This window comes from Capnocytophaga sp. oral taxon 335 str. F0486 (assembly GCF_000277665.1).
GTDB classification, from domain to species: domain Bacteria; phylum Bacteroidota; class Bacteroidia; order Flavobacteriales; family Flavobacteriaceae; genus Capnocytophaga; species Capnocytophaga ochracea.
Genome location: NZ_AKFR01000031.1, coordinates 115,344 through 173,014, shown reverse-complemented (window position 1 = coordinate 173,014; position 57,671 = coordinate 115,344). Strand labels below are relative to the sequence as shown.

General features: G+C 40.7%; 33 protein-coding genes (2 of these 33 cut by a window edge). 17 read left to right on the top strand and 16 right to left on the bottom strand.

What is annotated here, in order from left to right:
* From HMPREF1320_RS06890 to HMPREF1320_RS06870, 5 genes are all read left to right on the top strand, one after another.
* Positions 1-239: the 3' end of a SusC/RagA family TonB-linked outer membrane protein gene (locus HMPREF1320_RS06890; protein WP_009418033.1), read on the top strand. 2,824 nt of this gene lie to the left of the window's left edge; 239 of the gene's 3,063 nt are visible here — the last part of the coding sequence; the start codon falls outside the window, past its left edge; it ends in the stop codon at positions 237-239.
* A 12-nt stretch (positions 240-251) separates the two neighbouring features.
* Positions 252-1,787, top strand: a complete 1,536-nt coding sequence (locus tag HMPREF1320_RS06885; RefSeq protein WP_009418085.1) for a RagB/SusD family nutrient uptake outer membrane protein — start codon at positions 252-254, stop codon at positions 1,785-1,787.
* Between the two features lie 80 nt (positions 1,788-1,867).
* Positions 1,868-3,562, top strand: coding sequence for a right-handed parallel beta-helix repeat-containing protein (locus HMPREF1320_RS06880; protein WP_009418126.1), 1,695 nt, complete (start codon positions 1,868-1,870; stop codon positions 3,560-3,562).
* A 111-nt stretch (positions 3,563-3,673) separates the two neighbouring features.
* Positions 3,674-5,119, top strand: a complete 1,446-nt coding sequence (locus tag HMPREF1320_RS06875) for a beta-N-acetylhexosaminidase (protein ID WP_009418008.1) — start codon at positions 3,674-3,676, stop codon at positions 5,117-5,119.
* A 1,055-nt stretch (positions 5,120-6,174) separates the two neighbouring features.
* A complete protein-coding gene (locus HMPREF1320_RS06870) occupies positions 6,175-6,936 on the top strand; it encodes an acyl-[acyl-carrier-protein] thioesterase (RefSeq protein WP_009417963.1) in 762 nt (253 codons plus the stop codon).
* Between the two features lie 77 nt (positions 6,937-7,013).
* Here the strand turns inward: HMPREF1320_RS06870 and HMPREF1320_RS06865 are convergent, their stop codons facing one another.
* Complete coding sequence (locus tag HMPREF1320_RS06865; protein ID WP_009418026.1) at positions 7,014-22,904, bottom strand: T9SS type B sorting domain-containing protein; 15,891 nt, start codon at positions 22,902-22,904, stop codon at positions 7,014-7,016.
* Positions 22,905-23,535: 631 nt separating this feature from the next.
* On the opposite strand from HMPREF1320_RS06865, the gene def reads away from it, so the two are divergent.
* Positions 23,536-24,126 (top strand): peptide deformylase, encoded by a 591-nt coding sequence (gene def / locus HMPREF1320_RS06860; RefSeq protein WP_009417946.1) that lies wholly within the window; start codon positions 23,536-23,538, stop codon positions 24,124-24,126.
* Between the two features lie 75 nt (positions 24,127-24,201).
* Positions 24,202-24,615, top strand: coding sequence for a DUF5606 domain-containing protein (locus HMPREF1320_RS06855; RefSeq protein ID WP_009417909.1), 414 nt, complete (start codon positions 24,202-24,204; stop codon positions 24,613-24,615).
* A gap of 228 nt (positions 24,616-24,843) precedes the next feature.
* On the opposite strand, the gene rpmF is transcribed toward HMPREF1320_RS06855, so the two are convergent.
* Both rpmF and HMPREF1320_RS06845 read right to left on the bottom strand, forming a co-directional pair.
* Positions 24,844-25,038: a 50S ribosomal protein L32 gene (gene rpmF / locus HMPREF1320_RS06850; RefSeq protein ID WP_002673108.1), complete on the bottom strand. Its 195-nt coding sequence runs from the start codon at positions 25,036-25,038 to the stop codon at positions 24,844-24,846.
* 16 nt (positions 25,039-25,054) lie between these two features.
* Positions 25,055-25,585: a YceD family protein gene (locus HMPREF1320_RS06845; RefSeq protein ID WP_009417938.1), complete on the bottom strand. Its 531-nt coding sequence runs from the start codon at positions 25,583-25,585 to the stop codon at positions 25,055-25,057.
* Positions 25,586-26,584: 999 nt separating this feature from the next.
* On the opposite strand from HMPREF1320_RS06845, the gene HMPREF1320_RS06835 reads away from it, so the two are divergent.
* From HMPREF1320_RS06835 to HMPREF1320_RS06820, 5 genes are all read left to right on the top strand, one after another.
* The gene (locus tag HMPREF1320_RS06835; protein ID WP_009417970.1) at positions 26,585-28,183 is read left to right on the top strand and encodes a sensor histidine kinase; all 1,599 of its coding nucleotides are present in this window, start codon (positions 26,585-26,587) and stop codon (positions 28,181-28,183) included.
* Positions 28,184-28,231: 48 nt separating this feature from the next.
* Positions 28,232-28,987 carry a response regulator transcription factor gene (locus HMPREF1320_RS06830; RefSeq protein WP_009410639.1) on the top strand — a complete coding sequence of 252 codons (756 nt, stop codon included), beginning with the start codon at positions 28,232-28,234 and terminating at the stop codon, positions 28,985-28,987.
* Between the two features lie 559 nt (positions 28,988-29,546).
* A complete protein-coding gene (locus tag HMPREF1320_RS11805; protein ID WP_009411032.1) occupies positions 29,547-29,867 on the top strand; it encodes a DUF6660 family protein in 321 nt (106 codons plus the stop codon).
* A gap of 85 nt (positions 29,868-29,952) precedes the next feature.
* The gene (locus HMPREF1320_RS06825; RefSeq protein WP_034554323.1) at positions 29,953-34,284 is read left to right on the top strand and encodes a CusA/CzcA family heavy metal efflux RND transporter; all 4,332 of its coding nucleotides are present in this window, start codon (positions 29,953-29,955) and stop codon (positions 34,282-34,284) included.
* 5 nt (positions 34,285-34,289) lie between these two features.
* Positions 34,290-35,474 carry an efflux RND transporter periplasmic adaptor subunit gene (locus tag HMPREF1320_RS06820; RefSeq protein ID WP_009411030.1) on the top strand — a complete coding sequence of 395 codons (1,185 nt, stop codon included), beginning with the start codon at positions 34,290-34,292 and terminating at the stop codon, positions 35,472-35,474.
* Between the two features lie 903 nt (positions 35,475-36,377).
* On the opposite strand, the gene HMPREF1320_RS06815 is transcribed toward HMPREF1320_RS06820, so the two are convergent.
* The 3 genes from HMPREF1320_RS06815 to HMPREF1320_RS11765 all read right to left on the bottom strand — a co-directional run bounded on the left by HMPREF1320_RS06815 (position 36,378) and on the right by HMPREF1320_RS11765 (position 38,348).
* Positions 36,378-37,613, bottom strand: coding sequence for a site-specific integrase (locus HMPREF1320_RS06815; protein WP_009418045.1), 1,236 nt, complete (start codon positions 37,611-37,613; stop codon positions 36,378-36,380).
* A 402-nt stretch (positions 37,614-38,015) separates the two neighbouring features.
* Positions 38,016-38,210: a hypothetical protein gene (locus HMPREF1320_RS06810; RefSeq protein WP_002673120.1), complete on the bottom strand. Its 195-nt coding sequence runs from the start codon at positions 38,208-38,210 to the stop codon at positions 38,016-38,018.
* Between the two features lie 3 nt (positions 38,211-38,213).
* Complete coding sequence (locus HMPREF1320_RS11765) at positions 38,214-38,348, bottom strand: hypothetical protein (RefSeq protein ID WP_009417922.1); 135 nt, start codon at positions 38,346-38,348, stop codon at positions 38,214-38,216.
* 381 nt (positions 38,349-38,729) lie between these two features.
* Between HMPREF1320_RS11765 and HMPREF1320_RS06805 the strand changes: the two genes are divergently transcribed.
* Genes HMPREF1320_RS06805 through HMPREF1320_RS06785 form a run of 5 tightly spaced genes read left to right on the top strand, consistent with a single transcriptional unit; the run spans position 38,730 to position 42,207 of the window.
* Positions 38,730-39,167, top strand: a complete 438-nt coding sequence (locus HMPREF1320_RS06805) for a DUF6452 family protein (protein WP_009417931.1) — start codon at positions 38,730-38,732, stop codon at positions 39,165-39,167.
* Positions 39,133-39,963 (top strand): DUF6048 family protein, encoded by an 831-nt coding sequence (locus HMPREF1320_RS06800; RefSeq protein WP_009418143.1) that lies wholly within the window; start codon positions 39,133-39,135, stop codon positions 39,961-39,963. Before HMPREF1320_RS06805 ends, HMPREF1320_RS06800 begins: the two co-directional genes overlap by 35 nt.
* A gap of 20 nt (positions 39,964-39,983) precedes the next feature.
* On the top strand, positions 39,984-40,604 hold the full coding sequence (locus HMPREF1320_RS06795; RefSeq protein WP_009418112.1) for a hypothetical protein: 621 nt from the start codon (positions 39,984-39,986) through the stop codon (positions 40,602-40,604).
* Between the two features lie 10 nt (positions 40,605-40,614).
* Positions 40,615-41,496 carry a GTPase Era gene (gene era, locus HMPREF1320_RS06790; RefSeq protein ID WP_009418047.1) on the top strand — a complete coding sequence of 294 codons (882 nt, stop codon included), beginning with the start codon at positions 40,615-40,617 and terminating at the stop codon, positions 41,494-41,496.
* Positions 41,497-41,502: 6 nt separating this feature from the next.
* The gene (locus tag HMPREF1320_RS06785; RefSeq protein ID WP_009417945.1) at positions 41,503-42,207 is read left to right on the top strand and encodes a cell division protein FtsQ/DivIB; all 705 of its coding nucleotides are present in this window, start codon (positions 41,503-41,505) and stop codon (positions 42,205-42,207) included.
* 95 nt (positions 42,208-42,302) lie between these two features.
* Here the strand turns inward: HMPREF1320_RS06785 and rfbB are convergent, their stop codons facing one another.
* The 10 genes from rfbB to HMPREF1320_RS06735 form a co-directional block, all read right to left on the bottom strand.
* Positions 42,303-43,295, bottom strand: a complete 993-nt coding sequence (gene rfbB / locus HMPREF1320_RS06780; protein ID WP_009418092.1) for a dTDP-glucose 4,6-dehydratase — start codon at positions 43,293-43,295, stop codon at positions 42,303-42,305.
* Complete coding sequence (locus tag HMPREF1320_RS06775) at positions 43,296-45,560, bottom strand: GH92 family glycosyl hydrolase (protein ID WP_009418062.1); 2,265 nt, start codon at positions 45,558-45,560, stop codon at positions 43,296-43,298.
* 87 nt (positions 45,561-45,647) lie between these two features.
* On the bottom strand, positions 45,648-46,310 hold the full coding sequence (locus tag HMPREF1320_RS06770; RefSeq protein WP_009418007.1) for a DUF421 domain-containing protein: 663 nt from the start codon (positions 46,308-46,310) through the stop codon (positions 45,648-45,650).
* A 40-nt stretch (positions 46,311-46,350) separates the two neighbouring features.
* Positions 46,351-47,133: a DUF481 domain-containing protein gene (locus tag HMPREF1320_RS06765; protein WP_009417955.1), complete on the bottom strand. Its 783-nt coding sequence runs from the start codon at positions 47,131-47,133 to the stop codon at positions 46,351-46,353.
* Positions 47,134-47,974: 841 nt separating this feature from the next.
* Positions 47,975-50,779, bottom strand: a complete 2,805-nt coding sequence (locus HMPREF1320_RS06760) for an ABC transporter substrate binding protein (RefSeq protein WP_034554320.1) — start codon at positions 50,777-50,779, stop codon at positions 47,975-47,977.
* Positions 50,754-51,632 carry a carbohydrate kinase family protein gene (locus HMPREF1320_RS06755; RefSeq protein ID WP_002673142.1) on the bottom strand — a complete coding sequence of 293 codons (879 nt, stop codon included), beginning with the start codon at positions 51,630-51,632 and terminating at the stop codon, positions 50,754-50,756. Before HMPREF1320_RS06755 ends, HMPREF1320_RS06760 begins: the two co-directional genes overlap by 26 nt.
* Before the next feature lie 189 nt (positions 51,633-51,821).
* Positions 51,822-52,988: an MFS transporter gene (locus HMPREF1320_RS06750; protein WP_009418018.1), complete on the bottom strand. Its 1,167-nt coding sequence runs from the start codon at positions 52,986-52,988 to the stop codon at positions 51,822-51,824.
* A 67-nt stretch (positions 52,989-53,055) separates the two neighbouring features.
* Positions 53,056-55,272, bottom strand: coding sequence for a GH32 C-terminal domain-containing protein (locus HMPREF1320_RS06745; RefSeq protein WP_009418057.1), 2,217 nt, complete (start codon positions 55,270-55,272; stop codon positions 53,056-53,058).
* A 382-nt stretch (positions 55,273-55,654) separates the two neighbouring features.
* Entirely contained in the window at positions 55,655-57,112 is a 1,458-nt protein-coding gene (locus HMPREF1320_RS06740) for a glycoside hydrolase family 32 protein (protein WP_009418083.1), read from the bottom strand.
* A 122-nt stretch (positions 57,113-57,234) separates the two neighbouring features.
* Positions 57,235-57,671, bottom strand: the 3' end of a protein-coding gene (locus tag HMPREF1320_RS06735; protein ID WP_034554318.1) for a DUF4960 domain-containing protein. It continues 943 nt past the right edge of the window; the window shows 437 of its 1,380 coding nt (coding positions 944-1,380); its start codon lies beyond the right edge, outside the window — the gene reads right to left on this strand; its stop codon occupies positions 57,235-57,237.

Here is a 57,671-nt window from a genome sequence, read left to right as displayed (position 1 = left end):
CTTGGTATTTGCAAGATGCCTCTTACTTACGCTTGAAAAATATCACCGTTGGGTTCTCTTTCCCCGAAGATATCATTTCTAAAGTAGGTCTAACCAAACTCAGAGTGTATTTCGCAGGTGATAATCTATGGACTCTTACTGACTATAAAGGATTAGACCCCGAACGTGCTGGCGACGGACTCTTTGTCCAATACCCACAAAATAAAATCATTTCAATGGGGTTAAATGTAGAATTTTAATTTTGAAAAGATATGAAAAAAATACTGACACTTTTCGTTACAGTGTTGTTATTAACGGCTTGTAACAAAGATTTCTTAGATCTTAATCCAAACGATAGACCTTCTTCTGGTACGTTTTGGAAAACTGAAAGTGACTATAAAATGGCACTCACCGCTTGTTATGGTGCTATGCAACACCCTCACTTTGCGCAAGGTCTTCCTACGTGGGATAACCTTACCGATAATGCTTATGGGCAACATAATGAAGGCCAATACGGTATGACCATTGGGCTATCGCAAGGTAATGTTTATGCCAATTCCGAAGGTTTTGTTAGCAATGTATACACTTATGGTCTCAAAGCTGTAATGCGTGCAAATATCTTCTTGAGAAACTTAGAAGTTTTCTCTGGTATCGATGCCAATACTAAAAAGAGAAATGAAGCCGAAGCTCGTATGATACGCGCTTTCTTCTATTCTTATCTCTACCGCTGTTATGGCGATGTACCTGTTATAAACGAGGTATTAGATTTAAATACCCAGTTCAAAGCCAAAAGTCCTGCTACTGAGGTGTATAACTTCATAATGCAAGACCTCGATTTTGCTATTGCTAACTTGCCTTCTCAACCTTATAGCGTTGAAAAAGGACGTTGGACGAGCAACGCTGCTAAAGCCTTCAAAGCGCGATTGATTTTGTATACCGCCTATGACGACAGTGGTAATGCCATTGCTGCCAAAATGCAAGAAGCAAAAACAGTGTTAGCCTCTATTTCAGGTTATTCATTGGCACCTGATTTCTCCGATAACTTTTTCGATTTAAAACAAGAAAGTTGCCCTGAGATAATGATGTCAGTCAAATACCTTGCTCCTAATAACTATACTTATGCCGATTTGTGGTATGGCGACTGGATAGTAGTTTCGCCTTTGGCTAACTTTATGAATGAGTTTGAAAATGCCGATGGCTCTACCGCTACCGCTGTAGCACAAACTAACGGTAAAGTAGATATTACAGCCTTTACCAATGCCTCAATAGCAACTCGCGACCCACGTATGGCAAAGACGATCTTCGTAGATAAGTTTTTGCACCGTGGCGTTTACGTAACTCCCAGCAATGCACGTGCTACCAATATAGGCTTAGCAAAATTCTTGTCTCCTAACTTAGATGCCCCTTATCAATACTCTACCCAAAGCCAACAAGACTGGGTGCTAATGCGTTATGCCGATGTACTCCTAATGAAAGCAGAAGTAGAAAACGAACTTTCAGGAGCCTCTGCCGAAGTGTATAACTATATAAACCAAGTACGCACAAGAGCAGGAATGCCTAATCTACCAGCAGGTCTTTCTAAAGAGAATATGAGAACCCGCATTCGCCACGAACGCCGGGTGGAATTGGCTTTTGAAGGCGAGCGCTATTTCGATCTCAAACGTTGGAAAATCGCCCCTCAAGTGCTCAACAATGTTACTGACGGTATCGTAGCACGTAAGTTTGAATCCAAACACTATCTATGGCCTCTACCTCAATCAGAAATTGATAAAAACAGAGGTATTTTAGTTCAAAATCCTAATTATTAACTTGTAGGGGCGAATTGCATTCGCCCCTACAAAACAAACCTTTTTTAAACAGCCTCTTAACTTATTATCTATTGAAAACAATGAAAACTCTTTCCATTGCCCTATGCACTGCATTGCTATGCTTGGCATCGTGCAAAACAGCCGTTACTACCCCTGCTACACCCGCTCAAATGGAAGTAAGTAGCCATAAACATATTGTCCTTAACAAGGATACCTATCATTTTTATCTCAACCAAACTACCAATAAAGAACTCTACATCTCCAACCACGACCAAACCAATCCCAAAAAAGTAGGACTTTATCTCGAAAACTTAAACAATGTAGTGATTGACGGCAGTAACAGCGAATGGCTCTTTCACGGCACTATCTTGCCTATCGTAGTGAAAAACTGTGCCAATATCACTCTTAAAAACTTTTCGATAGACTTTGCAACCCCTCATTTGCGTCAGTTGCACATTACCGAAGTAGATACAAAAAATAACACTGTAAAAGCCCAACTCTACCCCGAAGGAAACTATAAAATCAAGGACGGGAAACTCTTCTTCACTGGCGAAGATTATGAAGAAAATCCCTTTGGAGGTATGATATTCAGAGCTGACAAACGTTTGGCTTATAAGCGAGCTGACGTAAATTTTAACCCTACTAAAATTACCGAAATAGCCCCTAATGAGTTCCGCATCGAAGACATAGGTGCTAAACCTTATTTGGAAAAAGGAGAGCGTTTTGTATTGCGCACCTACACACGTCCTACACCTGCCATTTTCGTTACTGAAAGCAAAAACGTGAAGTTAGAAAATATAACTGTGCATAACACCCAAGGTATGGGACTCTTAGCGCAACTCACCGAAAATATAACCCTCAACCGCTTTCGCGTAGCTTTAAAAGAAGGCACCGAACGCTATTTCACTACCCAAGCCGATGCAACTCACTTTTCAGCTTGCAAAGGGCTCATACGCTCTGAAAACGGAGTCTATGAAGGTATGGCTGATGATGCTATTAACGTACACGGCACTTACCTAAAAGTAATAGCTCGTGAAGACAATCACACTATCAAAGCGCAGTATATGCACCCCCAATCGTGGGGATTCCTCTGGGGCAATGTAGGTGATAAAGTGCAGTTCATTGCCTCCAAGACAATGGACGTTATCGGCGATAAAACCTATCGCATTCAAGCCATTAAAGCCGTTGATAAACCTACCGAAGTAGGCGCTAAAATATTTAAAATCACTTTCGATGAAATACTACCTGCCGAAGTAAATCCCGATACACCTTGTGGGGTAGAAAACCTTACTTGGACACCTGAGGTGATTTTCAAAAACAATATAGTGCGTAACAATCGGGCTCGTGGGGCACTGTTTAGCACTCCTAAAAAGGTCGTCTGTGCCAATAACACCTTCGACCATACTCACGGCACTGCTATCTTACTCTGTGGCGATTGTAATGGCTGGTATGAAACAGGTGCTTGCCACAATGTTATCATCAAAAACAACCACTTCATCAATGCACTTACCGCTAATTATCAATTTACGAACGCTATCATTTCCATCTATCCCGAAATCCCTAACTTAGAAGCACAACAAAAGTATTTCCATTCTAATATTACTATTGAAAACAATGTGTTTGAAACTTTTGATGAGCCTATTCTCTATGCCAAATCAGTAGAGAATCTTATTTACCGCAATAATAAAATTATCAAAAATCAAGAGTTCAAACCTTTTCATTGGAATAAAGAACGTTTTAAGTTAGAACGCACTAAGAATGTAAAGATTGATTAATGCACCCTAACAGAATATTACCAAAGCCTTTTTTGTGTCGCTACAGTTCCCCCTCTTTAAGGGGAGAGAGGGAGGCTTTTATACTTTTATAATCATTCATTTTCTTATATTATGTCTAAACTATTTTACATCTTACTATTTTTAGCCTTACCACTTTCCGCACAAATCAATGTGGTACCACAGCCTAATGAGATAACTTATCATAAGGGTACTTGTCCGATAAGTACCAAAATTAGCTATATACAGGATAAGTCCATTAATAATCCCGAAGGCTATCAGCTTATCATCAAACCTAACCAAATTATCATCAAGTTTGCTACCGAAGCAGGAAAGTTCTATGCCGAACAAACCTTCAACCAACTTGTTTTCGGGGCAGAGGTAACACACAAAAAATCTTTGCCTTGTCTTACCATTACCGATGCGCCTCGTTTTGCTTATCGTGCCTTAATGATTGACCCCGCTCGGCATTACTGGAAGATAGACGATATTAAAAAATACATTGATGTAATGGCTCATTACAAGTTCAATTACTTACATTTGCATCTCACCGACGACCAAGGGTGGCGTATAGAAATCAAGAAATATCCTAAACTCACCGAAATAGGGAGCAAACGTTCCGATTTCGAAGGTTCTAAACGCAATAACGAAGGCTTTTATACCCAAGAGCAAATAAAAGATCTCGTACTATACGCTCTTCAGCGCAATGTACAGTTAGTGCCTGAGTTCGATGTACCAGGTCATAGCGATGCTGCCATAGCCGCTTATCCTTTCCTCAGTTGCAACGATACCCTCATTGGCGTACGCACTACCGCGGGTGTTTCTAAGAATTTGTTGTGTGTAGGCAAAGAAGAAGTCTTTACTTTCATCGATGATGTCATTGCAGAATTATCAGCTATTTTCCCCTGCCCTTATTTTCATATTGGGGGTGATGAAGCACCTATGGACAAGTGGCTTGAGCACTCCCCTACCCTCAAACTCAAACAAAGCCTTCACACTACCAATAACCAACAACTGATGAGTGAGTTTTTCAAAAGGGTAAATCAATCATTAGAGAAAAACCACAAGCGTCCTCTTATCTGGTTAGAGTTAGAAGTCCCCTCCTATCCCAAAAATAGTGTGATGTATCTATGGCGAATGCGTACTACTCCGCAAGTATTGGAGCGCGCTAAAAAAGATAATTTCAAACTGATTTGTTCCCCCGGCGAATACGCCTACTTCGATTATCCACAAGCCAAAAACGATTTGCCTAATGTAGATTGGATGCCTACCCTCACCCTACAACGCGTATATGAATTTAATCCCGCCTTTTCGCTCACAGCCGAAGAAGAAAAGCAATATATTTTAGGAGTTGAAGCTACTTTGTGGGGCGAAAGTGTGAAAGATGTATTCCGCGCTTTCTATATGACCTATCCTCGTGCTTTAGCCTTATCCGAAGCAGGATGGACAGAGATGCCTAAGCGTGATTGGCAACAATTCACCCAAAAGTTAGACCTCCAATTGCAATATTTGCTACACAAAGGCATTAATTATCGCCCCCCAGTAGAATTGCATCAGTAACCATCTATTAGTAAATGTCAGTTCGATATATATAATACTGATATACAGCTGTATTTACATTGTAATTTGTGAAATCCAGCAACGCAGTTGCCAATCCGTGCCTATCACATTTGTCAATTATCAATTGTCAATTGGGCTATCCGTGCAATCCGTGTAATCTGTGCGAGACTTTCAGGCAACTTGTTGCCTTTTTATTTGATTTGTAAAGATTTGTAGTTTTTTTTATAGCGTAAGCTACACTTTTCTTACCTCAATATATAATATTATTTTTAAATTGCCTGTCGCACTACGACGACCTAGCTCCTCTGACCTTCTCCTAAAACTCCTACGAACCTCCTGCCAGTGTACCTCTCACTTTTCCGTCATTATATTCCCCTCTGAAGGTAGCCAGGCACAGCTGAGTATGTGCCTTGGAAGAGCGGAGTAGGTGTAAGGGAGGAGGTTTCCTCCGCTTTTCCGTCACTACACTCCCCCTCTCCTTGGGAGAGGGACGGGGTGAGGATTCCTTTTCTTTCGTCTCGAAACCCTGTTTTTAACATTTTTAGCACTGTTGTATTATATTATGAATCAACTATTTATATACCCTTTCTATACCAATCGTCCAAGATTCGTATAAGCTTCCTATAAGCTCTCTATAAGCTAACCCCACCCTCCTTACACCCTTTTTTCATCAAAAACCCTCTCTCCCCTCTTCCGAACTTCTCCGTTTCCTTCCGCTCTCTCTAACCTATCCGATTTGTCCCACAAGTCTGTCTGACCTGTCAAAAAACGATTTTTATCACTACTCATTTCCTCATTTCCTCATTCTCTCATTTTCTCATTCTCTCATTTTCTCATTCTCTCATTTTCTCATTCTCTCATTTTCTCATTCTCTCATTTTCTACCCGTCCGTATGGCTCACACACCTATTTTATTTCAATTTCTGTACCGTCAGGTACATTTTTTTAAAGAAATTTTTGTGCGTTTCCTCTATTCTGTCTCATAAAAAGTAAGTAAATAGAAAATAGTTTTATATCTTTGCATATTCAAAAATAAATTATCATTAAAAGTATATTATGGAAGATAAAACAATTTTCACCGAAACTTATAAAGTGCGTAGCACACAAGTAAACCTTAACAATCAACTCGGGTTATATGGCGTATTAGGTATGTTGCAAGATATCGCTGCCGAACACGCTTCACTTTTAGGGTTCGGTTATGAAGAGTTAGTAAAAAAAGGATTCTTTTGGGCACTCATACAGCAAAAACTAAAAATGCACTATTGGCCTCAATGGAATGAACGTATCACCGTCAAAACGTGGTCTCTCCCTGTAAAAGGAGTGTATGCTTTTCGCGAATTCGAACTTTTTTGCAACGACCAAAAAATAGGTGAATGTGCTAGTACTTGGATTACCTTAGATATTCAAACACGTCGCCCCATTGAGCTTACTGACCGCCAAGAAATCTTCTCTCCTCGTACCGAAGGCGGACTCTCTTTCCATACCGACCGTATCAATCTCCCCGAAAGTATGTATCAGGTCAATGATTTTAAAGTGCGTGTAAGCGATTTAGATGTCAATTCACACGTAAATAATGTAAAATACACTCAGTGGGCACTCGATATGATGACAGAGCGCAATCATCGCGAGTTTGTTATTAAAGAATATGATATCAATTTCTTATCCGAAACTTTTATGGGAGACGAAATGCAAGGATTTAAAAGCAAAGGTAAATACATCGACGATGCCCATAACTTGGTAGAAACTTATCTGTATGCACAAAAAATAGGTGCTCCTAAACCTGCGTTCATATCTCGCTGGATTGCTGAACGAATTTAAACTATTTATTACTTTTAATAAAAAACCCCTGCGAAGTTTCCTTCGCAGGGGGTTTTATTTATTATAGATATTACTTACTATCTATACAATGTGAAGTGACCCATATATTCTCGTGCATCTTCACCGTCTTCGTGAGTCTTCAAGATGTACCAGTAGTCACCCGCTGGTAATTCTTTACCGTCATAACGTCCGTCCCATTTTTGTCCTGAACGCAACGTTGTGATATAACGTCCGTAGCGGTCGTAGATATCTACAGTCAAGTTTGGATAACTGCGGAATCTATCAGGATCCCAACCATCGTTGCTACCATCATCATTCGGTGTAAAGAAGTTAGGTGGTACTGACTTCATAAACTCTTTCTCGATGCGCAAGTCGGCTTCACAACCATTTGCATCTTGTACAGTAGCGGTTACCACTTTGTATACTCTTCCGTTTACTATACGGCTGGTTGGGTCAGTAGGTTTAAGAGTATACTCATTGCTTCCATTTTCGTAACTTCCGTTAAAGTAGTAAGTGTATGGAGGATTACCTCCTCTTGCTTCTACTTTTATAAGGTTCAATTCACGTGGGTCGCTCTTGTCTTTCAATTCCAATCCTGGGTAACGTTCTATATCAAAACGTTGTGCAATAGTTTCCTGACAAGTAGATGCTACACCTGCTCCACGATAGAATACAGTTATATATTGGTTCGTTCCTGGTTCAATAGGTGCTGTCTTAGCTCTATTACCGTCAAACGATTCAAATGGTCTCGCATCACGCGCATCAGTACTATTGATAGCATAGCTTGTATTGCTTCGTGTGAGTGCACCGTCCAAATTGTTGAACGTTAGCATCAAGTAGCCTGTAGTCCAAGTAGTAGAAACAGTAGAACAGTTAAAGCCTTTTTCAAAAGTAGCATTGATGCTTGGTGCAGCAGCTACTGTTATTTCTAAGGTTTGTGAACAAATACCAGAGTCTCCATATTCTAATTGGTATCTACCTGGTGCTATTCCTGTTCTAGATACTACTGTACCTGTTGCTACACTGCTTGAAGTTCCTATCACATTACCTGATGGGTCTTTCAACGTATAGTTGTATGGTGCACGTCCACCTGTGAATCGGAAGCTGAGAGCTCCGTCATTAGTGCCGTAGCAAGTTTCTGTTACGGTGCTTGCGTGAGCTATCAACTGTTCAGGTTCTATAATGGTAAAGGTACGTTCTACTTCACAGCCTATCACATTGTCTTTCACCTTCACAATATACTGTCCTTTTGGCAAGTTAGTGAACTTATTAGTTCCATCAAAAGTTCCTGCCTCTGGTGAGATAGTAAATGTATAGCTTCCTGTACCACCTGTGGTCGCATAAGTAATCGTACCATCATTCACACCATAACAACTCATATCAGTCTTAGTAGACGATACTGTAAGGTTTGTATAAGCTTCTACATCTACCGTTATAGTACGTGTACAACCGTTATTATGTGCTATGGTAACAGTGTGAGTACCTGGTGTTACTATAAAGCGTCCTGAAGCTTGTGGTGCTCCTCCATCTATGCTATATGATACATATCCTGCATACTCTGGATTAGAAGAAGCTACAATAGTATTCACTACGGTATTATTACCACAACTGTACTCTACGGTAGCAGTAGCTTGTAAGTCTACTCCTTCCTTGATTGTTACCGATACTTCGGTAGTACAGCTTCGAGCGTCTTTCACGTAGATAGTGTAAGTACCAGAAGCTAATCCCGTATAGAGGGTCTTGCCTACTGTCCAAGTTACATTATCTATTGAAGTACTGTAAGAAGCAGTTCCTCCCTTGATAGTGATAGATACTGTACCATCATTACCACCTTTACATACCTCATCAGTTATCTTGTCTATTGAAGCCTCTAATAAAGTAGGTTCTTTGATTTCAAAGGTAGTATCAGTATAGCAACCATTTTCATCTTGAGCTCTTACAATGTAGTTACCTCTTGCTAATTTAGTGAAGTAACCACTATCTACAAATCGGTCTAATCGTGGACTAATAGCGTAGAGGATTCTTCCTGTACCTCCCGTTACTGTTACCGAAATAGTACCATCGGCTTCACCATTACAGCTAATATCAGTACTTGCAGTAGCTACTGAAAGCGGTCCTGCTTCTCCAATATTTATAACTGTACTGGTTTGTACACAGTCTACACTAATTACTTCCACTTGGTAAGTACCAGAAGACAAACCTCCAAATGCCCAATCAGTAGCATTTTCTTGGGTAGCAGTAGCAGTTTGTGCTACTCCTCCTTTATACAATTTGTATTGGTAGTTACCCAAAGCGCCAGTGGCTGAGAAAGTAATCTTAGCTGTACTATCTCCATTACATTTTACATATGCTTCAGAAGTATCTACGTGTAATTGTAATGGTTGTAATGCTTCTATCGTTATCTTGTTAGACAACTTCGATTGACAACCGTGGCTATCTATCACATAGAACTCGTACTCTCCTACTCCTGCTTGAGTGCTATTTCCTGTAAGTGTTGTAGTAGTTGTACCGTTGGCTACCATATAGTAAGTATAACCTGGAGTACCACCTGTTACAGTAATTGAAATAGTAGCTTGTTGCAAGCAAGTAAGCGGTTTAGTAATTGAGGCAGTTACCTTCATTTCACGAGGTTCATCGATGGTTACTGGAATAGTAACATCACAACCCCAACCATCTATAATCTTCACGTTATATGAACCTGCATATAGGTTAGTGAAAGTAGTGCTAGTTTGTGCACCTCCTATTTGTGCACCTCCCACATTCCACAATTCGTAAGCGTAATTACCACTTCCTCCTGTTGGGCTCACCACTGTTATTACCCCTGTTCTATCGTTGAAGCAATTCAAAACAGTAGTTGCTGATATGCTTGCCGAAATAGGTGCTGGTGGCGCCATTACTACATTAGTAGTAGTTGAACAACCTCCGCGGTCAGTTACTTCTACCGTATAGGTATTGGCAGTCAATCCTTCAAATAAGGTAGTGGTGGTATAGGTACCATAAGTAGCGTGAGGAGCTCCTCCCACTAACAAGCGGTATTGATAATCACCCCAACCTCCTGTTACATCTATACTGAAGGCACCTTTATTATCATTAGGTTCACAAGTGATGCGATTTGTAATAGTAGGACTCACTGTCAAAGCTTGTGTAGGATCCGATACCATCACCGAAGTAGTGGTTACTGTACAGTATGGTGATTGTGTTTCCACTACTCTTATCACATATGTTCCTGCCGATAAACCTGCAATTACCTCTCTTCTCTCAGTAGCCGCATTTGCTTGTACAGTTCCTGTTATTCCTGTTGGAGCTAAGGTAGTCGCATTAAGCACTTGATAGTTATAAATACCTTGATAACCTTTTACAGTAAGGGTAATCTCACCATCATTGCCTCCTACGCACGATACTGGTTTGGTTTGTGCAGCAGTTACTTCTATATCGCTGAAATCTATAACCGTATGCGATGCAGTAGCATAACAACCTGTTTCAAGGTCTATTACTTTCATTTCATAGTAACCAGGTGTATTGAAGCCTATATTAGCTGTGTTCACTCCTGTGGTAAGCGTTTGTGTACTTGGGATAGCCACTCCAGCTCCTGTAGAGGTTACTTCTATACGATATCCTTTGTTATTACCTCCATTAATAGTTAAGGTAATACTTTCGGTAGCGTTACAGCTTATTTGGCTTGTTCGGTTCACATCAATACTAGTAATGCGTTTTAATGGCGGTATTACTAATGGGTTCGCACTGTTATCAGCTTGACAACCGTTCGCATCGCGTATATACACTATTACTGTTTGAGTGTGAGTACCATTGCTAGTTACACTGTATACTCCTGTATGGTTCACCCAACCTGAGGTAGTAGTAGAGGTACCGTCAAACACTTCAAAGTTGAAAGTATAAGTACCTGTTCCACCGCGACCTGTTGCTTGAATGATAGCTTGTTGTGCATTATTATCAGTATCACATTTGAAGTGTGTAGTAACCGTTGTACTGCTTACTACCAATTCATCTGGTTTACCAATAGTGATTACCTGAGTTGCAGTACAATTGCGTGATGAGGTAAGCGTTACTGTATATACACCTGCTGGCATTGCATCAAATTCAATATCTTTAGGTGTTACGTTCACCGTTTCACTGCGGAGAGTTCCTCCTGCTCCTGCAATATTAATTTGGTAATCAGTTTGTATTTGTGTACCTGGTATGGTAATCACAAGTCGTCCGTTGCTTGCACCGTGACAAGTTACCGCCGTAGTGGTATAAGTAAAGTTCACAGGCATAGCGTCAGTTACATCTATATCAGCACCTGTTACGGTAGCACAACCTGTAGTAAGGTCAGCAATTGATACTTTATAAACACCTGCACCTACATTTGTAAATATACCTGTATTATTTACTTGTGGAGTACCACCAGCATTATTAGTTAAAGTATAACGCAAGTTTGTTGAACCTCCTTGGTGAGTTACTGATAAAGTAGCTCCTGTTGCAGGATTACAAGTAATTTGCTTGATAAATACTACTCCTATACTTGCACTATCAATTGGGTCATACAAGGTCACCGATTGGGTAAGGGTAGCGGTACAACCCCAAGTATCACTGATAGCTACTTGGTAAGTGCCAGCTCCTAAGCCTGTAAATACAGTACTTGTTTGTGTAGCTCCTTGTAATACACCATCTCTAATAAGTTGGAAAGTATAATTACGTCCTTCACCACCTGTTACATTCTGTACAGTTATTTCTCCTGAGTTAGGTGTACAGTTTTGTGCTGTAATAGATAGAGTACCTGTAATGTTATTAGGATTAGCAAGTACCACTGTCGAGCTAAGCGTTACCATACAACCTCCTCTATCGCGTATAGCTACGTGATAAGTGCCCGCTGTTAAGCCTGTAAACACATTAGTGTCTGACCATACAGCACTTGTTGGAGTAGGTGGTGTAGTACTTACATAGTACTGATATCCACCCCAACCGCCTATAGCATTGGTAATCTCTATCTCACCATTATCATAATTTGGTGCACTTAAACAAGTGATAGACTGAACACTAATACTTGCTGTAAGAGCAACGTCAGCTTCTGATATATTAAAGGTATAAGTTTGTACGCAACCTGTACCACTACTTATTACTGTCATTGTATAAGTAGCTGATTTCAAACCTGTAATTGTAAAGGTAGGATTAGCTCCTGATACAGCTGGTACTGTAGGTGGTGTTACTCCTCCTGAAGCTATTAAGTTCACAGTATAGTTATGTGTGCTTACTGTATTACTCAATGTGAAGGTAGCTATACCATCGTTATTGCCTTTACAAGTAACGTTCTTAATTTGTGGATTCACAATGCGGAACGTATTTGGATCTGGTGCTACATACAACGCTTTCACTACACAATCTGTACCTGCGTGACCTATCCAGAACGTATAAGTTTGCTTAGGATTTACAGAGAACACATTATTTGTTGTCCAAGGTGCTCCTGCACTTGGTGGTACAGTAGGCTGATTAACTCCCATATAGTAACGCAATTCACTTTGTGTAAGTGGAGGCATACCTGGTGCAGCTACTATATCCACTTTCACTTGTATTGGAGCGTTACAAGTTGGTGTACCTTGTACGGTTACACTCACTTGTTCTGGGTCTAATGCTTCAAAAGGTTTAATCATTTGGGTAGTAGTAGTAGCACAGCCATTCATATCGGTAGCCGTAATGGTTACTACTCCACCGCGAATGTCTCCCACCGTGAAAGTATTGCCTGTACTAGTGATAGTACCTGCAGGGCTTGTATATACAAATTCTACTGTATATGGTGGGGTACCTCCACTGATAGCTCCATTAGGTACACTAATAGTAGCTTGCTGTGCTGTACCACTCGCTGTACAAGCAAACTGTTGTGTCACAATTTGTGTACTGCTAATAGTTACTGATTTAGGTTCTGCAACTGTTACTGTATAAACTGCTTGACAGCCATTAGCGTCTACTGTAATTGTGTACACGCCTGCTTTCAAATTACTGTAAGTTCTTGTAGCAGCTGTCCAAAGAGGTGTAGAACCAGCAGGACCTACAATAGGTACATTCGTATAGTTAAATGTTCCTATAGTAGCGTTCTTCTCAGTGATGTAAATCTCACCATCATTACCTCCACTACAAGTTACTGATTTCACTGCAGTTTCTATTTGTGGTAACTCTGCTGGCAACACGGTTATAGTCTTAGTAAAGGTGTTGCAACCTGCTGAGGCATTAACATCAGTTACTGTTACGGTATAAACACCTGCTGTAGTGATATTATTTACTTTAGTCTCATATTTACCACTCACTTGTGGGATAGCTGTAGAAGGTACTGTATAACCTGCAGGACCTGTAATAGCATAAGTATAGTTACCGGTTCCTCTGTCTACTTTTATAGTAATTTCAGCATTTCCTGTCGCACCACAACCTAGGGCTTTAGTAAGTGATGCTTCTGCTTCTAAGTTGGCAGTAACGGTATAGGTAAGTGTTGCTATACAGCCTGTCGCCTTATCGCGGATTTGCAAGTCGTAAGCACCTGCTACCAAGTTGCCAAAAGTAGGACTTGATTGGTAATCCAAACCACCATCTATTGAGTATTCATAACCGTTGAGTTCTGTTCCTATAGCCGAAGTACCAGAGCCTGCTGGTGCTTTCGCTTGTGGCTCAATAGTCAAACTGATAGAACCATTCACACAACCCATTAGTTTAACTTTATTAATCTTAGGTGCTGGCTGTACTGTAAGGGTATGAGTACCGAGATCTGCACTACAACCAAATTGGTCTTCCATTGTTAACTTCACAGCGAACGAATATGGTAAAGCTGGGTTAACAGGCATTGGTGGAGTTGCTATATTATCCTTAATAATCTGTACTCTTGAGTTTCCTGTTGCTATTGGCACCGTAAAGCTTACACCTGGAGTTACAGGAGTTACTTTATATGTATAAGTACCTCCACCTCCTGATGGATTCAACACCTCTAATACACCGTTCTTATCACAAGTAATTTGCGTACTTGCTGATACGGTAGCAGTAAGAGTACCTAACTCTCTAATATGAGCATCACGACTACCCCATACGCAAGTACCTTCTGTTACTACCACATAGTAAGTCTTGTTAGGTGCTAAGCTATGAGGTCCTGCTGGGGTAACGTTCGTAGCATCATTACCTGGTGCTGGCATTACAGCAGTACCACTCACAATTGGATTACCTAAACCTGCTCCTGGTGTTTTTTCATATAACACCCAAGTAAGTGGTGTACCCGCTGGAGAACCTCCTGTGTATTGTGACTCACGGTGGATTCTAAAGGTAGCTTGTCCTTGACCTCCGTGGCAAGCAGGTTGTGGCGAAACAATCACTGTCATTGCCGGTGTAGCTACATTAGCATAAATATCACCAGTAAATTCAGTTTCACAATTATTTGCATCTATCACTCCAAAAGTATAAGTCCTACCTACTATCAAGTTAGTAAATACATAGGTACCTGATGGAGTAGGTGCTGACCAAGCTCCTCCATTTACATTATATCGGAAAGGAGGATTACCTGTACTCACAGTTACTGTAGCAGTAAAGTAAGTCTTACCTGCTGTAATACAACCTAAGCGGAAATCTCCTATATCAGTAGTTACACTCACTGTTCCTAACGGACGTGGCACTACATAATCTATTGCACTTGTACTACAAATATCGGAACCTCCTAATGCTGGACGAGTAGCAAAACGCACCCGTACTGTTTTACCAGGCTCAGTCACCCCTGATATAGGTGCTGAAGTATATGGGTTGGTTGGCATTGGATGCCAAGTACCTCCATTATAGTTATAATATATTTGGTTACCTCCTGCTCTATAAGCATTCCACGCCTCGTTAGACATTGTAAGGGTAAGAGATACTGCTTGACCTGCAGTAATACAATCTCCTGGGCTAGATGGTACCGTAATGCTAGCAGTAAGTGCTGGCATATCTTGTAAGGTAACATTTTTACTTGTACTACAACCGTAACGGTCGGTTACAGTAATAGAGTAAGCTCCTGCTACCAAGTTGTCAATTGTATAAGTATTAGTTGCAATACCTGTGAAAGTAGCAACTACTGGAGTACCTGTATTACCGTAACGTACAGTAAAGTTAGCATCACCGGTAATATGCTTCACTACTATCTTACCGTTACCTGAACCCTGACAAGTAGGTGTGATTGTTTCAGTATCAAAGGTAACAGCTGGTACTTTGCGTACCCCTACTTCGTGACGTTTCACACAACGATCAGACTTCACAAACACGGTATAAGTCTGTACTGAACCTGTAATAGTAGGTACATTGTAAGTATTGGTAGTTCCAAAAGTTCCTGCTGTAACAGTAGTTACTGAACCTTTTGCAAAAGCATAGGTATAATTACCGTCACCTCCTGTTGCAGTTACTTCTATCTTACCTGGCACACAACTTTCGTTAGTTACCTTCACACTGGTGTTCAAGGTAGGACGAATAACAATATTCTGTACTGCACTACAACCGTATTGGTCAGTAACGGTTACTCTATAGCTTCCTTGAGTAAGACCAGTGAAGGTATGATTAGTAACTCCTGCTGCTAAAGTTACAGGAGTACCGTTGTTCAATTTCACTTTATAACCACCATTACCCGCATTTATTTTCACGGTTACCTCACCTGTATTGCCTCCTTCGTAACAATCAGTAGCCGAAAGAGTAAAGTTTACAGTTTGTGGGGTAGGTATATTCAAGTTGCTTGCTAAAGTAGCCTCACAACCATTTTTATCTATTACCTTAAAGTTTACACTTCCTGCAGGTATATTGCTAAAAATAGGTGTAGTTTGTGTCCTACCTGCTCCACCTCCTACTGTATACTGATAACGATAAGGTGGTACCCCTCCATTTGCTACAAGGGTTACACGTGCTTGTTGTCCGTTAGAACACATTGCAGGTTCAGTAATAGTAGCACTAAGAGTAAGCTTAGCAGGTTGTGTAATAGTAACAACACGAGTTACTTTACAGTTACCACTGTGGTTAAATTCTATGGTGTGATTACCTACTGATAGGTTAGGAATTACTATGGTACCCGCTGTTTGGTTTGAGAAAATAGGAGCTCCTCCATCTACTACTACATTGTAATTACCAGCGCCTATGTTTTGTACCTTAAAGGTTACTTTTGCTGTTCCCGTTCCATAACAAGTTACATCTGTCTTAGCAGTCATTTCTGCTTTAAATTCTCTATCACCTGGTATAGTAATAACCTTAGTCATTTCTTGCCAGCACACATCTGGTCTTTGGTATACAAATATATCATCTACCAAAAAGTCACAGCCCCAATCAGCCCAGCTATTAGTACGTATTTCTACTCTTATAGAAGTAGCTCCTTTAGGATCTAATTCTCCTTCAAATTTCACCCAGTTATTAGGATCGTTGTGGTGTGCTAATTTACCTGAATTCTTAAAGTCTAACACTTGATTATTAGCCTTGTTCACCAAGCGTATTTGTACGTCTGGTTCTTGAGCTCCTTTATGAGGTTTAAACAAGTTGAACAAGTACATCTCATATTGTACTTTCCTATGAGGGTCTACATCATTTACATCTTTCCAATACAATACGTCTTGGTTTCTTACATTTCCTATATCCACTATCAAGAAACGATCTTTCGGATTTCCTGAACGTGGGTTAGGATGTGTCCATATACCTGATACACCCGCACGGTCTACGTCCCCTATTGATATAAATCGAGAGTCCTTATTACCTACTACATAGTGTCCTGGACCTGCTGGGAAGGTAATAAATTGAGCACAGGTCAAGAAGGGTGATATATTAGGAATACACCAATCACCACCAACACCAAAGTCTTCTTTTATAATAGCATTACTTGGCGATTGGTTCAAATCTCTATAACGTACCGTTACGGTATAAGTCCCCGGTGCTAAGCCTGCAATATTGGCAATTCTACCTTTTGCCTTTTTACCATTTACTTCATACTCATAATCGTAAGAGGTAGGTGATGAAGTCCTAAACTGTACAGTAGCTTTACCGTTACAATCAAAGTCAGTAGCTGTATAGGTAAATCCTGCTGGTTCTGGAATAACGGGGTCTACGGTTACTTGCAATGGCAATTCACAACCTCTTGCATCTTTTATATATACGGTATGTCTACCTGTTGGCAACCAACCTTCTGATGAAGAAGTATAGTTACCATCATATTTATACGAATATGGAGGCTGACCACCCGATACGTTAGTAAACTTAATCTTTGCTTTACCTGCTGTAGGTCCTGTTTTACCACAACCTATAAGCTCTGCTACACCCACAAATCCTTTAAGTTCAGAGGGCGCATCACTAATATTTCGTGTTGTCTCATACGTACAGTTATTTGCATCTACTACTTTTACAGTATAAGAACCTGGTCGCAAGTTTCTAAATTCTTTTGAAGTACCTCCTCCTAGGTTACTACCATTTACGTAGAAAGTAAATGGTGCTTTACCTCCTGTTACAACTACAGATATAGAACCATTATTAGTACCCTTACACAATACGTCTGTAGAGGTTACATTAGCAGTTACAGCTGCTGGTGCTCTAAGTGTAGCCGAAGATTCTACCCTACAATTATTGCTGTCAAGTACTACTATCTTATAAGTACCTACTTGAGCAGTTTCATACACTACGGTATTATTAGCTGGTACAGGAGTTTTTCCTACTACGATACCTCCACCTACTTTTTCTATAGTATAAGTATAAGGCATTGTACCTCCTTTTACTTTCAAGGTAATTCTTCCCTTGCGTTCATTTTCATTTCTTCCACAGGCAATATCCTTGGCTACTTGTGCTCCTGAGCCATCTATCACTATAGGAGTTGTTAAAGCCTTACTATAAGTAGCGGTACAACCATATTTATCTATAACAGTAAAAGTATGGTTACCTACTCCTAAACCTGTGAATGTATATTTAGTACCATTTTGGGTCGCCTTAGTCACTCCGTTGAGTTGGAATGTATAAGGTGCATTATTTCCTCCTCCTGCTACTGTCACTTCTACTTCCACTTTTGCTTGTGAAGTAGTAGCTGTACAGAAGTCGTTAGCTGTACCCGAAGTACCTCTCAAACTAATAGTATTCGGACTCACCACATTGAAGGTAGCGTCTTTAGTACAGTTATTAGTATCTTTCACTACCACCCTGTAAGTACCTGCTTGTGTAATTACAAACTTAGGATTGTTAGAGCCCGTTATTCTTGTAGCTCCTCTATATAGTTCATAACTATAAGGAGCACTACCACCATTGGCAGTAACAGTTACCTCTACACGTGATGGGTTACAACCTATCAATACATTGTTAGGTACTGAAACAGTAATAGCTACAGGGTTAGCAATATTGAAAGTACGTGTTGCCTCACAATTAGGATTATTTTGTTCTGCACGTATTTTCACGGTATGAGCACCCGCAGGTATGTTATCCCATCTGAAAGGATTACCTGTGGTAGCTACAAAACTACCTGTTCCATCTTTTTGTACGTAATAAGTAGAAGGTGCATTTTTCAAGCCTATTTGGTAACTACCTTGCTCTCCATTACATTTAGGTTGCGTAATCTTTTCGGTAGCAGGGTCTACCCCGAAAGCCTTGTCGTTAGCAATCGTTACAGTAGTAGTATAGGTAAAGCCACAAGCCTTTGGCTCTTGGTAAAGGTAGATATCGTCTATAACCAAGTCATTACCGCTTTCTATCAAACTATAAGAACGTACAACTGCTATAAGTTTAGTATGATTTCCTGGGTTTAATGGTCTTCGCGCCACTGTCCAATCATCTGCATCACGAGCTCCTCTAATAGGTGGTGTAATGCGATAGCTATCCAAAGGTGTTTGGGCATCTATAGCAGCTTGGTCAGTATAAAGTTCTATTGCAATATCCGGAGCTCCCACAGGATAACGAGGGTCATTAAATCTCAACATATTCATCAAAGCTATTGAGAAAATAACCTCTTTACCTGGAATCAAATCCTCTATGGGTCTCTGATAAAGTATTGCCCCCGCTTGTCCTAAGATTTTACCAATATTTACAAAGAGCATACGTCCATTAGCTAATCCTGTGTGGTCATTAGGTTGCATCCAAGCAGGATTATTAGGATTTAGCCTTTGTGATACGACGTATTCACCATCAGCAACGTATGGGCCTTCATAGTTTATACCACTAGGCCAAGGTTGCCCATAACCGTTTCTAGGCATTGAACCATCTTGCAATTCAAGATAGTATTTCTTGTTAATATATTCATTACCACCATTGCGCCCTGTACCGAAGTCCTCAAAAAAGAGTACGTTTTTAGAAGGTGGATTGGCATCTGCATACTCAATAGTAATAGTATGTACACCTGGTGCAAGATTCTTAAAGTTATTATCGGTTGTAGGCTGACCGTCTACGTAATATTTATATTTGTAATTATTTTTGTTATTAGTAATCGTAAGAGAACCGCGTCCTTGGCAGTCGTAAGTAATTTGCGAAGGAGTAAAGGTTGGTTCTGGAATTCTTGGGTCTACAGTTACCTTTATGTTTTCACGAGTACAACCTATCGCATCGCGTACTGCCATATTATAGGTGCCTGGTGACATCCATTTTTTCTTATCGGTAGTCCAGTTACCATCACCAAAATTAAATTCATAAGGTTGTTTCCCACCTTGTACGTTCGAGAAACGAACGAGAGCTTTACCGGCATTAACTCCTGTGTCACAACCTACCAATTCTTCTACCCCTGCTGAAGCAATAAGGTTACCTCCCACAAAAGAAGGAATAGTAATAGTGGCTCCTGTAACTGTACACAAAGCTCCTGCTCCTCCGTTACCATAGCGTAATACAGGGGTATAGCTTCTTCCCGTTTGTAAGTTCGGAAACTCACGCCCTGATTGGAAGTTCACTCCGTCTATACTGTATTGTAATACGTTATAGCTGGAAGTATTAGTAGGTTCATTAATAGTTATCTTTGCCCTATCACCACAGTTTTGTACGGTATAGTTGGCTGTGATAGCAGGTGTAGGCAAGGTATTTACAGTAGCCGAAGCTTCAGCAATACAGCCGTTGTCGTCTATCACCTTAAAGTTTTTCACCCCTGCAGTAGTAAAGGTAAAGTCGTAATAACTATTTGCGAAGTTATTTTGGTAGGAAGCTCCTCCATCATTACTATAGCCATAACCATTCGCTCTGTTAGTTTTACCGCCCGTCGCAGTTACACGCACTATAGCACTGCCACAGCTCAAGTGTCTCAATACCGAAGCCGTAGCTTTAAGGTCTGGCACTTTATCAATACGCACACTGGTAGTAAATTTACAACCATCTGGGCTCGTTACCTCTATATAGTAATTACCAGCAGTAAACTGGTTAGTAATATTTAAGTCGGTAGTATTGGTAACCGTAGTATAAGCCACTCCACCTGTAGCGTTGTTATTGCGAATAGTATAAGTAAAAGGTGGATAAGGGTTACCGCTAAGTTGTACACGTATACCTCCCTTACTGGTACTGCAAGCCATAGGTGTAACGCTGGCAGTCATCGCAGGAGTTCGTTTGTTTATTTGTATTGATTTCTCAAAAATACAAGGTTGTGTAGTAATGGTAGTGGTAAGCACTTGACGTACGTACACGGTATAGTTGTCTGGAGTTACTATATCAAATACATTACTGCTTTGATAGCTTTTCACCCAGCCAGTAGAACCTGTTTTCTTCAAACCGTATTCATATCCTGCTGGCACCCCATTCACAGTAATACTACCGTTTTTATTACAAATAAGGTCTCGACCTACCAATTGTGGGTCTACATTGTTTTTGGTAATACGGAAATAGTAATAAGGCGACACACAGTTGCCATAAGTAACTACCAAACGGTATACTCCTTCATCTCGCAAAGTAATGTCTCCACTATTTCCTATATCTGTCCAGTTACAGTTATAGTTGTCGTTAGAAGGTGGACACTCTTTGCTTAGGGTAGGTGGTAAAGCTCCACAAGAGCCCAATTTTTGCCACTGATAAGCAGTAGCCCCCGTAATTCTAAGACTTACAGGCACTGTAGTACTACCCCCGCACAAATACACTTGTGGATACTCAGTACCCCCTGTATCTGCACAGATGTACACCTCACCATTTAGTTTCCCTTTCGAAAGCAAATCTTTAATAGGGTGTACTGCATTAGCATAAGCATTAGGGTTCACAGTGTGCTCTTCGTACATTGTAGCACAACCTGCTTTAGTCTTCGTTACTTTATACACACCTGGTTCACTTACTACTAAGGTGCGTGAATTACCTCCTATAGTACCTCCGCCTACTTTTTCCCATTTGTAAGAGTCAAAGTTAGCTCCTGCCTCCAAGGTAACCGTGCGCTCACACAATACCGTAGTGGCTTTAAACATACAGTTGGTAAAATCAAGGTTTACAATAAAGTTAGACGGTCCTTCTACCCCACCGTTACAAGCTGTAAATTGTGTGTTGAAGCTACCTGCTGTTAAGGGTGTCGATGGGTTAGACACTCCATTATAGCTTGCTGAGGCTCTATTTTCTACTACGTTAGAACACGCATCACGCCATTTGTTACAGTCGTTCACTACTTTTATACCAAAAGAAAGCTCTTGTATGGTACTTCCTTTCTTCACTAAGTTCTCAGGAATATTAAATGTAAGTTTACGAGAGGCTGGTATATAAGTATAGCTTACCCCTGATGGCTTCGAAATATTTGCTGTTGTAGCATCAAAATCTTGTAAGTTTACAGGAAGTATATCAGTAATCTGTACATCTTTAGCATCGTCATTCCCTATATTTTGGAAACGTATTTTATAACGTAACGACTGACCCATTTGCACATTTTGCCCTGTAATATCGGTACCTGCACTGTTAAGTACGCGTTTCTCCATCACAATATGGGGTGCTATCACTTCCACGTTAAAAGCAAACATAAAAGGATAGTAAGCATCTTGGTCTGAATAAGGTCTAAAAGAAGTGGAAGTACTATTATTATTTAAAAAAGTTTTACCACTATTGGCTAACTCAAAAATTCCTGCATCAAACCCCAATAAGTTAGTAGAAGCGGGTCTACGATGAGGATTAATACCGTTTTCATTAGTAAGAGTACTATTAAAGAAGTTATTAGCAGGACGACCGGGTGCTGTAAGAGCTTCGTAAGAACCATTTATTTTTTTCATTTTGAGCTGGTCTCCTTTAATTCCCAACTCACCTTCCAAAGCAGCAAAGCCTATCTTAGCATTTACAGGTCCTGTAGGTACCGTTTTAAACCCTGAAATATTAATGATAGGATTATTGTCTCTATTTACTACTGAAAAACCGTCAAACACAGTTATATTACGGGCTTCACGGGTCAAGTCCTCATATACTATTACAAGTGTCCATCCAGCGGCATAACCTACACCTGTATTTTCTGTACCTTTAGGTGCTTGTATATTCCCTACGGTATAGGTATTAGCAATAGTACCATTGAGGTAATTGGTCACCTCAGCACGGTATACATAGGCACGTTGAGCTCTATAATTATCTCCAAAGGTACTTACTACATCATTACCGTCATATACACGCTCCCCTACCAAATCACGATAAGCTCCCGAACCTACTTTAAATTTTACGTTCGCAAACTTACTTCTCTCTAAGCGAGGATTCGTTTGGTTGGCAAGTCTCTCTTCGGTATAAGTAGCTGCCCAATAGAGGTATGCCCTCACCACTTTTTTACAAGTAGAGGCAGGATTAGGGTCGAGTACAGTCGCCGAACTCGAGTTAAACACCCCCGACTCAGGCACCACATTGATAAACTTCATCTCAATGCCTGAATTATCACCGTGCGTACCTGTATAGTCATTATTAGGATTGGCTTGAGGGCTGAGAATAGTATTCCCAACCACAATCATATCCCCCTTTACAGTACCTTGGTAACGAATACCAAAAGGAATATAATTCTGCCCAAAGGCAACTGAGAGAGTCGCCCAAAAGAAACATTGTAATAGTAATAACTTTTTCATATGGAAGTTATGTTTGTATTTATGCTATTGCAGTATAGCAATAGTGAAATTATTAATATTGTTGCTTGAAATCCTAAATATGTAAATCAAATACCCAAAAGTAAACCTCCTACTGCTCGTGTATAGTAACCACCGCTACAATTCCCCCTCTGTGAGGGGGCAAGGGGGAGGTTTCTCCTAACCTTAATTTATTTCTATATAATATATAAAGGTGTCTCATATATCTTTTTGTATAATAGTTACACCTCTCTCTTCAAACGCAAAAGTAAGATATTTATTTTATATAATACACACTACACAAATATTTAACATTATTTAACATAGTGCTACACAATACAAATTACCTTTTTACACATTAAATATATTGCAAATCAACAGATAGCGTCTTTTACACTCTCTTGTTGTGCATTTTGTATTCTGTTAAATAAAAAGGCGTTTTATTAAGAGTTTTTTCCTCCATTCTTCCCTAAAAAAGGAAAAACACTACACGGTATAACTGTGTAGCTTTTCTTTCTGGTGCAAAGATACAACAAACTTTTCTCATTTCCACATTTTCTCATTCTCTCATTTCCTCATTTGCTAATTTCCAAATTATTCTTACCTTTGCGCCCGATAAACAAATTAAAACACAATGGTTTTACCTATTATTGCTTATGGCGACCCAGTGCTCAGAAAGGTAGGAACTGAAATCCCCCCCGATTATCCTCAACTCAAAACACTGATTGCTAATATGTACGACACTATGAATGCCGCTTATGGCGTAGGGCTCGCTGCTCCTCAGGTAGGTCTCTCTATACGTTTGTTCGTAGTAGATGCCTCTCCTTTCGCCGATGACGATGAGCTTTCAGAAGAAGAGCAAACTTTCTTAAAAGGCTTCAAAAAAACTTTTATCAATGCCAAAATAGTAGAAGAAACAGGCGATACTTGGAACTTCAACGAAGGGTGCCTCAGTATTCCTGGCGTACGAGAAGACGTTAGCAGGCACAAGCAAATCACCATTGAATACTTCGATGAAGACTTTAATAAGCAAACGCTTACCATTGGCGGACTCGCCGCTCGTATCATTCAGCACGAATACGACCATATCGAAGGCATTCTGTTCACCGATAAACTCTCTTCTTTTAAACGCCAACTCATCAAAAGTAAGCTGGCTAATATCAGTAAAGGAAAGGTAAAGGTAGACTACCGAATGAAATTCTTTGATGCCAAAAACAAAAGATAGTACACTAATTTACAATTATAATTAGTAACACTCATAACTTTTAACTCTTAACTTTTTAACTCTTAAATAAATACAATGAATCTAACAAAAGTATTAGCCATTTCTGGCAAACCTGGTTTATATCACTTAGAAACTCAAACGCGCTCTGGTTTCTTAGCCACTTCGTTAGCCGATGGTAAGCGTATATCGGTAGGCATTCGCAACAACGTGAGCCTATTGTCTGAAATCGCAATTTATACACTCGAAAAAGAAGTGCCTCTCACCGAAGTTTTTACTAATATGAAGAACTTTGAAGAAGGAAAAGAAGCGCGTATCTCTCCAAAATCCGATGGAGCTACTCTCGAAGAGTATTTCTCTCAAGTGCTCCCTAATTACGACCGCGACCGTGTGTATGCCAGCGATATTAAGAAAATAATCCAATGGTACAACCTTCTATTAGCCAAAGGTTTCTTAGAAGAAGACGCTCAAGAAGACACCCCAAAAAGCTAATTCACAGTACAATCATTTTACAATCAGTATTTACTTTGCCAAAATTTTAATCGCTTGTCGTGCTACGGTTATGCAACGACCTTTGTCAAAGTAGACTATCTTGATAATCTATTTCCTTTAGTTATATTGTAGGGGCGATTTGCAAATCGCCCTCACAAAGCAAAAAAAGAGAACAATATTAATATTGTTCTCTTTTTTTATAATCTTATAAAATCAAATGAAGTAAAGCTATTTTGCTTCTTCTGTACTATCCACAAGCACCTGTCCACGATAGTACAATTTACCTTCGTGCCAGTGTGCGCGGTGATACAAATGGTTTTCACCAGTTGTTGGATCTTTTGCTATTTGAGGAACTACCGCTACGTCGTGGGTTCTTCTCTTATCTCTTCTTGTTTTTGATTGTCGTCTCTTAGGATGTGCCATTACTTAATTCTTTATATTATTTATCTGTTATTAAATTCTTTAAACTTTCCCAACGCGGGTCTATAGTCACTGCATTGTGGTGCTCTCTTGGAGCAAGTGCTTCCAATTTATCTAATACCGCCGAGTGCATCGTCCCATTCAAAACATCAGGGTGTACACGCTTAGCAGGGATTGACAACACAATAAGCTCATATATATATTGTGCCACATTCAGTTGGTATTCTCCGTGAGGAAGTATCAAGATTTCTTCATCGTCATCATTATACTCTTCACCAAACTTCACCACCAAAAAAAGTGTTCCTTCTACTGCCAAGTCAAAAGGTTCATTAGAAACATCACAATTCACATTCACAGTACCCCTGTTGTGAAAATGCAGTTCCAACAAGTTGCTCTTCTTGTCTAAATCAACGATTACTTGCTGATGAATATCATTCACCTCGTCAAAATTAAACAGTTGCAAAAACGCTTTGTCTATCTCATAAACAAATTGATGTTTCCCCTGTTTTAAGCCTGCAAAAGAAATATCGTATTCTTTTAACTTTCTCATTTTCTACAAGTTTAGTAATCAATTGTTCATTTTTCAAGGTGCAAAGATACAACTTTATTTTTATATACAAACTTTTTACCTCACTTTTTTATCATAACCACATCATATCCCTTCAAAAACCCCATCTTTCATTGAGCAATCCCCTCTTCTCAAACATTCTTGTCTTTGTCTTATCTCCGTCTTATCTCCGTCTTATCTCCGTCTTATCTCCGTCTTATCTCCGCCTTATCTCCGCCTTATCTCCGCCTTATCTTCGTTCATTCTTCGTCCATTCTTCGTTCATTCCTCGTCCATTCTTCGTCCATTCTTCGTTCATTCCTCGTTCATTCCTCGTTCATTCCTCGTTCATTCTTCGTTCATTCTTCGTCCATTCTTCATTGACCGTGCGACTTGCTCCTACCCGTGTGGCTCGCACCTGCCTGTGTAGCTCGCACTTTTCCGTCACTACCTTCCCCCTCTCCTTTGGAGAGGGTCGGGGTGAGGATTCTCTTTCTTTCGCCTCGAAACCTCGTTTTTAACATTTTTAACCTTGTTGTATTATGGTATAAATCAACTACTTATATACCTTTTCTATACCAATCTTCCAAGATTCGTATAAGCTTCCTATAAGCTCTCTATAAGCTAACCCCACCCTTCTCATAGCCTTTTTTCATCAAAAACTCTCCTAACTCACTTTTTATATTTTTCGTTTTCCTCCGATGACTCAGACCAGTCCAATTTGTCCGACAAGTCAGACCCGTCAAAAAACCTTTTTTATCACTACCCATTTGCTAATTTCCTAATTTTCTCATTTCCTAATTTTCTCATCGGTATTTTTGGCATTATTGGCATTTTTGGTATTATATTAACATTGTCGCTTCTCTTCCTTAGTAAAAACAAGGGTTTATAAAAGAAAAACCACAGTATTTTAGCCTTCTTAAAAAGGGTACTCCTTAATCTTTTGTTAAATTTTTAAGAGAATTTGTTTTTTATATTAAATATTTGTTTTAACTTTGCCCGGTGAATAAGCGATTATACATACTCGCAGTAGTGCTCATAAGCCTTTCTCTTGTAGGAATTATTGCCATACAAGGGTATTGGATTAAATCAGCCATCGATAATAAAGAAGAGGCTTTCACTTATTCTATTCAGCAGGTACTCAATAATGTAGCTAAACAAATAGAGCAAGACGAAGTCGATAAATACGTAGCTCAAATTATCTATTTGCGCGAGAACGATAGTACCTTAAAGCTCAAAGACAGTCATCTGCGAGAGTTTATCTATGTGCAAGAAAACAAACTAAGCAAAGAGACCTTTATTTATAAACACGGTATTTTAGAGGAAGATTACGCTTTAGCTACCAATCTGCGCAACCCCGTACTCATCGATGATTTGAAACTCTCCGATTCTTTTACCTTAAAGAACTATACAAACAGAGAAAGTTTTCAGCACATCAACAGAGGTAATAATATAGATAACAAACAGTTGCCTATCATAAAAGCCTACGAAAAGCTAAGTGAATTACCCGAGATTGAGCGCTTAATGATAGAAGAATCATTTAAGAGTATCATAAGGCAACAAACCCTTAGCGAACGAGTGTCTGTAAGCCAAATAAACACACTCTTAGAGCAGAAACTCAAAAAAAGAGGCTTGAATTTACCTTTCGAGTTTGCCGTGTATAACCGCAATATCTTATCGAAGATACACTCTAAGTACTTTGACCCTAATGAAACTAAGGAATATCGCACCTTGCTTTTTGGAGGCAATAGCTCCGACGATTCAGTATATGAATTAGCAGTAGTATTCCCTCAGCGCGAGCGCTATGTGCTATCATCAGTAATAGGGGTAGCAACCCTATCAGTAGTATTTTTACTAATAGTTATAGGTGTGTTTGTGGTTACCTTCCACCAGCTCATCACTCAGCGTCGCATTTCCGAAATCAAAACTGATTTCATCAATAATATGACGCACGAGTTCAAAACACCTATTGCCACTATGAACTTAGTGCTGGACAGTCTTAAAACACCTGTTGCCCTGCACGACCCTGAGAAAATAAAAGGATATGTAAAAATACTCAAACAGGAAAACAAGCGAATGCTGGCTCAGGTAGAAAACATTTTGCAAATATCACGTCTCGAAAAAGGAAACTTGCATTTAGAGAGAGAGCCGTTGGACGTGCACGAACTTATAAGCAATGCCATAGGGCACCTACAAGTAATGCTCGACGAACGTGGAGGCGTATTGCGCACTCACTTTTTGGCAGAAAACGGCGATGTATCAGCAAACAAATCACACCTTACTAATGTATTTGTGAATGTGATTGAAAATGCTATCAAATACTCACCTAATGCCCCCGAAATAGACATTTATACTGAAAATATAAAGAATAAAATACTAATACGTGTAAAAGACAGAGGACAAGGAATGAGCAGGCAGGCTATGAAACACGTATTTACCAAGTTTTATAGAGAACATACTGGCGATTTACACAACGTAAAAGGACACGGGTTAGGGCTTGCTTACGTGAAAAGTATCGTAGAATACCATCAAGGAAGCATTGATGTAGAAAGCGACAAAGGAAAAGGGAGTACCTTCTTTATCAAATTGCCGGTAATATAATTTAAGAACTTAACAATTTAATTCATAATTGCCTAAAACAATAAAAAAATGAATACAGACGGAAACTATTACAGTTCAAATGCTTCTACGGACAATAAACACATTCTCTTAGTAGAAGACGACCCCAACTTCGGCACTGTACTAAAAGACTATTTGGTAATGAGCGGCTTCGACGTTACCTTAGCTAAAAACGGTATGGAAGGCTTCGAAAAGTTTAAGAAAGAAACATACGATATGTGTATCTTAGACGTGATGATGCCTTATAAAGACGGTTTTACTTTAGCCAAAGAAATTCGTGAGAAAGATGAGAAAATACCTATTATCTTCCTTACAGCTCGTACAATGCGTGAAGATGTGATAAAAGGCTATCGCTCAGGAGCTGATGACTACCTAAACAAACCCTTCGACTCCGAAATCCTATTGATGAAAATACGTTCAATTTTGCAACGTAAAAGTATCGAAACAATGGTAGACGACAATAAGTTTGAATTCGAAATAGGAAGATTCTTCCTCAATACCAAATTGCGTATTCTCAAATATAAGGACGAAGAACCTGTAAAACTCTCCCCTAAGGAAAATGAACTTTTGCGTTTGCTCGCCTTACACACCGATGATTTTATGTCACGTGAGTTAGCTCTTTCCAAAATATGGAAAGACGACAACTATTTCACCTCTCGCAGTATGGACGTATATATCGCAAAACTGCGTAAACTCTTGAAAAAGGACGACAAAGTGGAAATCCTAAACATTCACGGCGAAGGCTTCCGTTTGGTCGCCAATAAAGAAGCCGATGAATTTATTTAGGTAAAAAATAGCCTATTTCTTGCATATTCAAAAAATAGTCACACCTTTGTCCACGATTTCAAAAACATTTGTTTTACTAAATAAAGATATACACGAAGAAAAATGACCTATGTCAAGTTACATATCGTATCAGTTCTACCTTTTTACAAGGTGATGTTTCGTGTCATATCTGCTTGATTAGAAGAATAGTATAATATATAGAAGAGCCCGAAACGTCCCGTTCCGGGCTCTTTGTTTTTTGATGTAAAATTGAAACTACTTTTATAATCTATTTTAAATAAAGAAGATACAGGAATTACAAGAAGATTAGGTAATGATTTAGTAATAGCTCTTATTTCATTTGATTATACCTATTTTCTCAGTAACTTCTAGGTGCAAAGGTACAACATCTTGACAATATAACCAAAAAAATTTACCTTTGCACCCGCAGACGTGCGTTGCTGCACGTCTGCGTGGAGCTGGTAATGTGTCAGATGTGTTATTTTTAATTATGTAGTAGAATGCGACAAAATCAAAAAATTTTATCAGATTGAAAAAAAAATGTATCTTTGCTCCCAATATGAGATTTTTCACCTTCATACTTAGCTTATATCTGTTGGCACTCACTGGGCTGCCTTGTACGGATATGCTTGAAGGTGAGGAGTCTTCAGCTTCTTATGAATTTGTAACAGCCCCAACTGGGGAACACTCTCATTTTCATTTGGATAGCTGTTCACCTTTCTGCATTTGCACTTGCTGCCAAATGGTAATCAGCACGCCCACTACTTATGAGGCCTTAACCATTGCTCAAGCCACCGCAACCATTCCCTCCTATAGCTATCCCCTGACCGTATGGTCTTCGAACTACTATGGGAATATCTGGACTCCTCCCAAGATATAGTCTTTTCTTTCTTCATCTCAAGTGATTGTTCATTAGTCATCTCACCCATCATTAGTCATTAACTAATCATTAATTCTTATTAGAAATGTTAGACAAAATCATACTATTTAGCATCAAAAATAAGCTATTTGTAGGATTCATGACCCTTATGCTTATTTTTTGGGGCGTATGGAGTGCTACAAGGCTCCCCATTGATGCCGTTCCAGATATTACTAACAACCAAGTACAAATCATCACCTCTACCCCTACTTTGGCCTCACAAGAGGTAGAGCAACTGGTTACTTTTCCTATTGAGCAAGCCATCGCCAATATTCCTGGGCTGGAGGAAACACGCAGTATTTCCCGCTTTGGCCTCTCGGTCATCACAGCCGTCTTTAGCGAGGATATGGACATCTACTTTGCCCGCCAGCTAGTCAATGAAAAGCTCAAGGAGGCACAGGAGCAAATCCCTCAAGGCATAGGCTCGCCCGAACTCTCACCCGTGAGTACCGGACTGGGGGAGGTATATCAGTATATCATTCGCCCTACGGAACAGAGCAAAAACAAATATTCCGCCAAAGACCTCCGCACCATGCAGGACTGGATCGTGGCTCGCCAACTCTATGGTACCAAAGGAATAGCCGAAATCAACAGCTTTGGAGGCGAACTCAAGCAGTATGAGGTGGTTATAGACCCCGATCGCCTCCGTGCCATGGGGGTGAGTGTCAGTGATATTTTCACTGCTTTGGAGCAGAACAACCAAAATACAGGAGGTGCCTATATCGACAAGCGCCCCAATGCCTACTTTATCCGAGGAATAGGCATGGCTCGCTCCCTTGAAGACATAGGCAATATAGCCGTAGGCAAGCACACCCCTCCCCTCTTTATCAAGCATGTAGCCGAGGTACGCTTGGGCAGTGCCCTCCGCTATGGTGCCCTTAGCTATAATGGCGAGGTGGATGCCGTAGGTGGGGTAGTGATGATGCTCAAGGGCGAAAACAGCCACGAGGTAGTCAGTCGTATCAAAGAAAAACTGCCCACCATACAGCAATCCCTACCTGAAGATGTAGTGATAGAGCCATTCTTAGACCGCACGGACTTGGTACAACGCGCCATCCATACAGTAGAGAAAAACCTCTTAGAGGGGGCGCTGATTGTCATCTTCATCTTAGTACTTTTCTTAGGGAACCTGCGTGCCGGACTGATTGTTGCCACGGCCATTCCGCTCTCCTTGCTCTTTGCCTTAGGAATGATGAACCTCTTTGGAGTAAGTGCCAACCTGATGAGCTTGGGAGCGATAGATTTCGGAATTATCGTAGATGGATCGGTTATCGTGGTAGAAGCAGTGATGCACCACTTGGCGATCCGAAAGAACCACCAACGACTTACCCAAGCACAAATGGATGAGGAGGTATTCCATTCCGCTTCCAAAATACGCAGTAGTGCCGCCTTCGGAGAGATTATCATCCTGATGGTGTATATTCCCATTCTTACCTTGGTAGGAGTAGAGGGCAAGATGTTCCGCCCTATGGCACAAACCGTCGTCTTTGCTATTTTGGGTGCCCTGATCCTTTCCCTGACTTATATCCCTGCCATGAGCGCTTTGCTCCTACCTAAAACAGTAAGTGACAAGCGCAGTTTTGCCGAGCGAATGATAAGCTGGCTCTACCGTCACTACCAACCGCTCTTTGTCCGTTCTATCCGCCTTAGGGGATGGATAATAGGCAGTACCGTGGTACTGTTCGTTCTTGCGGTAGGCATTTTCAGCCGTATGGGAGGTGAGTTTATTCCACAACTACAAGAAGGCGATTTTGTTTTTGAATGTATTCTGCCACCGGGCACTTCCCTGAAGCAGAGCTTGGAGACTTCCATGCAGGCCTCTCGCCTGATTCGTGAGTTCGACGAGGTGAAAATGGTGATAGGCAAAACAGGTTCTGCCGAAATACCTACCGATCCTATGCCGCTGGAAGCCTCCGATATTGTGATCGTACTCAAGAGCCAAGACCAATGGAAAAGTGGTCGCTCCTATGAGGAATTAGGAGATGCCATCATTGAGCGGCTCAAGGATATTCCTGGGGTCTTCTTTGAGAAAAGCCAGCCTATACAAATGCATTTCAACGAATTGATGACAGGTGTCAGACAGGATGTAACGATAAAAATCTTTGGAGAAAACATGGATACCCTCGCCCACTACGCCCAAAGAGTAAGCCAACTTATCCAGAAAACAGAAGGTGCTACCGCCCCACAGGTCGAAAAAGTAAGCGGACTTCCGCAAATCAATGTTACTTACGATCGGGTACGCTTGGCCAACTACGGACTTTCGGTGCAAGAGGTCAATGAGGTACTCAGTACCGCCTTTGCTGGTAAGAAGGCTGGGGTTGTCTTCGAGAACGAACGAAGGTTCGACCTTGTGGTACGCCTCGATAGCCTCCATCGTACCGGAATTGACGATGTACAGCATATGATGGTAGCTACCGAAAATGGGCAGGTGCCGATGAGCCAATTGGCCACTATCAAATATGAATTAGGCCCCGCACAAGTAAGCCGTGAAGCAGGCAAGCGCCGTATCGTCATTGGCTTCAACGTGCAAGGGCGCGATGTGCAGAGTGTGGTGAGTGATATAGAACAAAAATTAAAGGGCGTAAAGCTCCCTACGGGCTATTACTTTACCTATGGCGGTCAGTTTGAGAACCTACAACAAGCCACCGACCGACTGCTCATAGCCGTGCCTGTAGCCCTACTTTTAATATTTTTCTTGTTATACCTTGCTTTCCACTCTATAAAACAATCATTGCTCATCTTTAGCGCTATCCCGATGAGTGCCATTGGGGGCGTATTTGCCTTGCTTCTTCGGGGAATGCCTTTTAGTATTAGTGCGGGTATTGGTTTTATCGCGCTCTTTGGGGTAGCAGTGCTCAACGGTATAGTGCTTATTGGCACTTTCAACCAGCTGAAAAAAGAAGGAATGACCAACCTTTTGCATCGCGTGATTACGGGTACCGAAATGCGTTTACGCCCTGTGCTAATGACGGCTATGGTGGCGAGCTTAGGTTTCCTACCTATGGCACTCAGTCAAGGAGCAGGAGCAGAAGTACAACGCCCCTTAGCTACAGTGGTTATTGGGGGGTTAGTATCGGCTACCTTCCTCACCCTCTTCGTGCTTCCGTTGCTTTACATCGCTTTCAATAGTACCTTTTCTTGGCGCCGTCCTTCAGCTAAAGTACTCACGATAACCCTATTGCTTATCAGTCCTATAGCGCTACACGCTCAGCAGTCTTACTCGCTACAAGAAATAGAGCAAATAGCCCTTAAGAACAATGGAGTGATTAAGGCAGCACAACTCAAGCTACAAGGAGCAAGTGCTAAAGAGCGAACCTCTTTTGAATTGGCTAAAACAGACTTTACAGGGCAATACGGGCAGTACAGCAGTGCTGAAAAAGACCTTTCAGTAGGTGTATCACAATCTATTCCTTTGCCTACAGTATTTGCTGCTCGCAAAAAGCTCTATCAAGCAGAGACACAATTACAACAAGGGCAATTAGCCCTTCAGCAGAATGAACTGAAGCGGCAAGTGCGCAACGCATATCAGCAATTGCAATATTTGACTTTTAAAGAGGAACAGCTCTTGCAGCTTGATAGTCTCTACAATAATTTTATTCGCATTGCTGAAGTACGCTATAAAGCAGGGGATACCAAGAAGATAGATATTAACACTGCCCAAGTGAAGAAAGGAGAAATAAGTTTGTTACTTCAACAGAACAAAACTATACAACAAGCTACCTATCGCAACTTGCGTACATTAATGCAAACAGAAGAAGCATTTACCATTACCAAGTCGCCCGTGTATGAGCCTTTGTTACTCAGTGAGCCTTCGGATGTACAACTCTCTCAGCACCCTTTGGTACAACTCAGCTATCAAGAAGCAAACATAGCTGAGCACAACAAACGTCTAGAGCGTGCCCAAGCCCTGCCCGACCTTACATTGGGCTATACCAATCAGTCTCTTATAGGAATGCAAACCATTGGAGGGGTAGAGACCTATACTGATAGAAGTAAACGTTTTCACTTTGCCACCATAGGGCTTTCAGTTCCTATTTTTACCGCTACACGTGCCAAGGTGAAAGCTTATAAATATCAGAAAGAAGCAGCTATAGAAGCAGCTCAACAAACAGAAAAACAGCTTAAAACTCAATGGATAAATCTGCAAGAGGAATACCAACTGAATTTGCAAAAATATCAGTTTTACAAACAAGAAGCGCTACCTGAAGCCGAGCGCATTATCCGAGCCAATCAGTTAGGGTATAGCGCAGGTGAAATAAGCTATGTGGAGTACCTTTACACCCTACAGACAGCCGTAGATACCCGCTTGGCATACCTTGAGAGTATCGAGGCGCTTAATCAAAAAGTAATAGAAATACAATCCCTTTTAAACCAGTAAAACAAATGAAAAAATATGGTATAAAAATCGCTTTTATCCTTATAGGAATTAGTCTATCAGCCTGCAATGGCACTCCTACAACTACCAATAATCAAAAGCTCGAAGAGCGCGAAGAACACCACGAAGAAGGAGGCAACCTCACCACCCTTACCCAAGCTCAAATCCAAACTGTAGATATTCGTTTGGGACATATAGAAGAAAAAGCTCTTGCCGCTACCCTCAAAGCCAATGGAATACTGAGCGTGCCTGCCGACCATCAGGCGAAGGTATCGACTGTATATGCGGGGATTATCAAGAGCGTAAAGGTAGAGATAGGCAGTTATGTGCAAAAAGGGCAAGTAATCGCTACTGTTTCTAACCCAGAATTCTTGCAACAACAACAGCGCTTGCTCACCGTTAATGGTCAGATAGAACTTGCTAAACAAGAACTTGACCGTCAGCAAACCCTCTATGAAGGGAATGCTGGTACTGGTAAGAACCTACAAGCCGCTACTACTCAGCTACGCACTCTCCGTACCGAAAAAGCTTCGCTTGAAGAACAAATACGCCTAATGGGCTTAAACCCTCAAACACTCACCGATAAGGGAATGCAATCTACTTTGGCGATAGTGGCTCCTATTAGTGGGAATATCAGTGCGGTATATACTAACAAAGGGGCTTATATAGATGCCTCCACCCCTATTGTGGAAATCATCGACAACAGTTCGCTACACCTGCACTTGCAAGTGTATGAGCGTGACTTGCCTTACATTAAGGTAGGACAACAAGTGCACTTCAACCCTACCAATAACACCTCTCGCGAATATGATGCCCAAGTGTATAACATTGCGGCTTCGTTTGAAAACGAAAGCAAAAGCATCATTGTACATTGCCACGTAGAGGGTGACAAACAAGGGCTCATCAATGGAATGAATGTAACAGGGGTTATCAGTCTTGACAAACAAACGACCCCTGCTGTACCTAACGAGGCTATCGTAGAGGATGCTGGTAAATCCTACATTTTTCTGGTAACCCAAACTTCGGATAAAGAAACCTCTTTTGAGAAAGTGGAGGTAGTAAAAGGAGCTTCCGAAAGTGGGTATACTGCCATTGCCCCTGTAAAACCTATAGCCCCCGAACAGACTATTGCCACCAAAGGAGCATTCTTTATCAACGCAACCTTAGTAAATGCTGGAAAAGATAGTGATTAGAATTGGTAATGTATCGGATATATTATTAAAATTTTATTACATTAGAAATACAATAAAAATATAAAAGTAAAAAACCACGACTTCGGAGTGCGTTTTAAGCTCCCTGCAAGGGCAAGTGGTTTTGAGGTGCCTACACGCCTAATGCGTGCCTCAAAACACAACTTGCTCTGTTCCGGTGAACAGAAAATTCTCCCTAACGGTCGAATTTTAATTAGCCATAAAGAGAGAAATTAACACTACGACCGGGTAAAGTGATTTCAGGGTGCAAAACAAGTGATTTCTTAGCAAAGGATTTGTATATAACACAAAGCCAATTACTTCCTTACAAAGCCATTTACAACCCTACATAAGGCTATATGTATATTTGTACATTACTTTGCATTCACGCATCAAAGCAAGCAAGTATGTACGAAGGTAAAAACGTAATTAGGTAGCTACATAGTTTGAAATTTTTATTCGACAATGGGAGGAAAAGCGGTATTCGTTTCAAAAAACAATCTGTAAGAAGCGGCATTTTTCTCATATTTGACATTTTTTTTATTCGCTTAAAGGTCGGAATGAGCTGGTTTCGTTTCGAGTGCCATAAAAGGTCTGTGTTTAGCTTCTGCAAGGTTTTTCAAAAAAATACTACCCGCAGGACAACGGACAAGGGCTGGAGATTTTTTTGAAAACCCATCGGGCTTGACCTTGCAAGAAGCGTTAATAACACAGAAATACCTTTGCACTCCAACAACGAACCGCCATTACGTGCCTTAAGTGTTTAAAACAGGGAAAATAGGTAAGTCTTAATAACACTCTTATCTTTGTGAGATAGCTTTTTGTAAGGCAACAAAAAAATCCATTGATACATCTCTTTTTGAAATATTATCAATGGATTTCTAATTTTTAAAAGACACTGAGAAGCTATCCTATCTTTAAATTCTTTAATCGTTCGGTAGCAATTTCCATATCCTTGCTGATTTTCTCATTGGTGATTTTAGCATAAATCTGGGTAGTTTTGATATTCTTATGTCCCATCATCTTACTAACACTTTCCAAGGGAACCCCTTCTGTTAAGAACAGAGTACCAAAGGTATGGCGTGCCCAGTGAAATGAAATGGGTTTTTCACGAATGATGTTACAATCTTTCATCATCTTTCTGATTAAGAGGTTGCAATTAGCATTGGAGGGTGTAGGAAACAATGCCTCTGTACGAGTCGTACCTTCATATTTTTCAATAATTTTCTCGGCTATATCCAACAGACGTACATTACAGGGCACATCAGATTTCTGACGGCGTTTGATAAGCCATTTGTTGCCGTCAAAGAACGATTGTAAGTGGCTTCTTTTAAGTTGTTTGATATCAATATAAGAGAAGCCTGTAAAGCAACTAAAAACAAATAGGTCTCGTACTAATTCAGCAGAAGCACTCTTAGGGTGATATTGTAAAAGAGTTTCTACTTCCTCTCTAAGCAAATAGCCTCTATCTTTCTCCTCCATAGAACTTATATAATTCTTAAAAGGATTGCGATAGATAATTCCTTTGTCTATGGCTATTTCTACCATTTTACAAAGGGGCATCATATAAACCCATATTGTGTTGTGAGTAAGACTTTTATTAACTCTAAGATAGAAATCAAAATCGTTGATAAAGTCTTCTGTAAGCTCTTTGAAAGAAATATCACTTCTGCGGTATTTATACTGGATAAACTCGCTCAAATGAGTATATACATTCTCATATTTGTTAAGAGTGCTGTAACTTCTAACACCTTTTTCTACCATCAAGGCAAAGCCTTCTTTGAAATTCTCATAGACTTTTAGCAAGGAATCTTCCATTACTCCTATGCCTAGAAAAGTAGCTTTTAGCTTCTGAGCAGTAACTACTCCCTCGTACTTCATCAACTCCTCATAATGAGTAATGATACGTGAGCGAATCTCTTCCAGCTTGCGATTAAGTTGGGTAGCTTCTTCTGTTTTACCTGTTACCCTTCCGTACTTCAAATCCCATTTCTGTGGAAGGATTTCAAGTTTGGTACTAAACTGAGCTACCTGATTGTCAATGGTAATACGCCCCATAATAGCAACCTTACCGTTCTTCTTTGGGGCATTCTTTTTAAGGTAAAACAATACCTTAAAGGTTGAGCGTTTTACTTTTTTCATACTCTAATTTTTTAATTTGCGAAAGTACTTTTTATCAAGTTACTGTACAATATGAAAAAAGGTGTAAAACACTGAAATATAACCTATTAATAAAAAATATTTTTCAGTATGGTAGGTAACGATTTAGAAACCTAATTTTGAAAAAACCTATCTAAAACATCTAAGACTCTGTCTTCTCTTATCTTCCTGTCAAAAAATTAATCCTCTTTGTATGAGCTAATTACATTATTTTTTGTAGTTTTGCTTTTTATTCGTAATTTTGAGTGAAAAATAAATGAGGGTACCACCTCAGCAATTGAACAAATCACAACAAATTAAATATTTTTTAGTTGCTTGTTTGAAAATCGTTTGCAAAGAAGATTTCTCCCCTTGGTAATTTACGATTTTTTTGCAATACATATTTTATTTCTTAAACAAATTCACTAACCAAAGAATAGGTATCCCTACTACCATTACAACGATAGCCACTATAAAGAAAACAAAAAGTGCTATTGTTATTACGACAAAACCTAAGAATAGGTTATATTCTTTGACTTTGATCACTTTATCAATAGAGGCATTCAAGAGTCGCGAATTTATGAGTTTATTCAGGTTCATTTTTCAGCATCTTATATATTTCCCTACACCATTAGCCCCTTTAAGGTTACCTTCAGTTTGCTTGAGCAAAGCTGAGGCTTTTTGTAGCGGTATGGAAAGCCGTTTTTTTAGGGCTTGTATTTCTTTTAAGCATTGCATTTTTAGGCACGAGCCCCAAGAAATGCACCTACTTAAGACAACAAAGATAAAAATAACTCAGTAAATTAACAAATTTAAATGAAAGGTTATTTATCAATTTCTAATCTCAAATAACTTCTTTTGCCACATAAAAGTTTCTTCTTAGCTTCAGGTTATCTCTATCTTTTGTACGTTCATTGTTCGTCTTACCTTCGTCTTAGGTTCGCTTTAGCTTCGCTCTCCCTTCGAATAAGCTTTGTCCATCAAGCTAATAAGTATCAATGCTAAGTTGCCCTATGAAGTTTTTTTTGTCATTTGTAATTATTTCGTATCTTTGCACCAACTTTATTTTTGATAATGAAAAGAACTATCTTTATATCATTTTTAATACTCTCGCTTTCAATGTTGGTAAGTTGTGAGTCCGACGACCTTTGCGACCACAGCGTGAATACACCTCGCTTGGTGGTGCGTTTCTACAACCAAAATAACACCCGTACACCTTTTAGCGTGGCTAACCTTACAGTTTATGGCGAAGGAAATACTACGCCTCTGGTAAGCAGTGCAACTTTAGATTCACTTGCACTACCTTTGCGCTTGGAGTCGCCTACTACCTACTTGCTCCAAACCGTAGTTTCAGGTACTACCACTAGCACCGCAACTCTCACGCTCACTTATACTCCCGAACAGTCGTTCGTAAGCAAGGCTTGTGGAGTGAAAATTACTTACAACACCCTTTCAGCTACCATTCAAGATACAAATACCTCTTGGCTAAAAGGTCTTAACATCAAGAACACTACCGTAGATAATGAAAAAAGAGCTCATATACATTTGTATCATTAGTATTTGGTGGGGCTTAGGTGCAATGGCTCAAACGGCTACCCACACGACCTCACAAACTACTATTGCCTTGCCCGAAAAACAAGAAGCCCCTGTGTACAAACAGCGGTATGGCTTGCGCGTAGGTGCCGACCTGAGCAAACTGGTACGCCCTTTCTTTGATAAGAATTACTACGGACTCGAATTGGTAGGCGATTACCGCCTAACAACCAACTACTACTTCGCTGCTGAACTCGGTATGGAAAAAAGAACTAAAAACGAAGATTTCTTTACTTACTCTACCGAAGGTCAATTTTTACGTGCTGGCTTCGATTATAACACCTATGGCAATTGGTATGGTATGGAGAATATGATTTACGTGGGGGCTCGCTATGGCATTTCGCTTTTCTCTCAAGACCTTACCTCGTATATTATCCATAAAGATAACCAATATTGGAACGAACCTATCACAGGCTCCGACCCTTCTTTCTTAAAGAAATACGACGGACGTACAGCCCATTGGTTGGAACTCGTATTGGGCATTAAAGCGGAACTCTTACACAACCTTTACGCAGGAGCAAGTGTACGCGTAGGTCTTTTGGTGGCTCAAACGGGCAGTAGTGGTTTCCCTAACTACTATATTCCTGCCTTTGGTCGGGTATATGAAGGGAGTCGTTTTGGTGTGAATTTCAACTATACTCTCAGCTATCTCATTCCTCTTTATAAAAAAGAGAAAAAGAAAAAAGAGACAGATACCCAAAAAACTAACTCCTCTCCTACCCCTTCAGCTCCTGCTAAAAAACCAAAAGGAAGAAGATAATAACAAATGACAAGTTACGAATGAATAGATATATTACTTTTTTTCTGCTATTAGTTTGTTCTGTAGTTTCTGCTCAAGATGTGGAGACAATGCTTACCGAAAAAGTAAAACTCCTTGACAAAAGTTATGCTACTAAAGAATTGCAGACTTTAGCTAAAGATTTTGAAACTCTTGCCAACACAGTGCCTTCGCATTGGCTCGCAAATTACTATGCGGCTTATGTGAACATTCGCCTTGCCGACCAATCATCGGGAGGGTCTATTGACAGTTATTGCAATCTGGCAGAAAAGTACATAAAGATAGCTGAAAAACAACACGATGCCGATGCATCAGAAATCAACGCCTTATACGCCTATCTGTATAGTGCCAAAGTGAAGGTAAACCCAATGTTTCGCGGAGCTAAATACGGTAAGCTGAGTCGTGAGTATTCCGAGAAATCTATTAAAGAAAACCCAAAAAACCCAAGACCCTATCTCATTCGTGCTATCGGTATTTACTTTACACCCAAGATATTTGGTGGGGGCGTAGCAAAAGCTAAACCAATGCTCCAAAAAGCCTTAGAGAAGTTCGAACATTTTACTCCCAAAACGCCTAATTATCCTCATTGGGGCAAAGGAATGGCAGAATCAATTAACAAATAACAATTAACAAGTGCACAAAGCTGGATTTGTAAATATCATCGGGAATCCTAATGTAGGTAAATCTACCCTTATGAACGCCTTTGTAGGCGAAAAACTCTCTATTATCACCTCCAAGGCACAAACCACGCGACACCGTATTTTTGGTATCGTAAGTGGTGATGATTTTCAGGTGATTTTTTCGGATACCCCCGGTATTATCAAGCCATCGTACGCCTTACAAGCCTCGATGATGGATTTTGTAAAGAGTGCTTTCGAAGACGCCGACATTCTCATTTATATGGTAGAAATAGGCGAAAAAGAACTGAAAGACGAAGCTTTCTTTAAGCGCATCAACCAGTTGGACGTGCCTGTATTGTTGCTCATTAACAAAGTGGATACTTCCGACCAAAGTGTATTAGAGGAACAAGTCGCCTACTGGAAAGAAAAAGTGCCTCGCGCCGAGATATACCCTATTTCGGCTTTGCGCAACTTTCAAACCGAAGTGGTGTTCAACCGCATTATAGAACTCTTACCCGAGTCACCTGCGTTTTTCCCCAAAGACCAACTCACCAATAAACCAGAGCGTTTCTTTGTAAACGAGATTATACGCGAAAAGATACTATTGCATTACAAAAAGGAAATCCCCTATTCGGTAGAAGTAGAGACCGAAAGTTTTGCCGATAGCGAGACGATTATTCACATTCGCTCAGTGATAATGGTAGAACGCGAGAGTCAGAAGGGGATTATCATAGGTCATAAAGGAGAAGCCTTAAAACGGGTAGGCATTGAAGCTCGCACCGATTTAGAGAAGTTTTTCGGCAAACAAATACACTTAGAACTTTTCGTAAAAGTAAACAAAGATTGGCGTAACAATGTGCGACAATTGCGCAGGTTTGGTTACGATATCAAATAAAGAAAAATGTACATAAAAAAAATCATAAAGATATTCGTTATCGTCTTTTTGCCCTTTTGTATACAGTTGTTTGCTTCAGGGCGTAATAAAACACGTACCGTAAAAGAGGTGGTGGTAGACCATCAGGACGAGAATATGTATGTAACCGATGATGCCATACGGCGCACTATCTTCAAAGACCCACAAGCGCGACAACCTATGGGACTCCTGCGTTTAAGCGAAATCGAAAAGCTCTTAGACAACAATGTGATGATTGAGAAATCAGAAGTATTTTGCACTATCGACGGCACTCTGAATGCTAAAATCAAACAGCGAGAGCCTATCGCACGTGTATACGACGGCAATGGAGTATATTATATGGATACACAAGGAAAGAAGATGCCTCTTTCAAGTTCTTACTCAGCACGCGTGCCTATCCTCAGAGGTAATACCGAGCGCTATTGGCAAGCCTCCTATGCACTGATGCAGTTTATCCAAAACGACCAATGGCTGGCTGAGAACATCACCGAAATATTGGTAAAGCCTAACGGAGAATATGAGTTTTTAATGCGTGTACCTCACTTTAAGGTCGTTTTCGGCAAGTTTGAAGACGAAGCGCTTAAGAAAGCAAACCTCAAAGCCTTTTACAAGCAATTAGAGAAGACTGATAAACTGAATGAATATAACATCGTAAACCTAAAATACACCAACCAAGTGGTATGTAGAAGATGAGATAATTAGCAAATGAGATAATTAACAAATTATAGAATAGAAAAAACAGAGGTTACTATATAGTAGCCTCTGTTTTACCTTTTATCTTTTACCTTTTACCTATTCGCTAGGTACCATTTTACGGTTTTCTGTATACCTTCTTCAAACTGCAAAGAAGGTTCCCAGCCGAGTTTATTTTTCAATTTAGTAGCATCAATAGCGTAACGGAGGTCGTGACCAGCACGGTCGGTTACAAAAGTGATGAGTTTTTCGGAAGTACCTTCAGGGCGACCTAATTGCTTATCTACTTCTTTGATGATTACCTTCACCAAATCGATGTTACGCCATTCATTAAAGCCTCCAATATTATAAGTATCACCGTCTTTTCCTTGATGGAAAATGGTATCGATAGCACGAGCGTGATCTTCTACAAAAAGCCAATCGCGAATATTTTCGCCTTTGCCATAGATAGGTAGTGGTTTATTATCTACGATATTATAGATACACACGGGTATTAACTTTTCAGGGTACTGGTGAGAACCGTAATTGTTGGAACAGTTTGAAATCACCACAGGCAGTTTGTAAGTGTTGTGATAAGCTCTTACAAAATGGTCAGAGGAAGCTTTAGAAGCCGAATAGGGAGATTGAGGGTCATAAGGCGTTTGCTCTGTAAAAAGTGTATTATCCATTTCTAAGGCTCCATATACCTCGTCGGTAGAGACGTGATAAAAGCGTTTGCCTTGCATATTATCTTTCCACGATTCACGAGCTGCTTGCAAAAGGCTCAAAGTACCCATCACGTTCGTTTTCGCAAAGATAAAAGGGTCTTCAATACTTCTATCCACGTGACTTTCGGCAGCGAGATGGATAATTCCATCGATGTGATGTTCAGCGAAGAGGGCTTTCATACGCTCGTAGTCGCAAATATCTGCTTGTATAAAGGTATAGTTAGGGGCATTGGCTACATCGGCAACGTTTTCTAAGTTACCAGCATAAGTAAGCTTGTCTAAGTTAAAAATGTGATAGTCGGGGTATTTGTTTACAAATAGCCTTACGACGTGAGAGCCAATAAAGCCAGCTCCTCCTGTGATTAAGATATTTCTTTTCATTTATTTGTTTGTCATTTCAAAAACTAATTCACCGCCTTTTAAAAGGTCTTGGTGAGAAATATGCCATTGGGTATATTCTTTGCCGTTGAGTTTTACAGATTGGATATACTTATTGTCTTTAGACACATTTTTAGCAATGATTGTAAATGTCTTTCCGTTAGGCAAGTGTATGGTTACTTTATCAAAGAGTGGACGACCGAACTCATACTCGGTAGAAGCTGGATTCATAGGGTATAAGCCCATAGCACTCCAAATGTACCAAGCCGACATCTGTCCGCAATCCTCATTGCCACTGAGTCCGTTAGGGGTAGTGTTGTACTGAGTTTGCAAGATGCGATCTACCCAATATTGGGTTTTCTTAGGTTGTCCTGCTACGTTGAACATATAGGCAATATGGTGACTGGGCTCATTGCCGTGTGCATACTGACCTATGAGTCCTGAAATATCAGGAGAGGTGTTATCACCGGTGATTTCAGAACTTTCAGTAAAGAGTTTTTCTAAGTGTGTTACAAAAGGTTCATTCCCTCCAAATAGGTTGATAAGACCTTGTACGTTGTGAGGCACAAACCAACTGTGTTGCCAAGCATTACCTTCGGTATAGTCAGTATTTTCTCGGTGGTCGGAGCGTTTAGGGTCAAAAGGCGTGCGCCATTTACCGTCGGTACTTTTACCGCGCATAAAGCCCGTTTCTTTATCGAATAAGTGAACATAGGCTTCAGAGCGTTTGGTAAAGAAGTCAGCATCTTCGGTTTTACCTAAGGCTTTAGCCATTTGCGCTACACACCAGTCGTCGTAAGCGTATTCAAGGGTAATGGTAACTGATTCGTCTACCCCTACGTTATAAGGAATGTAACCATATTTTTTGTACGCTTTGAGTCCGCGATCATCTTGCATCATTGTAGTTTTCATTGCCTCGTAAGCCTTTTCAGCATCAAAACCACGTATGCCTTTAAGGTAAGCTTCGGCAATCACTGCTACCGAGTGATAACCCGTCATTGTATTGGTTTCGTTGCCGTAGAGCGTCCAAACGGGCAACACTTTATGCACTTGGTAGTAGGCTAACATTGAGTTGATGATATCGGCAGTTACTTTGGGTTGCAAAAGGGTAAGCAGTGGGTGCTCGGCACGGAAAGTATCCCACAGAGAAAGGGTAGAATAAGCAGTACCTTCAGTTTTTACAATCTCGTCGTTTTGCAATCTAAACCATCCATTCTTGTCAGAAAAAGTTACAGGCGCTACTTGCGCGTGATAGAGGGCAGTATAGAAGATGGTTTTGAGAGAATCAACAGGGGTTTCTACTACTATACTGCTAAGGGTCTTTTCCCATTGCTGTTGTGCTAATGATTTGGTTTTATCAAAATTAGGAGCGTTATATAACTCCAAGTTATCTAAAGCATTTTCTTCATTCACTGAAGAAAGAGCTACTTTTACCTCTAACTTCTCATCAGTATTATCAAAGAAGATTTGCCCTGAAGTAACATCATCTTTGTGTTTTTGATAGGTAATATTTTTTATAGGCTTAGAAAACTGAATCGCAAAGAACACTTTTTGGTTTTCAGCCCAGCCAGTACTATAACGATAACCTGTGATAATATTGTCGTTGTTATTAGCGTCTAACTTCTTATCCAATTTGCTAAAAGAAGTTTTGGTAGGGCTATCCCAGTTGATAGCAAATCCTAAGTTCAATAGTACTGATTGTTCTGCCCCTTTTTCAAAAGTATAACGATGTACGGCATAACGTTGTGCCGCAGTGAGTTCTACATTCACTTTGGGGTCTTCTAAATACACTTGGTAATAGCCAGGTTCTGCTTTTTCGTTCTTATGGCTATATTTTGATTTGTAAGGTACCATATCGCGAAACTCTTGGGCATTCACGGGGTATTGCTCTTTGCGTCCGTATTTCAGTACACTGAGGTCATATTCTTTAGTAGTAGGCATTAGCAAGATGTCGTTTAGGTCTCCTATACCTGTACCACTAAGGCTCAAATGTCCAAAACCAACCATAAGGCTATCGGAATAGTGATAACCTGAGCACCAATCCCAGTTGCTGAGACCATTCACGGGGCTCACTTGTATCATACCGAAAGGCGTAGTCGCTCCAGGGTAGGTATGCCCGTGTCCACCTGTACCGATGAACGGGTCTACATAGCTGATAAGCGGTTTTTGAGGAGTTTGCGCTTCTTGCTCAGAAGCTGTTTTAGATTGATTACAAGCCCCTAGTACAAAAGTAGAGGCTACCAAAAGAGTAATATGTTTTAACTTCATTGTAATAGCAATTAAGTATTTTGGGCAAAGATAATAAAATAACAACGAATAGCAAAATGTTTTTGGGGCTTTTCTTTCTCATTGTTACTAAATATAGGGTATAACTTTTATCTGAGCATTTTCGTATTCTGCTAAAAATACCTCGGAAGGATTGCTGTATCCTGCCTTTTGTAGCTCTCCAAGTAGCCATTCTTCGCTTTTATCTACATCTTCCAGCACGCTTTTTTGAATAATTCCATCGGTAATGACAGGATATTTGGGGTTTTCTTCTCCTGCCAACACGATAATGAGTTCGCCATTCTGTTCAAGTACCGCTCTTTTTACCTCTCTGATATAGTATACCCCTTCTTTGCGCAGTTTGAAAGCGAGTTCGTGTGCCGTAATTTTAGCTTTTTTGCAGGCGGCTATATCTATCTTACCACGATTGATAACAATCACAGGGGCGCCGTCTATAAACCTCCTAAAAGCTTGGTTTTTAGTTTTTAACTCACGTAACCCTATGATAAGGAATGCCCAAATAGCCAATACGATAGCAAACTGAAAGATACTCACCGATGGACTGTAAATTACACCTCCAATAATACCCCCAAGTACGTAATTTTGCACCTGATCTATTGCCGAACTCGGTGCCAAATTACCCTTGCCCGATTTGTTGATGATTAAGGCAAGAGCCAACAATCCTAAAAGCAATTTTAAAAATACATCCAAATAGAAAAACTCCTCGGATTCAATATAAGGAATTGTATACATAATGTTAATCAGAAAATTAGTAAATTAGCAAATGCGGAAATTAGAAAGAAATATTAAGCCCAACTTCAAGCGAATGATAGTCCTTTTTTATAGGTACAATAGGAGCAGTGTCGTAGATAAGTCGGTAGGTACCAAGTATACCTATGGTAGGCGTAATATTGTATTTGAGGTCGATAGCCCCACCATAGCGCGCTTCCTTAAAAGTACTATCAGGTCTAGTTTGATGAATGGCAGTAGTGGTAAGCTCCCATTTTTCACCTATTCGAAGTTTATAACTGAGCGATAAATGACTTTTGATACTGCGACTGTAAGCATAAGTAGCCTCAACGTTATCGGGAGTAGGATATTCCCATTTTTCGTATTCAAAGAACAAGCCCACCGCAGCAAACATCAGCGAGGATTGAGTATTCAGCAACCGATAACGCGATTGTAAACCGGTAGAAATCTTGTGGTTCATTCCCCTGCTCTCTGCCCATTGCGACTCAGCATAAGGATACACCTCAAAAGCGTGGTCTAACAGATAGCGGTACTCCATATGCACATAGCCACCGCTTAATATTACTTGACTACCATAAGTAGATAACTCAAACTTGTTAATTACATTAATAACCCTATTGCAATTGATAAGCAAGTTGAGATTAGCCGTATTTTTAAAAGTGAAGACATCTTCTTTTTCGGTTTTAAAATCCAAGATAGGCATTAGGCTCCCTTGCAGAGTTTTGGTGCTGTCTATCGTCATAGTAAGGTTTTCCGAAAAAAGCATTTGTGAATAGACAGAAGTCGAAGACAATAGCGCCAATAACATATAAAGTAATCGTTTCATCGTTTTTAAGCATATATTTAATAAGGCGCAAAAGTAGAAAATCAATCGCGAATACACAAAAAAATCTCACTTAAAACCAATGCTTCATACCTTTTTTATAACAATTTTTCAAGAGAAGTTTTTCACCACATTACCCTCATCATTCATCACTCATCATTCGGCTTTTCTTCCCTTTTCTTTCGCCTCGAAACTCCGTTTTTAACATTTTTTTCACTGTTGTATTACAGTATAAATCAACCACTTATATACCCTTTCTATACCAATCGTCCAAGATTCGTATAAGCTTCCTATAAGCTCTCTATAAGCTAACCACACTCATCTTACACCCTTTTTTCACCAAAATTCCTCCTGACTCACTTCCGAACTCCTCCGTTTCCTTCCGAATCCTCCTAACAGACCCAACCTATCGCTTTTTCATCACAAAGTTTTTGCCTATGCGGCTCGCACCTTAACCAAAGTTTTTGCTTGTGTGGCTCGCACCTCTCCATTAGCTAATTTCCAAATTTTCTAATTCTCTCATTTCCTCATTTGCTAATTAATCTCAGTTATATATAATACTGATTTACAGCTACGTTTACATTGCAATCTGTGAAATCCAGCAACGCAGTTGCCAATTCGTGTCCATCACATTTGTCAATTATCAATTGTCAATTGAAAAACTTTCCGTGCAATCCGTGTAATCTGTGCGAGATTTTCAGGCAATTTATTGCCTATTTGTTTGATTTTTTTAAGATTTGTAAGATTTCTGTAGCGTAAGCTACACTTTTCTTACATCAAACTCGCGTTAATTAAAAAATTATCTGGGAAAAATCAGTGCAAGATTTTAAAGCAGTCTATAACACTACCTAATCCGTTCCAAGTATTCTGTCGGACTCTCGTTGTAAAAATCTTTAAAGCATTTCGCAAAGTAGGAAGGAGAAGAAAATCCTACTTCATAAGCAACTTCCGAGATGCTCTTAGCTTTGCTGTTGAGCAACTGCTTAGCGTATTTTACTCGTATGGTGCGAATAAGCTCATTAGGCGAATAGTCGGTGAGAGATTTGATTTTGCGATATAAGTTAGAACGCGACAAACCTAAGGCGTCGGCTATTTCGTCTATATTCATTTCAGGATTGGCGATAGAGTTCTCTACGTAATGCGTAAAATCGGTGATAAACTGCTGTTCTACCTTACCTAAAGTCTCTTGTTTAGTTTCGTTCAAGAGGAAATTACTAAAACTCTCACGTATCTTCTTACGGTTTTCTATGAGCTTGCGCACCCGTGTTTTCAGTAATTTTATGTTGAAAGGTTTCGCAATATAGGCATCGGCACCACTCTCAAAACCTACTTGCTTTTGCTCGTCTAACGCATAAGCAGTGAGCAAAATCACAGGAATATGATTAGTAGCCACGTTAGTTTTTATCAACTGACATAAATCGAAGCCATCAGTCTTGGGCATCATCACATCGCTGATTACTACATCGGGGAGGTGCTTTTTAGCGACTTCAAAGCCTTCTTCACCGTTTTCAGCTTCGATAAGGTTATAGTCATCACTGAGGATATATCGAATAAACTGACGCATATCCTCGTTGTCTTCCACAATCAGTACAGTAGGTTTCTCCGAAGCCGTTGGAGAAGCCGTAGGTAGTTTGAGCTTCTCAGTAGGTGCGGGCAACGAAGGCAATAAGTCGAGATGAGTTTCTATGTAATTGCTGTCGTATACCGCTTTTACCGATACTTGTTCTTGAGTGAAAGGCAGGCGAATGACGAAGGTTGTCCCCTCCCCTTCTGTACTCTCTACGCTGATAGTACCGTTGTGTGAGGCTACTAAGGCTTGTACCAAAGCCAAACCTATACCCGAACCTTCGCTATCGGGATTTATTTTGTAGAAGTGCTCAAACACCTCACTTTGTTTGTCTTTCGGGATATATGAACCGCTGTTAAACACACGTAGCACAGCTACTCGCTCTTTGGAGGGAGTTAGGGGGAGATCTTCTTTTTCTAACGACACGGTGATACTTCCTCCTTGAGGTGTAAACTTCAGTGCATTGGAAAGCAGGTTGAAGTAGATTTTCTCTACTTTTTCCTTATCAAAAGCCATTTCAAAAGAAGTATCTTCGGCAAGGAACTGAAAGTTGAGTTTCTTTTGTTTGATACGGTCGGTGAAAAAAGAATTGAGTTCAGTGAGGAAGCTCTTCAAATTGCCTTTGGTGAAATACATTTGCATTTTGTTATTCTCATAACTGCGGAACTCAATTACTTCGGAAATGAGATGCAAAAGTCGGTTGCTGTTCTTTTTGATGAGGAATAACAAGTCTTGTTCTTCTTTGGGAAGTGAATTGTGAGCCAAAAGTGTCTGCACAGGACCTAAGATAAGCGACAGCGGTGTTTTAAACTCGTGAGAAATATTGGTAAAGAAAAGCAATTTGGCTTGGGTCGCCTCTTCTAATTGCGCCGAGATTTCCTCCAAGCGCTCTTTCTGTTGTTGCAATTCGGTAGCCTGACGTTTGATTTCTTCGTTTTGTTTTTCTAACAGATTATTAGCACGGCTCTTAGTGCGATATGCTCTGATAGCTATTGCCAAAAATATAGTAATCAAACCAATAGCAATAATAGAAATATAGAAGAGTGTACGCTGAGTAGTATGCTGAATAAGGCTCTCACTCAGCTGCTGATTGATATCCTCTATCTTAGCTTGTTTTTGAGCAATTTGCTCTGTTTGCAACTGTAAAATACGCACATTGCTCTTGTCCACCACAGTGGTATTGAGGATATTCTCGCGCTCAAAAGGTTGTTTATGGAGTATTTTCATTGCAAGGTCAATAACCTTTTCTCCTCCCGTAGGATAGATAAACGATGCGTCTTGCACGTTGTTCTCTATATTGCTAATTCCTTCTTGTTGTAGCGCATCTACCCCTATGATAAAGGGTATTTTACCGTTGAATTGCATCGCTGCTTCGTGAGTACCCGCTGCCATTGGGTCGTTCATCGCAAACACAAGGTCGATATTGGGGTGTTGCTGAAAAAGTTGTTGCATTTGCACTTTGGCATCTGCTTTGAGGAAGTTGCCCCAGGTCTCGGCTACTATTCGCACCTCAGGAGCATTCTTAAGGGCATCTATAAATCCTTTATGGCGTTCCGCATCAGAGGTTGAGCCTTTGGTACCACGCACTTCGGCTATATTGCCTTTGCCTTTGAGAATACCTATCGCATAGTGTCCCGCTTCTTTACCTATTTGGTAGTTGTTAGCTCCCACATAGGCAGTATAACTCTCAGTAGCGATTTTCCTATCTACCAAAATCACGGGAATACCCTGCTGGTAAGCCTTTTCAATAACTGGTGTACACGCTTCCGACTCGTTAGGCGAAACCACGAGCACATCTACCTTTTGTTCTATGAACCACTCTATATCGGCAATTTGCTTGGGAGTATCGTCTTTTACACTGCGAATGAGCAACTCAGTATTGGCTTGGTAAAGGGCTACTTCGCGTTTTAGCTCCTCGTTCATCGTTTGTCGCCAAAGGTCTTCACTGCACTGCGACACCCCTATCACATAACGGGGGTTTCGCTCCCTTTGGCAAGCAAGGCAAGCAAAGAGAGCGAAATATAAAAAAAGTATATGATACTTCCTAAAAGTCATTTTATCTAAACAACTCCAAATGAGCATCGGCAAGGCGAGGCATCGCACCGTGTTGCTGACATACGTAAGCCGATACTTCTACCGCCAATTGATGCGATTGGGCAATACTGCGACCATTGAGGTAAGAGGCTACAAAGGCAGCCGTGAACGAGTCGCCAGCTCCTACCGTATCGGCGATGGTAACCTTGGGCGTCCCTAAGAACGATTTCTCATTAGGCGTAAACACATAGCTACCTCTTGTACCTTGCGTTAAGATGAGGAATTTGAGGTTGTATTTCTCCAATAGGCGCTTACATACCTCTTCATCAGTTCCTTGCAAATTAAACATTTCAGCCACTTTCACTATCTCCTCATCGTTGATTTTCAATGCTGTTGCCTTGTCTAACGAATCGGCAATTACCTCTTTGCTGAAATATTTCAAGCGGAGATTGATATCGAATACTTTTAAACTCTCAGCAGGCATTAAATCTAAGAACTTGTGGATAGTGGCACGCGATATTTCACTGCGCTGTGCCAACGACCCAAAGCACACGGTATTAGTATTCTTTGCTAAGTTCTCAATACGCGAAGAGAATGGAATATTGTCCCACGCTACATTTTCGCTAATCTCATAGGTAGGCACCCCACGACCGTCCAACTGTACTTTTACGGTACCTGTGGGGAAATCAGTCTTCTCAATGATGTAATTGAGTTCTTTTTCTTCTAAACTTTTTAGTATTTCCTTACCGAGGAGGTCGCCTCCAATGGCACTCACAGCATAGCCGTTGAAACCAAATTGCGACACGTGGTAAGCGAAATTAGCGGGCGCACCGCCTAATACTTTTCTTTCAGGGAAGACATCCCAAAGGATTTCTCCCAATCCTACTACTGTATTTTTCATCGTATTATATGTTATCCTCTCCTCTGCCCTCCTCTAAGGGTGGGAGGCGAGAGTGTTGTTGTTAATTCTTTTTCAGCGTACAAAGTTATAAATTCTTTTTGAGATTTCCTACTACTAATAATAAATACTATCAGTCGTCAGATCTTTCTGACTAATCCAACTTATACAATTTGTAGGACTCTCTAACGACTAATTGTTAGCATTTGCTTTGAGTCGAGTGCTCATTAGCAACAGATATAATACTCCTATGCTGAGGACAATAAGGGCACCTATCTGTGAGCCGTTCATTGCATCGGAAGCTAAGCCCATTGCAAAAGGGAAGATAGTACCGCCAAAGAGTCCCATAATCATCAAGCCTGATACTTCGTTTTTCTTAGTAGGGTTCTGCAAGAGGGCTTGCGAGAAAATGATTGAGAATACATTGGAATTGCCAAAACCTACCAAAGCAATAGCGGTGTAGAGCATTGTCTTATCACTGAAAAAGAACAGTATCGCCATTGAGGCTACCATACAAAGCACACTGAGAGTAAAAAAACTCTTAGGAGATACTTTGGTGAGAATATAAGCTCCTGACAAACATCCTATGGTACGGAATAAGAAATACCAGCTGGTGGCAAAAGAGGCTTGGGTAGTGGCAAGCCCTAAACGTTCCATAAAGATTGTAGGTGCTGAGGCATTAACTCCTACGTCTATCCCTACGTGGCACATAATACCGATAAAACACAAGAGCACATAAGGGTTGGCAAGCAGTACAAAACACTCGGCAAAGGTGGCATTCTTACTGTCGTTTTTCTCTTCTTCAATATGGGTAGCACCCAACCACAAGAGGGTTACTACCGAAATAGCTACAAAAAGCAGGAAGAAAAGTCGCCAATCATTGAATTTATCAAAGCAGAAGCTCATCAGCAAGGGGGCAGAAAACGAGGCTATTGCCTTAATAAACTGACCAAAAGTGAGTGAACTTGCGAGTTTGTCACCTTTTACGATGACTGACATCAGAGGGTTTAACGATACTTGCATTAGCGTGTTACCAATACCAAGCAAGGAGAAAGCTACCAGCATAGTGGTATAATTGTAGCTGATAAAGGGCACTACCATTGCTAAGATGGTAATCACTAAGCTGAGGAGTACGGTTTTGCGACGACCTATTTTGCTCATCAGTACACCTGTGGGCACTGAGAAAAGCAGAAACCAAAAGAATACCATTGCAGGGAGCGCTTTGGCAGTGGTTTCGGTCAAGCCAAAATCGTCTTTTACAAAGTTAGAGGCGGCGCCTACAAGGTCTACGAAGCCCATACAGAAGAATGATAGAAGTACGGGCAATAAATATTTTAGATAGTTATTATTCTGTTGCATACTATGAATATATTATTAGTCTCACACACTCCCCTCTCCTTGTGAGAGGGGCAGAGGGAGAGGTTTATTATTTCAATTTATAGACAGTTACATTTTTAAGGGTGAGGGTACCTTTGCTAGTGTTGAAACGGAGAGTATTGTACACTTCGGTAGGGAATACCGCATTGGTTTGTACTACTTCACCGTTGTTCACAAAGAGTTCGGTAGAAGCTTTATCTACCAATAAGCGTACAGTATAGCTTTTCTTAGCTACCATTGGTGCTTTGATGAGTGTTTCGGCGAAGTTGGCATTGAAAGCTACACTGCTCTTACTGCGGTCTACCGATAGAGTTTTATTAGCGCCGTCAAATAGGTATTTGATAATTTCACCTTTGGTATTCTCGAGAGCAAAGCTAAAGCTATCGGTTTCGTTAGGGGTTACCGTGAAAGTGAGTTCATAAGCTCCTTGATTATTGGGCAAGAAGTTTTCGAACGTTATAGCATCAGAGGTGTTGGTACGTGTTTTATCACCTAAAAGCACTGCTTCACGACGCAAGCTCTCCAACTCTTTTACGGGCTCACTGGCTACTACCAAGTGCTCGCCATTATGCACCAAACGCAAAACGCGGGCAACGGTCATCGCGCTACGGAAATTTTGAGTAGGGGTTTCATTGGCATAATCCCAGTTGCTCATCCAGCCTATGAAGAGACGACGACCATCGGTGGCGGGGACATTACTCCACGTTACACCTGCATAATTATCGCGTCCGTAGTCTAACCAAAGCGGGTAGTTCATAGTATCGGGGGTGAAAGTTTTGCCATCGAAATTACCGATAAAGTACTGAGTAGCACTTCCGCCGTTAGGTCCGCCTGGGTTGATACTCACGAAGAGCACCCATTTGGTTTTTCCTTCATAAGTAAGCGGGAAGAGATCGGGGCATTCCCACACGCCACCGTGTCCGCCTAAACCTTCGCCAAACTCACTGAGGCGTGTCCATTCTTTGAGGTTTTTAGAACCATAGAAGGTGATAGTTTGGGTAGTGGCAAGGCTCATCACCCATTGTTTAGAGGGTGCGTGCCAGAATACTTTCGGGTCGCGGAAGTCGATGATATTGGCATCGGTGAGTACGGGGTTGCCTTCGTATTTGGTGAAGGTCTTTCCGCCATCAAGGCTATAAGCGATAGATTGGGTTTGGCGGTCGCCTGCTGAGGTAAAAATAGCCACCATAGCACCTTTGCCAAAGCCCGCTGTGTTCTCGTGGTCAATCACAGCACTGCCTGAGAAAATCGCTCCTAACTTATCGGGGGCTAATACTAAAGGTTTGTATTCCCAATTCACCAAGTCTTTGGAAACAGTATGACCCCAGTGCATATTGCCCCAGCGCGCTCCGTAAGGGTTGTATTGGTAGAAGAGGTGGAACACTCCGTCGAGGTATACCATTCCGTTAGGGTCGTTCATCCAGCCGTATTGAGGGGTGAAGTGGTATAGCGGACGGTATTTTTCGTTGTAGTTGAAGTTATATTCAGCCGACTGTTTGATTTCGGCTAAGCCCATATCGGTAGTTTTGGCTACTGCAAAAGTAAGGGTTACTTTTTTGCCTTTGTATGCCTCGATAGCAATAGGCACCCAGTAGTCGATTTTGCTTTGGGCGATGCGAATGGTCATTGGCTCGCCTATAGGGGTACCGTCTACCGATAGTTGAACTTTGTTTTCGGTTGCTTGGTCTTCAACAGGAATGAGCAAGTATTTGTCTTTGGCTTCAAAGGTGCGGGTGTAATCAGTCATAAAAACGCTTTTTTGTTTGTTACCTTGTTCGATTTGGTCGATGAGGATATGCCCCCATCCGCCACGTTGGTTATCGACAATTCGGATAGTGGCTTTCTTCCCTTTATAGGGTTTTACGTCCCAAGTGAGCCATTGTAGAGTTTCAGTTTCGTAGAGAGAACGCGCTTGTAACACGCTTTTGCCTTCGACTAAAAGTTCAATATAGGTATCGGCGTGAGTGCCTCCCCCAACGAGGAAGTTGATGTAATCACGCTCGATGGTGAACTCTTTGGAGGTTAGTGCTCCTCGAGAGTCGTCGCCGTTGTTGAAGCTGTTGGCAAGGTATTTCCCTTCAAAGCCTATTACAGGCTGCTGACCGGTATAGCTACCCGTGGCGGGAGTCGCGCCAAAGGCGTCGCCTTCTACCGCCCAATTGGCATAAGTTCCTGATTCGAAGTCCTCGATAATGAGGTCATCAGTGTTTTGCTGGCAGGCAGTGAGCGTTAAGACTCCTAATCCTGCTATTAGTTTGTTATTCATATACTTTTTTATATCTCTTTTAATTAAAAGATGGTACAAACATATATTATTTTTTTTGAATTAGCAAATAAGTAAACTAATTCCTCATCTTCATTCCCTCTCACTAAGGAGAGGGAGGAAGCTGAGACTTATAAAGTAATGAAAGTATCTGTTTTTGAGGTAAAAGATAAGATGTTTATACCCGTCCTTCGCCTTAGGTTCGCTTTAGCTTCGCCTCAGACTCATCTTTTGTTCGTCTTTCCTTCGTCTTTTGTTCGTCTTTCCTTCGTCTTTTGTTCGTCTTTCCTTCGTTCTTTGTTCGTCTTTCCTTCGTTCTTTGTTCGTCTTTCCTTCGTCTTAGGTTCACTCTTCCTCCTTTTACCTTTTATCTTTTACCTTTTACCTAAAAAGTAAAGTTTGCTGTACCGTTAGCAAAGATGCCCCAAGGATTTTGGTTCATTTTATAACAACGGATAGAAAGGGCTACTGCATCGTTCACATAGATTGCTGCTGCCGAGCCTTCTTGCACTATTTTCACAGTGTATTCCTTGTTGGCATTCACGGGGAGTTTTATGCTATTAATGGTAGCAGTACCTCCGTCTCTAATCACGCGATTGAGTTGCAATTCGCTTTTATTGAGATTAAGCGTTACGCGGTAGGTTTCATAAAGGTTACCACAAGCACCAAACATCACCCCAAACTCGGTAGCGGTATTGGCTTTTATTTTAGTAACTATCTTGTTGAAACCACTGCCAAGGCGGTCGAATACACGAGTATTATTGTCTAACGAAATGCTTCCCAAAGAAGCAGATACCGCTTGCTTGCTATCGAAAGCGGTAGGCATTTTCACGTTAAGGGTACCGTCGGCGTTTTGAGTGAGCTCGTGCACAGCCAAAGAACCTCCCCAGTGATAGGCGGAATTATCTTCGTAGTTGATACGCGACGGATTCCACCCCCATATATAGCGGTGAGTGCCGTCGGTAGCGGTTTTTCCGGCATAGAACACACGGTCGTCTAAATCTTGTTGTGCAGGGGTAATCCAATCGGTGCTTCCTACGCGACGGTATCTGTATTGCACACGGCGTACGCTTTCTTCGATGTTGGAGAATATCAAGTATTGATAGTTTCCTTGTGTAAACACATCGGGGCACTCTACCATAAAGGCAGAAGGGTCGGTATAAAAGAAAGGAGTGTTCGGGTCTTTCGTCCAGTTCTTAAGGTCGGTAGAGGTGAATTGTGCTACGACACCTTTCCATACACCTCCTCCTATATCGGCACGGGTGCTGACAAGCATCTTATAGGTATTTCCTTCTTTGAAGACAATAGGGTCGCGGAACTCATTGCGGTCATACTTATCAGGGGCACGGAAGGAGTGTTGTGTATCCTTTGTCCACGTTTTCAAATCGGTAGAAGTAGCCCAATAGATGATTTCTTTGGGGTCTAAATCGCCGTTATGCCCTGTGTAGAAAGCGTAATAGGTATTCCCATCTTTGAATACTGAACCTGTACCGAGGGCATCTTCGTGCGAACCATCAGCACCACAAGGGATAGCTTCACCATTATCAGTATAATTAACCAAATCAGTAGTGGTAGCACTATACCAAGGGTGGAAAGTTGCAGGTGCTGGACGTTGGTCGTAGAGATAGAAGATATGGAACTTACCGTTGTCATAGAACGGCATAGGGTCTCCTACCCACGCGTTCTTGGGCTGAAAGAAATGCTTATAAGTACGACCATAATCTTGTACTGCGTAACAAGTAGAAGCATCGGGAGCCGCATTAGGGTCGTTACTACAATATTCCTTTTTTTCACAAGCTATTAAAGCGGTAGCACAAAGTGCCAATGTAAGTGTCTTTTTCATTGTTTATTAATTTAATTTTAACCTCTTTTTAATTATTTAACCCCCTCCTATTCCCCCTTAAAAAGGGGGAAGAAAGGACGGTTATCACATATACGTATGAAAAGAGGTATTTTATGTTTCTATTAATTCGCTAAATATTCTAAGGCGTTGGCAGTGAGCAATTCGATATTGCTCTTATAAGCATTGGCAGGTGAATTGTTTTCGTTATACCAGTCGTAAGCTTCACTACCTATACAGATAGTGCGACCTGCATTGCCTCGTTTGAGGTATTCAAAGATGACAGCGCGATTGCTCATCGTTACGTCCCAATGCAAACTTGCTAATATTTTAGAGCCTGCAGCAGTTTGCCAACCTGCAGCATTATGTTCATAATCTCCCCAATCGAAGTTCCAAATAGCATTATGTCCTTTTGTATTTGTTCCTTTAGAAAGAAAGAAGGATATATAATCAACCCCTGACTTTTTAGTCAATCCTTTAAACAATGGGTGGTTTTCATTGCCTTTGTAGCAAAGTGACCAATCTTCACCTACTGTAAATGGAACGTTATTTTCACCCCACA

Excerpts from the sequence above, each read along its gene's own strand:
- HMPREF1320_RS06885 (WP_009418085.1), top strand. The coding sequence starts at position 252 with ATGAAAAAAATACTGACACTTTTCGTTACAGTGTTGTTATTAACGGCT.
- HMPREF1320_RS06880 (WP_009418126.1), top strand. The coding sequence starts at position 1,868 with ATGAAAACTCTTTCCATTGCCCTATGCACTGCATTGCTATGCTTGGCA.
- HMPREF1320_RS06875 (WP_009418008.1), top strand. The coding sequence starts at position 3,674 with ATGTCTAAACTATTTTACATCTTACTATTTTTAGCCTTACCACTTTCC.
- HMPREF1320_RS06870 (WP_009417963.1), top strand. The coding sequence starts at position 6,175 with ATGGAAGATAAAACAATTTTCACCGAAACTTATAAAGTGCGTAGCACA.
- HMPREF1320_RS06865 (WP_009418026.1), bottom strand. The coding sequence starts at position 22,904 with ATGAAAAAGTTATTACTATTACAATGTTTCTTTTGGGCGACTCTCTCA.
- def (WP_009417946.1), top strand. The coding sequence starts at position 23,536 with ATGGTTTTACCTATTATTGCTTATGGCGACCCAGTGCTCAGAAAGGTA.
- HMPREF1320_RS06855 (WP_009417909.1), top strand. The coding sequence starts at position 24,202 with ATGAATCTAACAAAAGTATTAGCCATTTCTGGCAAACCTGGTTTATAT.
- rpmF (WP_002673108.1), bottom strand. The coding sequence starts at position 25,038 with ATGGCACATCCTAAGAGACGACAATCAAAAACAAGAAGAGATAAGAGA.
- HMPREF1320_RS06845 (WP_009417938.1), bottom strand. The coding sequence starts at position 25,585 with ATGAGAAAGTTAAAAGAATACGATATTTCTTTTGCAGGCTTAAAACAG.
- HMPREF1320_RS06830 (WP_009410639.1), top strand. The coding sequence starts at position 28,232 with ATGAATACAGACGGAAACTATTACAGTTCAAATGCTTCTACGGACAAT.
- HMPREF1320_RS11805 (WP_009411032.1), top strand. The coding sequence starts at position 29,547 with ATGAGATTTTTCACCTTCATACTTAGCTTATATCTGTTGGCACTCACT.
- HMPREF1320_RS06825 (WP_034554323.1), top strand. The coding sequence starts at position 29,953 with ATGTTAGACAAAATCATACTATTTAGCATCAAAAATAAGCTATTTGTA.
- HMPREF1320_RS06820 (WP_009411030.1), top strand. The coding sequence starts at position 34,290 with ATGAAAAAATATGGTATAAAAATCGCTTTTATCCTTATAGGAATTAGT.
- HMPREF1320_RS06815 (WP_009418045.1), bottom strand. The coding sequence starts at position 37,613 with ATGAAAAAAGTAAAACGCTCAACCTTTAAGGTATTGTTTTACCTTAAA.
- HMPREF1320_RS06810 (WP_002673120.1), bottom strand. The coding sequence starts at position 38,210 with ATGAACCTGAATAAACTCATAAATTCGCGACTCTTGAATGCCTCTATT.
- HMPREF1320_RS11765 (WP_009417922.1), bottom strand. The coding sequence starts at position 38,348 with ATGCAATGCTTAAAAGAAATACAAGCCCTAAAAAAACGGCTTTCCATA.
- HMPREF1320_RS06805 (WP_009417931.1), top strand. The coding sequence starts at position 38,730 with ATGTTGGTAAGTTGTGAGTCCGACGACCTTTGCGACCACAGCGTGAAT.
- HMPREF1320_RS06800 (WP_009418143.1), top strand. The coding sequence starts at position 39,133 with ATGAAAAAAGAGCTCATATACATTTGTATCATTAGTATTTGGTGGGGC.
- HMPREF1320_RS06795 (WP_009418112.1), top strand. The coding sequence starts at position 39,984 with ATGAATAGATATATTACTTTTTTTCTGCTATTAGTTTGTTCTGTAGTT.
- HMPREF1320_RS06785 (WP_009417945.1), top strand. The coding sequence starts at position 41,503 with ATGTACATAAAAAAAATCATAAAGATATTCGTTATCGTCTTTTTGCCC.
- rfbB (WP_009418092.1), bottom strand. The coding sequence starts at position 43,295 with ATGAAAAGAAATATCTTAATCACAGGAGGAGCTGGCTTTATTGGCTCT.
- HMPREF1320_RS06775 (WP_009418062.1), bottom strand. The coding sequence starts at position 45,560 with ATGAAGTTAAAACATATTACTCTTTTGGTAGCCTCTACTTTTGTACTA.
- HMPREF1320_RS06770 (WP_009418007.1), bottom strand. The coding sequence starts at position 46,310 with ATGTATACAATTCCTTATATTGAATCCGAGGAGTTTTTCTATTTGGAT.
- HMPREF1320_RS06765 (WP_009417955.1), bottom strand. The coding sequence starts at position 47,133 with ATGAAACGATTACTTTATATGTTATTGGCGCTATTGTCTTCGACTTCT.
- HMPREF1320_RS06760 (WP_034554320.1), bottom strand. The coding sequence starts at position 50,779 with ATGCTCATTTGGAGTTGTTTAGATAAAATGACTTTTAGGAAGTATCAT.
- HMPREF1320_RS06755 (WP_002673142.1), bottom strand. The coding sequence starts at position 51,632 with ATGAAAAATACAGTAGTAGGATTGGGAGAAATCCTTTGGGATGTCTTC.
- HMPREF1320_RS06750 (WP_009418018.1), bottom strand. The coding sequence starts at position 52,988 with ATGCAACAGAATAATAACTATCTAAAATATTTATTGCCCGTACTTCTA.
- HMPREF1320_RS06745 (WP_009418057.1), bottom strand. The coding sequence starts at position 55,272 with ATGAATAACAAACTAATAGCAGGATTAGGAGTCTTAACGCTCACTGCC.
- HMPREF1320_RS06740 (WP_009418083.1), bottom strand. The coding sequence starts at position 57,112 with ATGAAAAAGACACTTACATTGGCACTTTGTGCTACCGCTTTAATAGCT.